The sequence below is a fragment of the Sphaerisporangium sp. NPDC051017 genome, from assembly GCF_040683095.1.
Taxonomy (GTDB): domain Bacteria; phylum Actinomycetota; class Actinomycetes; order Streptosporangiales; family Streptosporangiaceae; genus Sphaerisporangium.
Map to the genome: position 1 here is coordinate 112,599 of NZ_JBFBCI010000008.1, position 56,662 is coordinate 169,260.

Sequence of the window (56,662 nt, forward strand, 5' to 3'; positions counted from 1 at the left end):
ACATCCCTTCCGCGCCCGACTCCGCGCCCGACTCCGCGCCCGACTCCGCGCCCGACTCCGCGCCCGACTCCGCGCCCGACGGCACGCGGCGCACCAGCCGGATCCGTCCCCGCCCCGCCACCTCGAAGGACGACGCGAGCCGCTCCTCGGTCCTGCCGGTGTAGCGGCCGGCGATCACTGTGGCGGTGGCGAGGCTTTCCAGCGGCATCCGCGCGGCCCACCAGCCGTACAGGAACGAGCCGTACACGGCGGGCCACGGCCCGGCGGTGGCCTGGAAGCCCGCCGCACCGGTGATCGACACGAGCGGGCCGTCGCGCAGGGCGGCCAGGCATCCGTTCCTGCACCTGGCGACCACCACCGCGCAGCCCGGATGCCCGTCGAGCACGCCGGGACCGCAGGGCGGCGCGGCGACCTCGGCCGGGCTCGCGCCCACCAGTACGTCGGCGACCTCGTGCGCGTCTCCGGCCGCGGGGCCGCCGAGGTCCGCGACGATGTGCGTGTCGCCGAAGACGCGTTCCCCGGGAGACGGCTCGCAGCGGCGCGGCCCCCGGGTGACGAGCATGAGGTACGGCGTCCGCAGCGAGCCGCCGCGGGGGATGACGAGCACCGCCGGCGCGCCCGGCAGGCCGCCGGTCGTCCCGGCGGACGACGGGGGCCGGGTGAGCCGCAGCGCGCGCTCCAGCCGGAACAGCCGGATCTCGACCAGTTTCTCTAACATGCGGGATCTCTCCATTGCCGACGTGCGCGTCATTTGACGAGGTAGGGAAGGGCGGCGGGCCTGGCTGCCGGGACGATCGACGGCCGGCGCAGCTTCAGCAGGCGGTAGATGAGGCTGTGCATGTTCTCGTTGAACTTGCCGGGCGCGGAGGTGATGCGTTCGGTGACCCGGGAGTAGTGGCCCGGCCCCACCTCCGTCGCGGCCTCGATCAGTTGCTCGCGCAGCGACCGGCGCGGGGAGACGCGGGGAGCGATGGCCGCGAGGTGGGTGAAACCGGACGCCGGGTCGACGGCGGTGTGCGGGTACTGGGCGAGCATGACCGGCGCCCCGGTCGCCGCGCCGTACAGAGTGGCCGACCCGTGGTCGCCGACGACCCAGTCGGCCGCGGCGAGGACCCCGCGCCAGTCCGCCCCGGGCGGCACGACCATCAGGCCCTGCCGCAGGCAGTCGGCGAGCCAGGTGCGGATCTGCCAGACGCCGTGCCCGAACCAGGTGTTCGGGTGGAGCAGCGCCACGACGCGGAACTCCTGCCGGGGCAGCTCGGCGACCAGCCGCGCGATCACGTCGAAACGCCGGTTGAACAGCGACTGCGTGCCCCAGGTCGAGGTCACCACGACCAGCTTCTGGTTCTCTCCCACAGACAGCGCTCTGCGGTAGTCGTCGCGGTGCGGCAGGCTCGCGACCAACGTGTCGTACGACGAGTCCCCCACGACGACGCCCACGGGAAGCGCCTCGGGGCAGGACCGGCCCAGTCGCTCCAGCTCGGACTCGTGCGGCAGGACGATGGCCGTCGGCACCACGGCGCCGTCGTGCAGCAGCCGCTGGGCGTCCAGCCCGTACGCCGGGCGCGCGCTCGTGTTGCGGGCGGCGTCGCGGGGAGCGGGCACGAGCTTGTTGAAGCCGGCGCCGTGTGGCATGACGATCAGCGGCGCGTGCACCTCGTGCAGCGAGCCCAGGCTCGCCGCGATGGCGAGGTCGAACCGCTGTTGCCGCGTCGCCTGGAGCCAGGGAAGCGATATGACTCCCAGGCGGTCGATGAACCGTCGGACCCCGTTCCCGAAAACATCCGGGGCCGTGGTGAAGACGACCTGAATTCTCAGGTCCGACTCGACGAGACGAATCGCGTCGAGGAGTCGCTGTCCCGAGGTGACGGTGTGGACCACCACGAGAACCGACTTGCAGCCCTCGCGCGTCACCCATCGGCGGGCGTCAAGCCCGATCGGGACCCGGTGCCATTCGTGTTCATTCATTTGTTCGACGTGCCCCCTTGGTCCAGCCTTCGGCTGCGGCGATCCCTGCATCGCCTGCTTCGAGCGTCGTCTCCGCACCTTGCGGAAACCCTTGCGGTGCTCTTGCCGTCGGCTTTCCGGCCTTGGAGGGAATGGGCCGGGCCGGGCCGTGCGCCGGGGATGACCACTGGATCTGACTCGTGTTCGGTGAAAAAATGTCAGGCCAGAGCCGTAAGGCAGGTCCCGCGGAAAGGGGCTCGAATGGAATTCCGTATTCTCGGTCCAGTCGAGTTTTGGTCCCAAGGACAACGGTTAGACCTGGGCTGGGCCCGAGAACGCCACATTTTGGCCATCCTTCTCATGAACCTGCGAAAGCCGGTCACGGTGAAGTCGCTCGTCCGCAACCTCTGGGAGGGCACCCCGCCGGACAAAGCCCGCGACCTTCTGTACAGCGCCGTAACCCGGCTGAGGAGGGGACCGTTGAGCGGTGCCGGTGAAGGTGTGAGTCTGCGCAATATCTCCGGGGCCTACGTGCTCGATACCGATCCTGAAAACGTCGACTATCACCGGTTCCGCACGCTCCGGTCGCAGGCTCGCGCGCTGACGGAGGCTAGGGAGACCGTGGGCGCCATCGGCGTGTACCGGGAGATGGCCCGGCTCCGGCGCGGAGAACCCCTGGCGGGACTGTCAGGCGCTTGGGCGATCGGAACCCGCCGGAACCTGGAGGAGGAACTGCTGCTCAGCACCGTGGACCGTATCAACCTCGAGATCCGGCAGGACGTCGGCGCCGACCTTCTGACCGAACTGGACGAATTGATCAAACGATTCCCGTTCAACGAGAAGCTGGTCGAGCTGCGAATGCTGGCGCTCTACCGAAGCGGCCGCCCGACGGACGCTCTCGCCGCCTACCGCCAGGCTCACCAGCGCCTGGCACGCGGCGTCGGCATCCAACCCTCCCCAGCGCTCCGGGAGGTGCATGAGCGCATCCTCCGGGGCGATCCGGCGCTGCTGCCCGAGCCCGAGCCTCGCGTCCACAGGGGGCGAAACAATCTTGTTCACGACACCGCCGCCTTCACGGGACGGACGGCCGAGCTCGATCAGATACTCAGGCGGCAGGCGCGGAAGGACGCGGTCACCGTGATCACGATCGACGGCATGCCGGGTGTCGGCAAGACCGCGCTGGCCGTGCACCTGGCTCACCGGCTCGCCGAGGAGTATCCGGACGGGCTGCTCTACCTCGACCTCCACAGCCACGACGCCCGGGCCGAGCGGATGGACCCGGTGACCGCCCTCGGTCGGCTCCTGCGCGATCTGGGCGTTACTTCCCTCCGGGACGGGCTTGCCCCCATCCCGGAGGGGCTTGACGAGCGGGCGACGATGTGGCGCACCTATCTCGCTCACCGCAAGGTTCTCATCGTTCTGGACGACGCCGCCGGTCACGAACAGGTCAGGCACCTGCTCCCCGGAGTGCCTGGCTGCCTCGTGCTGGTCACGAGCAGGCGTCGGCTGGTCGGGCTGGACAATGCCCAGCCGCTGTCGCTGGACGTGCTGTCCCCCGAGGAGGCCGTCACGCTGTTCGGCAGGGTCCTCCGGCGGCGCCGTGTGACCCCGGAGGAAGAGGACGACGTCGCGACCGTCGTCCGATTATGCGGGTATCTGCCGCTCGCCATTCAGATGGTGGCGAGCCGCCTGGACCACCGGGCCGCGTGGACCGTGGCGGACCTCGCGGACCGGTTGGAGAAGGCCGGCCGGCTGCTGGGGGAGATCCGGGCCGGGGACCGAGAGATCACCGCCGCCTTCGAGCTGTCGTTCCTGGATCTCGCCCCGGACCAGCAGCGGGCCTTTCGATGGCTCGGCCTGCACCCCGGGGTGGAGCTCACCGCCCGGTCGGTGGCGGCGCTGCTGGGGTACGAGGCCGCCGGTGCGGAGAGGTTCCTCGAGGAGCTCATGGACCACCACCTCATCGCCGAGCCGCGCCGAGGCCGGTACCGGTTCCACGACCTGATCCGCGAATACGCCCGCCTCCTGGCCGAGGAGGAGCCGGAGGACGAAAGAGACGCCACGATCGAGCGGGTCCTCGACTATTACCTGTTCACGGCCGACGCGGCGGACCGCCTGCTCTATCCGTACCGCCTTCGCGGCCCGATCGAGGTGCCCTCCGCGGTGAGCGTCGAGCCGGCCGTCCGTACTGCCCCCGAGGCGCGGGACTGGCTCGCCGTGGAGCTGCAGAACCTTCTCCTCGCCGCTCACTACGCCGACGCTCACGGGTCGAGGAGACACGCGGCACTCCTGGCGCGCGTGCTCGGCCGCTATCTGGAGTTGTGGGGGCCATGGGCAGAGGGAGCGCGACTGCACGAACGTGCCGTGATGATGTGGCGGGACATCGGGGATCGACGGGCGCTGGCGTACGCTCTGGCGGACCTGAGCGTGTTGCAACGGTGTTCCGGTCACTACGACAAGGCGCTCCGCTCGGCAGATGAGGCGCTCGAGATCCAGCGCGCCGCCGGTGACAAGAGGGCGGTCGCCGATCTTCTGGACCAGAAGGGTTTGGTGCACGGGTACCGTTGGGAGTTCGACGTCGCCTTCGGCTATCACGAGCAGGCACTGGACCTTCGGAGGGAAGGCGGCGACCGTTACGGCGAGGTGGACACCCTCAACTACATGGCGAAGGTCCACTACAACCGAGGGGATTATCCCAAGGCCGCGCGCGATCTGGAGACGGCGCTGGAACTGTGCCGGGAGGCCGGCGACCGGGGGCGGCAGCGGATGGCCCTCAACAACATCGCCAAGTTGGAAACGCGGCGCGGTGAGTATCGCTCCGCGCTCCGTCTTTACGAGGAAGCCATGTCCGTCGATCCGGTGATGGGTCCGCAGAACGAGGCATCCTGGCTGAACAACGTCGCTGAGGTGTATCGGCACCTGGATCGATACGTGGACGCGCTCGACCACTATCGGAAAGCGTTGGAGGCCTATAGGGAGATCGGCGATCCGCAGAGCGAGGCGGAGGTACTGAACAATATCGGCAACTGTCTTGTTTGCATGGGGAAAGACGGCGAGGCGCTCATTCACTACCAGAGCGCGCTGCACATCGCGATCGAGATATCGAGTCGCGGTGAGGAGAGCGAGGCGCTCCGGAATATCGGGACCGTCCACCATCGCGCGAATCGCAGTGATTCCGCCCTTGACTATTTTGAGAAGGCGCTGCATCGGGCCAGAGGCATTGGTGACGTGTACCGGGAGGCTCGTGCGCTCGATGAGATGGGCGCCACGCTCGCCCGTACCGGTGAAGCGGCGAGGGGGAGTGCATACTGGAGGCGGGCGCTTGACCTGTACGAGCACCTGGGCGTGCCCGAGGCGGACGCGCTCCGGCGGCGGCTCGCCCGGCGGGACGGTGTCGCGGGGTCGTGAGCCGACCGCCGGTTCGGAGCGCTTCTGCCATCATGGTCGTCGTCCAGAGATCGGGTGTCGTGGATCCAGCTTAAGTAGCGTTATGTACTGATATGGCGCATCGTTCGCCATTTGGAACGTTGTATAGCGATAAATCGGTCCTTTCGCATAATTCGGATAGCGCTGACGGCATCCCATAAGATCGCTGTCGAACAGCTACATCTAACGCGAGCGGTTCTCGCGGAAACCATATGTGAAAGGAACTCATGAAATCCGGTGGCGCTGTGGCGAAGCTCGCGCTCGCCCTCCTGGTGGCCTGGGTGTGGATGATCAACCAGCCGCCCGCCAAGCCCACGGTGTCGTCCGTGGCCGCGGTTAGCACGATCTCGGCTCCGTCGGTCGTAAGCCCGCACGGTTCGGCTCGGTTCACCGGTTCCGTGTGAACGCATGAAGAGTGGGGGAGGCCGCTTGGCCTCCCCCACTCGCGTGTTGATCCGGGGTGGTGTCGTCAGTAGGGCACACCCGAGGCGCACCCTCCACGGTTGATGAAGGGTGCCCCGCGCCCAGGTCAGGCGTACTGTTCGAGTTCTTCTGGGGTTTGGTCTACGTAGCCCTGGCTTACTTCGATGATGACGCCGTCGGGGTCGCGTACCCAGACGGTTTTCCAGCCGGGGATGTACTCGTCGAACTTCAGCGGGCCCAGGGTGATGTGGGCGTCGTCGCCGGCGAGGGCGAGGAAGGCGTCCACGTCGTCCACCTGGAAGGCCAGGTGGCGGGCGATGCCGGGGGTCGCCGGGCCGTCGTTCTCCGCCTCGGGGGCGGGTTCGGCCGTGGAGGGGAACAGTTCGAGCAGGGCCTCCCCGCGGCGGAGGAAGATGATGCGCGTGCCCTCCGCGTCCGCGACCCTGGCCCGCCGGAACCCGAAGTAGCGGGTGTAGAACTCCTCCGTGGCCTTCTGGTCGCGGCAGTTCAGTCCCACGTGCGACCAGCGCAGCGTGTCGGGCATGGTCACCGCCTCACTTGCCGAGGATGGGCGCGAACGGCACGCTGTCGTGGAAGTTCGACATGTAGGTGATAAGACCGTCCGTAACCACGAAATAGTTACAGACCCCGGCCTCGATGGACGCGCCGCTGGACGTCACGGCCGAGATGTGCGACACGACGGCGGCCTGCTCGCCCTCGACCACGATGTGGACGGGCCTGTTGGCGAAGGACGCGTACGTCTCGGGGAAGCCCTTCATCATGCCGCGCAGGGTCTCGCGGCCCTCGACGTGCCCGGCGAGCTGCTCGTCCATGATCTGGTCGGGCGCGAACAGGTCGCACCAGGTGTCCCAGTCGCCGGCGTTGGCGAGCTCGTAGTAACGGGTGATCACTTCTCTGGTTTCCACGGTCTTCCCTCAGGAGACGGGGGCGCTGTCCTGCACCCAGGTGGGGAGAGGGACATCGATCTGGCGGAGCAGGGTGAGCAGGTCGTCGACCGCCCACCGTTCGGCGAAGCGGCCGTTCTCCACGCGCCAGAGCTCGTGGGTGTACCACTCCAGGGCGTTGCCGGTGGGGGCGACGCCGAGGAAGGGGCCCACGTGGCGGCCGGTGAGCCGGATCCGGGTGAAGACGCGGTCGCCGGTGGCGACGATCTCCTCGGGGTGGGCGACCATCTGCAGGGCGTCGATCACCGCGCCCAGGTTGGTCTGGTAGATGGACAACCCCTCGACGTCGACGAGCCCGGGGTGGTGGTCGACGAAGTCCTCGGTCATCACCTCGTCGAGCCGGTCGAGCTCTCGCGCGTTGAAGAGCTGCGCGAAGCGCTGGTAGAGGAGCTCGCTCATGCCGATTCCGTCCTGCCGAGCACGAGGTCGGCGGCCTTCTCGCCGATCATGATGCACGGCGCGTTCGTGTTGCCCGCGACGATCTGCGGCATGATCGAGGCGTCCGCGACGCGCAGACCCTCGATGCCGTAGACGCGCAGCTTGTCGTCGACCACGGCGCCGTCGCTCGAGCCCATCCGGCAGGTGCCGGTGGGGTGCCACAGCGTCCCGGCGTTCTGGCGGACGTACTCGGCCAGCTCGGCTCGTCCCGTGACGCCCGGCCCGGGGGCGATCTCCTCCTTGACCAGCCCGGAGATGGCGCTGGTGGCGGCGAGAGCCCGGGACAGCTCGATGGCTTCGACGAAGCACTGGACGTCGGCCGGGTCGGTGAGGTACCGGGGCTGGACGATCGGCAGCTCGGACGGGTCGCCCGATTTCAGCGTGACGCTGCCCGTGCTGCGCGGCTGGATGATGACCGGGGCGAAGGTGAAGCCCGGCCCCTCGCGGTCGTAGGCGGGGGAGACGAACTTGATGCTGCCGAAGGCCATCTGCAGGTCCGGCGGCTGCTCGGCCGGCTGACCGCTCGTGTGGGTGAAGAAGCCCGACTCGGCGATCAGCGTGGGGACGAACGGGTGCTCTTCCTTGCTGAGGTAGCAGACCCCGGCGACCATGTGGTCCTGGAGGTTCTGCCCGACTCCGGAGAGGTCGGCGACGACGTCGATGCCGTGCTCGCGAAGGTGCGCCGCCGGGCCGATGCCCGAGAGCATGAGGATCTGCGGCGAGTTGAACGCGCCGCCGCACAGGATCACCTCGCCGTCGGCGTACGCCTGCCGCGTCGTCCCGTCCGTCACGTATTCGACGCCGACGGCGCGGCCGTTGCTGACCAGGACCTTCGTGACGAGGCTGTCGCTGCTCAGCGTGAACCGCTCGTGGTCGAGGATGGGCCACAGGTAGCCGGTGGCGGTGCTCGACCGCTGGAGGTCGTGGGTCTTGCTGGTCTGGTAGTAGAAGACCGTCTCGTCCTGGTCGGCGGCGGCGTTGTAGTCGAACCGCGGCCCCTGGTCCTTGAGGCCGACCTCCCTGCCGGCGGCGAAGAGCCGGGTGGACACCGGGCTGGGGCGGTTGTGGTACAGCACGTTGATCGGTCCGCCGACGCCCCGGTACTCGGAGGGGCCGTCCTCGAAGTCCTCGAGCCTCTTGAAGTACGGCAGCAGTTCCTCGTACGACCAGCCCTCGTTGCCGAGCGCGGCCCAGTTGTCGTAGTCGAGGCGGCTGCCCCGCACGTACAGCATGGCGTTGATCGAGCTGGAGCCGCCCCACACCTTGCCGCGCGCGATGGGCACCGTACGGTCGTGGAGCGCCGGCTGCGGGGCGGTGACGTAGCCCCAGTCGATCTCGCTCGGGCCCCAGAGGGACACGGTGGACGGAACCTTCTCGTCGTGGATCTCCGGCCGGCTGTCGCGGCCTCCGGCCTCGACGAGCAGGACCGTCGCGTCGCTGCCGGTGACCAGCCGGTTGGCGAGGGCGGCGCCGGCCGAGCCCGCGCCGATGACGATGAAGTCGTACGTGTCGCCGCTCATGCTCCCGCGTCCCGCTTGACGAAGTCGGCGGCCCGCTCGGCGACCATGACGACGGCGGTGTGGCAGTTGCCGGTGGTGACCTCGGGCATGACGGAGGCGTCGGCGATGCGCAGCCCGTCGACGCCGTACACGCGCAGCTGGGGGTCGACGACCGAGAGCGCGTCGGTGCCCATCTTGCAGGCGCCGACGTAGTGGTAGTAGGAGCCGAGGTTCTGCTTGACGAACTCGGTGACCTCCTCGCGGGTGGACACCGTGTCGCCAGGGGTGACCTCCTTGACGCCCCACTCGGCGAACGCGCGCGTGCGGAACAGGTCGCGCGCGAGCTCGAAGGCGTCGACCATGCGCTCGCGGTCGGAGGGGTGCGACAGGTAGCGGGGGTCGGCGAGGGGCGCCTGGAGCGGGTCGGCGCTGGCCAGCCGCAGCGTGCCGCGCGCGAGCGGGCGCACCAGGCCGGGGATCATGGTGACGAGCTGCGGGTGCGGCTGGGGCTGGAACTGCGCCCTGTGCACGAAGCCGATCTGCAGGTCGGGCAGGGGCCAGCCGCCGGAGTTGGCGAACAGGCAGACCTCGGACAAGTTCATCGCGGGGTCGGGCGCGGCCCGGTCGGTCATGTTGACCGGCGCGACGATCAGCACGTGGTCGTGGTAGTTCTCGCCGACGCCCGGGAGGTTCACGCGGACGTCGATGCCGAACTGCCTGAGGTGGTTCTCCTGCCCGATGCCGGACAGCATGAGCAGCTTGGGCGTTTCCAGGCCGTTGGCGCAGAGGATGACCTCGGAGTTCGCGCGGGCCTGGACGGTCTCGCCGCCGCGCACGAACTCGACGCCGACCGCGCGGTCGCCCTCGAAGATCAGCCTGGTGGCGCGCGAGTCGGCGCTGAGGGTCAGGTTGGGGCGTCCGAGGGCCGGCAGCAGGTACGCCGTCCGCACACTGAACCGCTTGCCGTCCTTGATGTCCAGGTGGTGCCACCCGGCGCCGGTCAGGTTGGCGTTGAAGTCCTCGGTGGACGGGTGGCCGAGCTCGGTGGCCGCGTCGAGGAACGTCTGCGACAGCGGGTTGGGGCCGTGCTTGCTCGCGTTGATGACGTTGACCGGGCCGCCCGTGCCCGCGGTCGGGTTGGTCCGGTCCTCCTGGTTCTCCAGCTTCTGGAAGTACGGCAGGACCTCGTTCCACGACCAGCCGGTGGCGCCGTGGTAGGCCCAGTTGTCGTAGTCCATCTGGTGACCACGCAGGTGGATCATGTGGTACAGGTTGCCGGAGCCGCCGATGCCCTTGCCGGCGGCCAGGTAGACCTTGCGCCCGTCGAGCGCCTCCTGCTCGGCCGTCCAGTACGCCCAGTCGATGGGGGTGAAGTGGTGCTCGGCCCAGCGGTATGGAATGTCGACGGTGGCGGGGATGGTGTCCGAGCCGGCCTCCAGCAGCAGGACCGTCGCGTCCTGTAGCTCGCTGAGCCGGTTGGCGATCACCGAGCCGGACGCGCCCGCGCCCACCACGATGTAGTCGTAGGTGTTCGTCACGTCACTACCTCACTTCTCCGCCGGCGACAGCGGGGTCAGCGCGCCGACGTGGTACTTGACGATGGCCAGGCCGTCCGGCGTCTTCGCCAGATCCCAGACCTGGGTGGCACGGAAGCTGTTGCGGCTCCCGTCGGAGGTCGTGGTGGCCGTCCAGATGACCGTGACGTCGACGTGCACAGTGTCGCCGTCGTCACGGGCGTCGAGCCGCTCGACCACGTGCACCTGATCGGTGAAGGACTCGCCGACGACGCGGTACCAGTCCTGGAAGTCGTCGTGGCTGCGTAGCGTGCGCTCGGGGAAGGCCATCTCCAGGTCCCGGTCGACGACCAGGGGAAGCAGCCTTTCGACCGGCTCGTGGGCGCTCAGCCGGTCGAACCACCGCTGCGCGAACTCGGCGGTCTCCGCGTCCAGCGCGAACTGATTGGCTGGCATTATGCCACTCCCTTGATTAGAACGGAATTTAATTATTAAGTCGGAATTGCCCCTTTGGGGCGCTCCGGCGGAAAAGCAGGAGCGCACTCGGATAAATGCACGTAGTGCCGTGCAGGGACTTGACACAGTGCCCTTGTGTTTCCATGAATCCCGTTCTCCGGCCGATACGCGCCCCCATAGCCTCGACGCTGTAGGTGAATGTCCGTTAACGAGGGGGATCGCCCATGCGAGCTCGATCGATCGCGGCCGTGCTGCCAGGGGGTGAGGCCCGCCACCCTGTGCTTCTGCTGTCCTTGGGCACCTTCGCCCTAGGTACGGACGCCTTCGTGATCAGCGGCGTCCTGAACGAGGTCGGACGCGATCTCGGCGTTTCACTCGGAGTCGCCGGACTGCTCATCACCGTGTTCTCCGGCGTCTACGCGGTGTCCGCTCCGATACTCGCCGTAGTAACCGGGAATATGTGCCGCCGGCAGCTGCTGTTGTTGAGCCTCGGGGTGTTCATCGCGGCGAATGTGCTCGCCGCCGCGGCGCCCAACTTCACGGTGATGGTCATCGCCCGGGTGGTCGCCGCGATAGGCGGCGCGATGTACACCCCGGTGGCCGTGAGCGTCGCCGCGACGCTCGCCGCGCCGTCCGAGCGGGGCCGCGCCCTCGCCGCGGTGGCGGCCGGGATCACCGTCGCCAACGCGCTCGGCGTGCCGCTCGGCACGCTGATCGGTCACGCGGTGCAGTGGCGGGTGACGTTCGTGTTCGTGGCGATCCTCGGCGTCGTCGCCTTCGTGGGCCTCTCCCGCGCCCTGGGGACGATGCCCTCGCCGGGCGTCGCCTCGCTGCGCCAGCGCATCGCCGTCGCCACGCTGCCCGGGGTGCCCACCACCCTGCTCGGCACCTCCTTGGCCATCTGCGGCATCTTCACGCTGTACACCTACCTGACGTGGTTCGCCGACCAGAGCGCCGGCGTCGGCGGCGGCGCCATCACCGCCATCTACCTCGTCTTCGGCCTCCTGGCGGTGGTGTCCAACCTCACGGCCGGGGTGCTCATCGACCGCACCTCTCCGACGCGGGTGGCGCTGCTCTCGATCGTCGGGCTCGCCATCGTCTACAGCGGTCTGTCAGTGTTCGCGGGCATCGGCGTCTCCGGCACCGCCGCGGCGGTCACCCTCGGCGGGCTGGTCGCCGTGTGGTCCATGATCGGCTGGCTGTTCAACCCATCCCAGCAGCAGCGCCTGCTCACGGCCGCTGGGCCGCAGGGGACGATTGCGCTCTCGCTGAACGCGTCGGCCCTCTCCACCGGCCAGGCCGTCGCCGGCGTCATCGGCGGGCTCATGCTCAGCCGTGGCCCCGGCCAGCTCGCCCTCGCGGCGGCCGCCTGCGAGGTCCTCGCCGTCCTGGCCCTGGCCGCCTCGGCCATGGCGGCACGGCGGACGTCCGCGGTCCCCGTTCGCCCGTTCGCCACTCCCGTCCCGTCCGCGGCCGAGTCACAGACGCCCTAAGGGTGTCCGACTTAACTCAATAAATAGGGGTTGGTCCGGCGTGCGCCGGGCAGGAGAACGGCGCGCACCGGGTCTCTTGCCCGGCTTACGCTCGTACTGACCTGGTCAGAAATGGTCAGTGTCGCAAGTGGCATCGAGAGTGCCACCACAAACAGGCTCTGTCCACCCCTGTCTTGCTGCAACAGGCTTGTGGCGAACGCGCTTCGAAAGCGGATGTGGGGTGTACGCAATGACCTCAGCCACTGCCATATCGACTAGAGAGGCATCGCCGGCCCGCGTGGTGGAGCTGGCTTCCTTGTGCCGGGACCTTTTCTCCTCTTTCACCAGGTCTGACCAGCGCCGATGGGGGGAGGTGTACGTTCGCGGACTGCTGTCGGTTCAGGGCAGGAAGTCCATCCGGCGAATGGCCGAGCAGGTCGTCGGCTGGGAGGCCGAACAGTGCCTCCAGCAGTTCGTGAACCAGAGCCCCTGGGACTGGGTGCCCGTGCGGCGCCGTCTGGTGGAGCACGCCATGTCGGCCGTCCAGCCGAAGGCCTGGGTGGTCCGGGAAGCGGTGATGCCCAAGAACGGATCCAGCTCCGTCGGCGTTGACAAGCAGTACGCGCACTCCATCGGGCGGATGATCAATTGCCAGATGGGGCTCGCGGTGTTCCTGGCGGGCGACGCCGGCGCCGTCCCGGTCAACTGGCGGCTCCTGCTGCCGCGTTCGTGGGACGACGACCCCGGCCGCCGTAGCCGCGCGCACCTGCCCGCGGCCGAGCGGCACCGCTCGCGCTGGGACCTGTTGCTGGACGCCGTCGACGAGATGACCGGGACGTGGGGCCTGACCCCCGCGCCGATCCTCGTGGACGCGTGCCACACGGCCCAGGTCGAGCCGCTGCTGGCCGGCCTGGAGGAACGCGGCCTTCGCTACGTCGTCCAGGTCACCGAGGGCACCCGGGTGGCCTGCGGGCCGCGCGCCCGGTGGTCGGCCACGCTCGGCGAGCTGGTCGCGCAGCGGGCCAGGCACGACGCCGTCATGCTGAGCCGCAGGGACGACCTCAACGCGACCACGTCACGGTTCGTGGCGCTGCCCCTGACGGAGCTGGCGGGACTGTACGACGTCGGGCCCGGCGGCCCGTACCGGGGTTCGCGCAGGGTGCTGGCCGAGTGGCCGGTCAGCCAGCCGGACCTGCGGGCGATCTGGCTCACCAACCTGAGCGGCTCACGCCTGCTCGATCTCATCGGCCTGCTGCGCCTCGGCAACCGCACCGACAACGACGTCGCCACGCTCGGCGACGGTTTCGGGTTGCGGCACTTCGAGGGCCGGTCGTTCCGCGGCTGGCACCACCACGTCACGCTCGTCTCGGTCGCCTTCGCCTACCGCCTCCTGCGGCGGCTGGAGGAGCGTGATGAGGCCGACGTGCGCCTGTGGTCGCGTGTGTGACATCGCACCACGACGGCGGCCGCGCCGCCGTCCGCTCGACCGCCGTCGGCGCGCCGCACCTGGCGCGGCCGATGGCGCCGGCAACCGTGCCGGACCTCTCGCGCCGGCACCGACCCCGTCCGTGCGCCTCCTCCTCCCCGGTACCGACGCGAGGTACCGAGGAAACAGGAGAGAACAATCGGGTGCGCAGGGGACGGGGTAATTTCATTGGGGTGCTCGGATGGTGGAAAGTACAGATTTCTTGTTCCGCGACGCGTGGTTGTCGCCGTTCTGTGAAGACATTTTCTCCTCTTTCGCGCGTGCGGACCAGCGCCGTTGGGGCGACGTTTACCTCCAGGGGCTTCTCACCGTGCCGGGCAGAAAGTCGATCCGCCGGATATCCGACCAGGTGGTCGGCCGTCCGGTGGACCAGTGTCTCCAGCAGTTCGTCAACCAGAGTCCCTGGGACTGGCAGCCCGTCCGGCGCAGGCTGGCCGGGCATCTCGCCGCGGCCTTCCGGGCGAAGGCGTGGGTGGTCGAGGAGGTCGCCTTTCCCAAGAACGGGGCGAACTCGGTCGGAGTCGCCCGGCAGTTCGCCCACTCGGCGGGCCGTCTGATCAACTGCCAGCTCGGCCTCGCGGTCATGCTCGTCGGCGAGAGCGGAGGGTGCCCGGTGAACTGGCGGCTGCTGCTGCCGAGGAGCTGGGACGACGACCCCGCCCGCCGGGCGAGGACCCGCGTCCCCGCGCACGAACGTTGCCGATCACGGTGGGATCACCTGCTGGAGGCGATCGACGAGATGATCCTCGACTGGGGTCTGTCTCCGGCGCCCGTCGTCGTGGACGCGCGGGTGACGCCGCGGGTGGAGCCGCTGCTGCGGGGTCTGGAGGAACGCGGCCTGCACTATGTGGCCCGTGTCGGCGAGACCGCGCTGCTGCGCGGGCGCGCGGCGGGCTGGGCCTTCGGCGGCGGCGCCGAGAACGTCACCAGCGCCGCCGGTGCGGCCGGCGCCGTCCAGGGCGGGCGCAACGGCACGACGCTCAGCGGCCGGGGCCGCGACAAGAAGAACGGGTCCCACCTCACCACCATCCCTCTCGACGTCCCCGCGGGCCCGGTGGAGCTCCGCCCGCGGCGCCCTGCCCAGCGGTTCATGACCGTCGAATGGGCTCAAGGCAAGAGCGGCCCCAAGGCCATGTGGCTGACCGACCTCGGCGACTCCCGGCTGTCGGAGGTCGCCGACATGATCGACCTGCGGCGCAACGCGCTCGCCCAGCTCGCCCTGATGGACGCGGAGTCCGGGCTGCGCCACTTCGAGGGCCGGTCCTTCCGGGGCTGGCACCACCACGTCACGCTGGTGTCGGCGGCCCACGGCTACCGGCTGCTCCGCGGGCTCGACGGCGAGCTCGCCCACGCAGGACCAGGAGGTTCCCGTGGGTCCAACGGCTGACGCTCCGCCGGGCCTGATCGCCCGGCTCCGGGAGATCGAGCTTTTCGCCGACCTGACCGACGACCAGCTGGGCTGGCTGGCCGAGGCCGGGTCGCACATGTGCCTGAACGACGGGGACATCCTGTTCAGCGAGGGCGAGCCCGCCGACCGCTTCTACGTCCTGCTGGGCGGCGAGCTGCTGTTCACCAAGGTGTTCGGCGGCCAGGAGCACGTGCTGACCAAGCACATCGCCGAGAACGTCCCCGAGCCGCTGCTCGTCCAGTACGACGGTAAGCGGCGGGCGGCGCACCAGTTCACCGGCGAGCTGCCGCTGCTCACCGACAGCGGGTACATCGCCACGGCCATCTCAGCCGGCGGCACCGAGCTGATGGCCTACGACAAGCAGACGTTCCTGGACATGCTGACCCGCTGCCCGCAGGTCAGCCGGGTGCTGCTGCCGGTGCTGGCCTGGCGGATCCGCACGGTGGAGCTGGAGGCCGGGCGCAACCGCATGCTGGAGGGCCTCGGCACGCTGGCCGCCGGGCTGGCGCACGAGCTGAACAACCCGACGGCCGCGATGGTGCGGGCCGCGGGCGAGCTGCGCGGGACCGTGAAGGACCTCACGGAGGCCGCCATGCGCTGGGGGCGTCTCGCGACGTCCTCGGAGGCGCGGCTGCTCAACCGCATCTGCGACAGCCTGCACGAGGGCGCCCCGGCCGGGAAGCCGCTGAACGTCCTAGAGGCCGCCGAGGCCGCCGACGCGGTCATGGACTGGCTGTTCGACCACGGCATCGAGCGGTACTCGGACATCGGCACGGCGCTGGTCGACCGCGGCCTGGACACCGAGATGCTGGAGGAGATCGCCGCCGCGGTGCGGCCCGAGGTCCTGGAGGCGGCGATCGCCTGTCTCGGCCTGATCGTCCAGGCCCGGACGATGGTCGAGGACGTCGCCGAAGCGGGCCGGCGCATCGAGGCGCTGGTGGACACCACCAAGGCCTACACCAACCTGGACCGCGCCCCCGTGCGCGACGTGGACCTGTGGGAGGGGCTGGAGGCGACGCTGGCGATGCTCGCCCCCAAGCTCAGCGGCGTCCGCGTGCGCAGGCACTACGGGGACGTCCCGCTCGTCACGGCCTATCCGAGCGAGCTGAACCAGGTGTGGACCAACCTCATCGACAACGCCGTGGACGCGATGGAGGGCATCGGCGAGGTGCGCATCAGCACCCGCGTCGAGGGCCACCACGCGCTCGTGGAGATCAGGGACAGCGGCCCCGGCATCCCGCAGGCCGTGCTGTCCCTGCTGTTCCAGCCGTTCTTCACCACCAAGGACACCGGGCACGGTACGGGCCTCGGCCTGCACCTCAGCCGGTACATCGTGTCCCACCGGCACGGCGGCACGATCGACGTGACGTCCATGCCGGGGGACACGCGGTTCCTGGTCAGGCTGCCGCTGACGCGGGGTCAGGCCTCGGCGCGGTAGCGGTGGATCATCGCGACCGCCATCGCGCCCTCACCGACGCTGGAGGCGATGCGCTTGATGGACTTGGCCCGGGCGTCGCCGGCGACGAACACCCCGGGCATGCTCGTCTCCAGCGGCAGCGGCTCGCGCGGCAGGTCCCAGCCCTCGATCCCCTTGCGGGGGCCGAGGTCGGTGCCGGTCAGCAGGAAGCCGTGCTCGTCTCGGACGATGGCGCCGTCGAGCCACTCGGTGCGCGGCCGCGCGCCGATGAAGGTGAAGACGTACTCCGCGTCCTCGGTCCTCTCCTCGCCGGAGGACAGGTCGCGCAGCGTGATGCGTTCCAGGCGGTCGTCGCCGTCCGCGGCGACCAGGATGGTGCGGGTCAGGACGTCGATGTTGTCCTTGCGCCTGATCTCGTCGATCAGGTACTGCGACATCCGCGCCTCCAGGCTGTCGGCGCGGATCACCATTGTCACGTGCCGCGCGTGCTTGGCGAAGTGCAGCGCGGCCTGGCCCGCGGAGTTGGCCCCGCCGACGATCCAGACGTGCTGGCCGGTGCAGAGCGTGGTCTCCGACAGCGTGGCGCCGTAGTAGATGCCCGCGCCCTCGAAGCGCTCGGCCCCGGTCGCGTCGAACCGGCTGTAGGACAGGCCGGGGCACAGCAGGATCGTCCCGGCGCCGATCTCCTTGCCGTCGTCGAGGTGGAGGACGCCCGCGCGCCCGTCCCGGCGCAGCCGCACGACCTCGACGGGGGAGAGCAGGTCGACGCCGAACCGGCGGGCCTGCGAGACGGCCCGGCTGGTCAGCTCCACGCCGGAGATGCCCGACGGGAACCCCAGGTAGTTCTCGATCCTGCTGGAGGAGCCCGCCTGGCCGCCGGGGACGTACGCCTCCAGCAGCAGCGTGGACAGGCCCTCGGACGAGGTGTAGACGGCGGCGGCGAGCCCGGCCGGACCGGCGCCCACGATGGCCACGTCGTAGTGCGGGTGCCTGGTCTGCATGGCCAGCCCGAGCTCGGTGGCGAGCCGGCTGGTGGCGGGCTGGACGAGTCGGCGTCCGTCGGGAAGCTGCACCACCGGGAGGTCGGTCACGGGGGTGTCCTGGGCGGCCTCGGTGGCGTCGGTGAACTTGAAGGGCTGGCGGTGGCGGGTGAGGAAGTCGCGTACCCGGTGGGTGGCCGGCGCGAACGGCTGGCCGATGACCGTGATGCCGCCGTAGGGCGCCTCGTAGCTCGACTGCCAGTCGGCCAGCAGCTCGTCGAGCACCGGATACAGCCGCTCCTCCGGGGGGTCCCAGGGTTTGACCAGGTAGTGGTCGAGGCGGACCTCGTTGATGGCGGCGATGGCCACGCTCGTGTCGGCGTAGGCCGTGAGCAGGACCCGGCGTGCCGACGGAAACCGGTCCGCGGCGGCGGCGAGCAGCTCGATGCCGGTCAGCTCGGGCATGCGCTGGTCGGAGAGGATCAGCGCGGGCTCCTCGTTGCGGTCGCGGAGGGAGCCGAGGATCTCGAGCGCCTCGGCGCCCGACCCGGAGGTGAGGACCCTGTACCGGCCCTGGTAGGCCCGGATGAGATCACGTCGTATCGCTCGGAGCACGTGGGGGTCGTCGTCCACGGCGAGCACGACCGGGCGGTGCGGCTCAGGCATCAGGGCGTCTCCGATCGCTGAAGGCAGAGAGGGGCTGGGCGTTTCCGCGCGCGCGTCGGCGGGCCATGATTTGGCCGGGCCACATCACTTTAACCCGCATTTCGGGAAAGGCGTTCCGGCACATGACGAAGTATCGGCAGATTTTCCCGTCCACTTTGAGGACTTGACGGAATAATCCGACTTCAGGAAGTGAGCCCCGCCCCCTCGGGCGGCCCTTGTAGCGAAATATCCAAATTTGGTTGAATTCGGTCGCGGGACGATTGTCGATCGACAGGAGCCATCGATGCCGCGAAATATTCTTATCCTTCTCTCCGAGTACGGCTACTGGGGAGAGGAACTCCTGGGACCGCTGACCGCGTTCGACGAGCGGGGATATCAGAGCGTCTTCGCCACCGCCACGGGAAAGCGCCCGAAGGCGCTGCCCCCGAGCCTCGACCCCGGGTACATCGACCCGCCGCTCGGGCGCGCGGTGACCACCCCCGAGGTCGCGGTGGCCGCGCGCCGGCTGGACGAGTCCGACCGGCTGGACGCCCCGCTGAGCCTCGCCGAGTGGATCCCTGACCGGCCGTACTTCAGCGAGGACGGTTTCATCCGCAAGATCGAGGCGTACTACCGCGACATCGCCCGGCTCGAAGAGCAGGTCGCGGAGTACGACGCCCTCACCATCGTGGGCGGCAGCGGCCCGATCGTGGACCTCGCCAACAACGGCCGGGTGCACGAGCTGATCCTGGCCTTCCTGCGCGCCGGCAAGCCGATCCTCGCCGAGTGCTACGGCGTCGCCTGCCTCGCGTTCGCCCGCGACTGGGAGAGCCGCGAGAGCATCATCTGGGGCAAGCACGTCACCGGGCACTGCAAGGAGTACGACTACAAGGACGGCACCGGCTTCATCGGCGTCGACTTCAACATGGGGCCGCCGCCGTACCCGCTGGAGTACATCCTGCGCGACGCCACCGGCCCCGACGGGCGCTACCACGGCAACGTGGGCAAGGAGACGTCCGTCATCGTCGACTACCCGTTCGTGACAGGACGCTCGACCCCCGACTCGTTCCTCTCGGGCCAGAAGCTGGTCGAGGTCCTGGAGTCCGGCCTGCGGCGCTACGGCTGGTGACCTGATGACGCCCCCGGCGCCGTTCCTCGTCCATCTTGTGATGACGTGAGGTGCAACGTGAGTGAAAAGCGACTGGCCGGCAGCACGGTCGCGATCTTGATGGAGAGCGACTTCGTCGAGCCCGAGATCCACTACTACCAGCGAAGGTTCACGGAGGAAGGTGCGCGGGTCGAGTTCCTCACGCGGCTGTGGGGCCAGGAGTCGATCACCTTCCACGGGCACGAGTACGGGAACCCGTTCACCGTGTCCGGCGACCTGGAAGCGGTCGACGACGACAAGCTCGACGAGTACGACATGTTCATCGTGCCCTCGGGCATCGTGTCGGACCGTCTGCGTTACACCGACGACGTCAACCAGCTCGCGCCCGCCGTCCAGCTTCTGCGCCGGGCGTTCGAGCGGCCCAACCTGCTCAAGGGCATCATCTGCCACGGCCTGTGGCTCGCCGCGCCGATCCCTGAGGTCGTGCGGGGACGCCGGCTGACCTGCCACAACAACCTCGTCGGCGACGCGCGCAACATGGGCGCGATCTACACCGACCAGGACGTCGTCGTCGACGGCGACCTCGTGACCGGACGCAGCTTCAACCACTGCCACGAGTTCGCCCGCATGATGATCGACCTGGTCGCGGCCGCCCGCGCCCCCAAGCCCCGCCTGCTCGTCACGGCCGGGGCGGGAGCGGCCGGTTCGACGCCGGCGGCCCTCCCCGAGATCACCGGCAACGGCTCGAACGGGCACGGCAACGGCAACGGGAATGGGAACGGGAACGGCGCGACCGCGGTGATCTCCCAGCTCGTCGCGCCGGCCAACGGCAACGGCCGCACCGCGCTGGAGCGGGCGACCCCGCAGCGTCCCGCCGGCTACCAGCCGGACTTCACCTTCTCGGACCTCGTGGCCGGCTACATCACCGGCTACGACCCCGCTAGCGACACGATCGACCTCAAGACCAACGAGGGCAAGGCGATCCAGGCGCGGCTGACCTCCACGACCTCCGCGGAGTTCCTGCGCAACCTCGGCGAGCCGTACGTCGACGCCACCGGCCACCTGGACGAGCTCCTGAAGCCCGGCGGGTACCTGTTCGCGTACGGCCTCCACTATCCCGAGAACGGCGCCTACACCTTCGAGGCCAAGCGCGTGGTCTTCCTCGGCAGGCAGCCCGACGAGTACAACTTCGAGCGCCCCGACTGGTGGGTGCGCCAGCTCAGCGCGCTCGCGAAGTTCTACCGCAAGGCGCAGTTCGGCGAGGGCACGATCGACTACGCGAACTACCGCACCGCGCTGCGGCTCGGCGGCGAGAAGAACGCGGGTCAGAAGGGCGTGCAGGAGACCGACACGATCTCCCGCCTCATCTACGGCATGGCCTCGGCCTACATGCTGACCGGCGACGAGGACTTCCTGGACGTCGCCGAGCAGGGCACCGCGTACCTGCGCGAGCACATGCGCTTCGTGGACCGCGACGAGGACGTCGTGTACTGGTACCACGGCATCGAGGTGCGCGACGGCACCGAGCACAAGCTGTTCACCTCGGAGTTCGGCGACGACTACGACGCCATCCCGATGTACGAGCAGATCTACGCACTCGCCGGGCCGATCCAGCTGTGGCGGCTCACCGGCGACCCGAAGATCCTCGACGACGCCGAGGGCACGCTGCGCCTGTTCCGCAAGTTCTACCACGACCCCGAGCAGGGCGGCTGGTACTCCCACATCGACCCGATCCTGCTCAGCCCGCACCACGAGTCGCTCGGCCCGAACCGTTCCCGCAAGAACTGGAACTCGGTGGGCGACCACGCGCCGGCGTACCTGACGAACCTGTACCTCGGCACCGGCGACCCGCGCCACGCCGAGATGCTGGAGGAGACGTTCGACCTGATCGTCAAGCACTTCCCCCAGGAGGGCAGCCCGTTCGTGCAGGAGCGCTTCCACGCCGACTGGTCGGCGGACCGCTCCTGGAGCTGGCAGCAGGACCGCGCCGTCGTCGGGCACAACCTCAAGATCGCCTGGAACCTGATGCGGATGATGGCGGTCCGCCCCAAGGACGGCTACAGCCGGCTCGCCGTCGACATCGGCAGGAAGATGCCGGAGGTCGGCGCCGACCCGCAGCGCGGCGGCTGGTACGACGTCGTCGAGCAGCACCTGCAGGAGGGCCAGAAGGTCCACCGGTTCGTCTGGCACGACCGCAAGGCCTGGTGGCAGCAGGAGCAGGCGATCCTCGCCTACCAGATCCTCGCCGGGCACACCGGGGACGCCGAGTTCCGGCGCCGGGCCCGCGAGTCGTCGGCGTTCTACAACAGCTTCTTCCTGGACCACGACGAGGGCGGCGTCTACTTCAACGTCCTCGCCAACGGGCTTCCCTACCTGCTCGGCAACGAGCGGTCCAAGGGCAGCCACTCCATGAGCATGTACCACGGCGCGGAGCTGTGCTTCCTCGCCACGGTGTACCAGCGCCTGCTCCTGGACGACGAGCCGCTCACCCTGCACTTCCGCCCGAAGCCCGACGGCTTCGCCGACCGGATCCTGCGGGTCGCGCCGGACGCGCTGCCCCCCGGCCGGGTGCGGCTGGACTGGGTCGAGATCGACGGCCGGCCCTACCAGGATTTCGACGCCACGGCGCTGACCGTGAAGCTCCCCGACTCGAAGAACGCCCTCAGGGTCCGCGCTCACCTGTCGCCGGTTGGCAACTAGGAGGAGTCATGCGACTCAGTACCGAGGTACGCGGTGACGTCACCGTCATCGCGCTGGAAGGTTCGCTGGACAGCCGGACGGCGCCCCAGGCGCAGCAGGAGATCGAGGCCCTGTTCCCCGAGGAGGGGCTGGTGCTGCTGGACCTCAGCGGCACCACCTACATGTCCAGCGCCGGCCTGCGCGTCCTGCTGCTGATCTACCGCAGGGCGCAGAACGGCAGAGCCCGCCTCGCGCTCACCGGGGTGCCCGAAGAGGTGCACGACATCATGGCGGCCACCGGGTTCCTCGACTTCTTCACCGTCGCGGGATCGGTGGAAGACGGCGTCAAGGCGTTGACGGTATGACCGCACGCCCGGCGATCGAACGGATCGACGCCTACCCGACGCGCTCGATCGGCGGCTTTTCGGTGCGCGCCGGACGGCCGCTGCCGTTCGGCGCGACCCCGGTGCCGGGGGGCGTCAACTTCTCCGTCTACTCCAACAACGCGACCGCGATGACCTTGGTGCTGTACCGGGCGGGCGAGCCCGAGCCGATGGCCGAGCTACCCTTCCCCGACTCCTACGTCATCGGCGGCGTCTATTCCATGACCGTGTTCGACCTCGACGCCGAGGGCATCGAATACGGGTACCGCGCCTACGGCCCGTTCGACCCCGAGCGCGGCCACAGGTTCGACCCCTCCGTCGTGCTGGCCGACCCCTACGCGCGGCTCATGAGCGACGCCTCGACAGGGCCGCGGCGGTCACGGGTGGCCTTGGACGACTTCGACTGGGAGGACGACAGTCCGCTGCGCCTCCCGCACGAGGATCTCGTCATCTACGAGCTGCACGCGCGGGGCTTCACCAAGAGCCCCACCTCGGGGGTCTCGGCGCCGGGCACGTACGCGGGCCTGATCGAGAAGATCCCTTACCTGCGAGAGCTCGGCGTGAACTGCGTCGAGCTCCTGCCGATATTCGAGTTCGACGAGAACGACAACCCCCGTTCTCACCCGGTCACCGGGGAGCCGCTGTCCAACTACTGGGGTTACAACACGGTGGCGTACTTCGCGCCCAAGGCGTCCTACGCCTCGACGGGCCGGTACGGGATGCAGGCCGACGAGTTCAAGAACCTCGTCAAGCAGCTGCACAAGGCCGGCATCGAGGTCATCCTGGACGTGGTGTTCAACCACACCGCGGAGGGCAACGAGCACGGGCCCACGATCTCCTTCAAGGGCCTGGACAACGCCACTTACTATATGCTCACGCCGGACGGCCACTACTACAACTTCAGCGGCACCGGCAACACGCTGAACTGCAATAATCCCGTGGTCCGCGGGTTCGTACTCGACTGCCTGCGCTACTGGGCCTCCGAATACCACATCGACGGCTTCCGGTTCGACCTGGCGGCCATCCTCGGCCGCGGCCCCGACGGCTCGCCGCTGTGGAACCCACCGCTGCTGGAGTCCCTGGCCTACGACCCCGTGCTGCGCGACTGCAAGCTGATCGCCGAGGCGTGGGACGCCGCGGGTCTGTACCAGGTCGGCAGCTTCCCCAACTACTGCCGCTGGTCGGAGTGGAACGGCCGCTACCGCGACACCGTGCGCCGGTTCGTCAAGGGCGACACGGGCGTGGCCGGCGACCTGGCCACCCGCATGGTCGGCTCGCCCGACATGTACGGCCGGCGCGGGACCTCCGCCACCATCAACTTCGTCCTGTGCCACGACGGGTTCACGCTCAACGACCTGGTGTCCTACAACGAGAAGCACAACTACGCCAACGGCGAGGACAACAGGGACGGCGACAACAACAACCAGTCGTGGAACTGCGGCCACGAGGGCCCGACCGGCGACCCCGAGATCATCGCCCTGCGCGGCCGCCAGATGCGCAACATCCTCATGATCCTTCTGGCGAGCCAGGGCGTGCCCATGATCCTCGCCGGGGACGAGGTCGGGCGCACCCAGCAGGGCAACAACAACGCCTACTGCCACGACAGCCCGCTGACATGGTTCGACTGGGACCTGGTCGAGCGCAACGCGGACCAGCTCCGCTTCGTCCAGAAGGCGATCCGCTTCCGCCAGGCCCACCCGGTGCTCCGGCGCGGCCCCGCCTCGGCGGTGAGCTGGCACGGCGTCCGCCAGTGGACGGCGGACTGGTCGGAGGGCTGCCGCGTGCTGGCCGGCATGTTCGACGCAGGCGCGGACGACTGCGTGTACGTCGCCGCCAACGCGCACTGGGAGGGCCACAGCCTGGAGCTGCCCACGCCCCCCGCCGGCACCGCCTGGCACCTGTTCGCCGACACCTCGGCCCCCTCGCCGCTGGACGCGCACGAACCGGGCGCCGAGCCGCCGCTCCAGAACCAGTCCCGCGTGGAAGTGGGCCCGCGCAGCGTCGTCGTCCTGGTCGCTCATCGCGTCCAGGTGGACCAACGAGACAACGGGAAGGAGGAGTGATGGCGTTCAAAGTGAGGATGCAGATCGAGGGCAGCACCGCGACCATCAGGCTCGAAGGTGAGCTCGACGGCCGCTCGGCCCCCGAGCTCAACGAGCTCGTGGTCCGGGCCGCGGACCAGCGTGTCGAAAGGCTCGTGCTGCTGCTCGAAGAGCTTTCCTACATGTCGTCGGCCGGGATCCGCTCGCTGGTGTTCGCGCACCAGAAGATGCCGGAAGAGGCGGAGATCCTGCTGGTCGGCACCCAGCCCGACGTCGCGGAGACCATCCGGCTGACGGGCTTCGACCGCAGCATCGTCATGCGGGAAACGTTGGAGGCCTGATGTTCGCGTGCCGGCTCAAGGTCGATGGCTCGGGCGCGTCCATCGCTGGGCCGGTCGGCGATTTCGTCGGCGCGCTGGCCGAGCGGGCCGGACTGGCGACACGTCCGGCCTACTGGCTCAGGCTGGCCGCCGACGAGATCACCACCAACATCGTCCAGCACGGCTATCGCGGGCGCGACGGTGTGGTGGACCTCGAAGGGGGCGTCGACGCCGATGCGCTGTATCTGCGCATCGAGGACGACGCCCCTGCCTTCGACCCCCGGGCGTACGACCCCGCCCCCCGTCTCGCCGTACCGCCCAGTGTCCGTGAGCTGGGCGGGTACGGCTTGATGCTCGCGCTCGGCAAGGTGGACGAGTTCAGATATCAATACGTCGGGGGGCGCAACCGCAATACGTTGATCATGCGGCTGACCACCTCCGGCGAGGCACATGGAGGAGTCGATGCCGAACGCGCTGGTGGTGTTTGAGGCCGAGTCGGTCATGCCGCAGGTGGTGGCCGAGCTGGACGAGGTGCTGCGCGCGGACGGGTTCGACGTCGCGCACAGCAGCCCGGACGATCTGACGATGCGCACCGAGACGTCACCACAGCCCGACCTGCTGATGGTGTCCGCCTCGCTCGGCCTGCAACGCGTGGCGCTGGTCGGCCAGCACTTCATGGTCGACGGGCGGATGCCGACCATCATCTCCTTCCCCGAGGACGATCTGGCCGCGCTGGAGGAGTGCGTCGAGGGCGGGTTCGACTTCGTGACCCCGCCCTTCCGGCGCACCCTGCTGCGCAGCCGGATGAACTCGTGCCAGGAGAGGTCGCAGCTCAGCTCCACGGTCGAGGAGATGGCGGCGCTGGCGAGCCTGCGCGAGTACGAGCGGGATCTGCACATCGCCCACGAGATCCAGTCGGGGTTCCTCCCCGAGAACGTTCCCGTGCCGGAGGGCTGGGAGGTCGGGGCGCGGTTCCGCCCGGCCAAGCAGGTCGCCGGCGACTTCTACGACGTGTTCACCATCGTCAACGGCCGCAGGCTGGCGTTCGTCGTGGCGGACGTGTGCGACAAGGGGATCGGCGCCGCGCTGTTCATGGCGCTGATCCGCACGCTGCTGCGGCACACGGCCGAGCACACCGGGGCGTCGCGCCTGGTGGAGGACGAGTTCCTGCTGTCGGTCGACGGCGAGGGGGCCGCCGGGTCGGCGGCGCCGCTGCTGTCGCTCGGGGCGGGACCCCTGGTGCAGGCCATCCTCGGTACGAACAGGTACATGGCCCGCAACCACCTCAAGCAGGGCTACTTCGCGACCATGTTCTTCGGCGTCCTGGACCCGGTCTCGGGCGTCGTGCTCTACATAAACGGCGGCCACAACCCGCCGGTGGTGGTCCACGCCGACGGCAGGCGCACGCTGCTCCCGCCGACCGGCCCCGCGGTGGGCATCCTGCCCGACAGCTCCTACACCCTGGGGTACGTCCAGCTCGACCAGGGTGACACGCTGTTCGCCTACACCGACGGCGTGGTGGAGGCACGCGACATCCAGGGACGCCTGTACGGGATGCCCAAGCTGGTGGACCTGCTGGAGAACGACAGGCGCCGCGACGCCGAGACGATGCTGGAGGAGGTCGACGCCTCGGTGCGGCACTTCGCCGGCCACGCCGAGCAGAGCGACGACATCACCATGCTCGCCCTGCGCCGCACGCCGCCCGCAGGTTTCGCGGGACCGTAACGCCGTAACACGTCATCGGATATTCGCCCCAAAACGGCGAGGCCCGGCGCCGGACGCGATGGCAGCGTCCGGCGCCGGGCCTTTGCGGTCGTCAGGTCCGCTCGACGGGAACGGCCGTAACCGTCTCGTACAGCTCCCCGGCGAGGCGGCCCAGCGGGCGCGGGCTGAGAAGCTCGCCGATGCGCACCTCCACGGCCAGGTCGGTCTTGACGCGGGCGCTCAGCTTGGCGGCGAGCACCGAGTCCAGGCCGTGCAGGGTCAGCGGGACCTCCGGGTCGAGCTGGTCGGGCGGCAGGCCCAGGAACTCGGCGAACCGCAGCATCAGGTACTGGCTGAACGCCTCCGGCGAGGACGTCGCCAGGTCCGCCCCGTCGTAGGGGGCGTCGGCGCGGGCCGGCTCCACGAAGTCCGGCTCGGCCACCGGCGCCGGCCGGGTGTCCGCGGGCGGGTCGACCCAGAAGCGCTTACGCTGCCACGCGTACGACGGAAGCGGGACGTACCGCCCGCCGGGGTAGATGCGCTCCCAGGCGGGATCACAGCCCCGTACGTAGGCATGCGCGAGGCCGTGCAGCAGGGACTCCTGCTCCGGTTCCTCGCGGTGCAGCGACGGCACCGCCGTGGCGTCGGCCCCCGAGATCGCGATCTCGTCCTCGATGACCGCGCTCAGCAGGGGGTGCGGGCTGATCTCCACGAACAGCGTGGGGGTGTCGTCGGCCAGCACGGCGCGGATCGCGGAGGCGAAGCGCACCGGGCGCCGCAGGTTCTCCATCCAGTAGTCCCCGTCGAGCACGGAGCCGTCGATGACCCGGTCGAGCAGGGTGGAGTGCAGCGGCACGGCCCCGGCCCGCGGGCGCAGGGACGACAGTGCGTCCAGCAGGGCCGGCCGCACGGGCTCGACCTGCGGCGCGTGCGAGGCGTAGTCCACCTGCACCTGCCGGCAGAAGACGCCCTGGTCGCGCAGCGGCCCGATCACCTCGGCCATCGCGTCCGGGTCGCCCGCGAGCACGCACGAGCGGGAGCTGTTCACCACGCCCACGCACACCTGGCCGGACCGCTCGCCGATCGCCTCCAGCGCCCGCTCCTCGTCCAGGTGGACGACCCACATCGCGCCCGAGCCGCTGAGCCCGTCCAGCAGCACGCTCCTGCGGCAGATCACCGCGGCGCCCTGGCGGACGGTCAGGGCCCCGGAGACGGTCGCCGCGGCGACCTCGCCCATGCTGTGCCCGATGAGCAGGTCCGGCGTGACGCCCCAGTCCTGCCACACCGCGGCCAGCGAGACCTGCACCGCCCACAGCGCGGGTTGCACCTCACTGGTGGCCGTCAGCGGGGTGTCCTCGCCCAGCCGGTCGATGACCGACCAGCCCAGCTCGGCCTTGATCGCGCGGTCGCACTCGCGCATGCGCCGCGCGAAGACCCGGTTCTGGTCCATCAGCTCGCGGCCCATGCCGACCCACTGCGAACCCTGCCCCGGGAAGACGAACACGACCCGGGACGGCCCGGACGCCCGGTAGCTCCCGCCGACCACCGACTGGGGGGAGGCCCCGGCGCCGAAGGCCCGCAGCGAGGCCGCCACCTTGTGCCCGCCGCCCACGACGGCGAGCCGCAGCTCGTGGTGGCTCCTGCGCGCGCCCGCGCTGTGGCAGATGTCGTACAGGTCCGTCCCCGGGGCGTCGAGGGCGTCGGCGTACCGCAGCGCCATCTCCGGCAGCGCCTGGGAGTCGCGCGCCGACAGGGGCAGCAGGAAGGGCGTGGAACTCGGCTTGCGCCGCGGTGCCTCCACCACCGCGGGAGCCTCGGCCAGCACGATGTGCGCGTTCGTCGCCGACAGGCCGAACGAGCTGACGCCCGCCACCGCGGGGCCCGGCCGGTCGGGCCAGGGCTGGGTGCGCCGGGCCGGGCGCAGCGGCATGCCGGGCTCGTCGAACAGCGCATGGGGTTGTTTCACGTGGAGCGTCGCGGGAATGATCTTGTGCTTGAGCGCCAGCGCCGCCTTGACCAGGCCGATCAGCCCGGAGACGCCCTCCCCGTGGCCGACGTTCGACTTCGCGGAGCCGACCAGGCAGGTGTGCCCGGGCTCGCGTCCCTCGCCCATCACGCGGCCGAGCGCGTCCAGCTCGGTCAGGTCGCCGCGGGGCGTCCCCGGCCCGTGCGCCTCCACGTAGGCGACCTGGCCCGGTGCCACGCCCGCGTCCTCGTAGGCGTCGCGCAGCATCGCCTCCTGGCCGTCCACACCGGCCGCGATGAGGGTGCCCGACCCGCGTCCGTTGCTGTTGACGGCCGAACCGATGATCGTCGCGTAGAGCTGGTCGCCGTCGGCCAGGGCGCGGGAGAGCGGCTTGAGCACGATGCTCACCGCCGCCTCGCTGCGCACGTACCCGTCCGCGCCGGCGTCGCCGAACCGGCACCGGCCGGACGGCGAGAGCACCCCGGCGTCGGCGAGGCTCAGGTACAGGTCAGGGGCCAGCAGCAGGTTGACGCCGCCGACGATGGCGAGCGTGCTGTTGCCGCTCCACAGCTCCCTGCACGCGAGGTGGACGCTCAGCAGGGACGTCGAGCACGTGGCCTCCATGCCCATGCTCGGCCCGCGCAGGTCGAAGAGGTAGGAGATGCGGCCGGCGAGCGTTCCCCAGTTGCCCGCGCCGACCGCGGCGTGCATGTCGTACAGGCCCGCCCTGCGCAGGATGTCCCAGTAGTCGGACGGCAGGCAGCTCGTGAAGACGGCGGTCCTGCTCCCGGCCAGGCCCTGCTGGGAGATGCCCGCGTCGTCGATGGCCTCGGCGGTCACCTCGATGAGAAGGCGGTGCTGCGGGTCGATGCGCACCGCCTCGTGGGGAGAGATCGTGAAGTACGAGGCGTCGAACTGGTCGATGTCCTGCAGGAAACCGCCCGCGCGCGCGGGGATGCGGTTCCACCATTGCGCCGTCGCCTGGGTGGTGTCGCTGGAGGCGAACCGTTCCACGGGGATCTCCCCGACGGTGTCGCACTCTCCGACCAGGACGTCCCAGAACGCGGGGACGCTCGACGCCCCCGGCAACCGGCACGCGGCGCCGACGATGGCGATGGGCTCTCGGGGGCTGGGGGTGCTGTTCATGCGGCCTCCACTCCGCCTGTGACCTTCGTTCTCCCCTGGCCGGTCAGCGTGGATATCGCGACCGCGACGTCCCATCCGGAGTTCTGCTCGCCACCGTGGAAGTCGCTCGCCAGGAGAGTCGCTTCGCCGGACCTGCCGGCGAGCAGGAGCGCGTCGATGAGACACGCCGTGATGTACGGCGACAGCCACGGCGGCCCGGCGTCAACGCCGCAGTTGCCGAGCGCCAGCGCGCGTCGCAGATGGAACACCGCTTCGTGCGGGTCGGTGGCGATGGTCGCCGTCGCCCGCGCGGCATGAACGAAAAGCGCCGTCTCCCGGTCGTCCCGGTCGACGTTCCCGATGCCCGCCGAACCCTCGGACCCGCGGCCGGTGAGGGCCTGGATCCAGGACCGGTAGGCGAGATACCGCCCGCCTGGGCGGGGACCGCGCAGCAGCGCGGCCTTGAGCAGGAAATCCTCGGCTCCCATGGGCTGACCGAGCCCGAAGGCCATGGCCATCGCCTTCGCCAGCGCGAGGTGCGGCGTCGTCTCAACGGTGTCGTCGGGCATCGAGTCCAGGAAGTCGACGACGTCCTGGGCCCGGCAGTGGAGCAGCAGCAGGTGGGCGAGCACCGGGGCGACCATCTCCCCGGCGCCGCACCACACCGCAGCCTTGCACAGTTCGTGGGCGCGTTCGAGCTGGAGCTCGTACCACGCCTGGGTCGTGGCCTTGGAAAGGAGTTCGAGGGACCTTCGGGTCCCTCCGGAGGTCCAGGTGCTCACCTCGCGGAACTCCCAGAGGTTGTTGCGGAGGACGAAGTGGACGCCGAGGTCGCACGAGGTGATCAGTTCACGGAGCAGAGCCGGGCTGCCTCCCGAGGCGGCGTGCAGCGCCTCGGCCGTGGCGTGCCGGACGTGGCCGCCGATGATGTCGGCCAGCAACGTCGTCACGTCGTCCAGGGCCAGCGGCGGCAGGTGGACGTTCCGCCGGTGCGGCTCGAACCGCAGGCTGTCCGCCGGGTCCGGGTGCGGCACGGAGCCTTCGGGCGCGGTGGTCACCAGGAGCGTTCCGGCCCCTTGCCTGCACATGTCCCGCAGGCTGAGCAGCGTGGCGTGGTCGCTCAGGTGCGCGTCGTCCACCACCAGGAGTAGTTGACGCCCGTTCGCGGGGACGCGGGCGGCGACCCCGGACGCGGGTTCCGAGGCCTCGACGCGGACGATCTCGAAGGACGAGGCCTCCTCGGACTCGAGCGCGCGCTCGAGCAGGGCCGTGCGGCCCATGCCTCGTTCACCTTCGATGATGATCGGGCCGGCCACCCGGGCGCGCAACGACACGCGGATGCTTTCGAGCTGCTCATTCCGGCCCACGAAATTCCAGTGCATTGTGGTCCCCCAAATTCCCCAGGCCGCGTTAACACGCCGGACTTGCCTGGGGACGGCAGGACCGATCGAGCGTCACCATGGCCTGGACGTTAATCAGGGCAGACGACATTGGAAACGTCCGGCTCCGTGACTGCTCGGTCGTCGTTGTCGCGGGTCCCACGATCAGCCAGACGGAATCCAGGCGTCAATCCAAAGATGACGGAATCCTACGCCGTGTGAGGGAAAATGCTATACAGAGGTATTCGGAGGGCCGTCGATGGGCAGATGCACCACGATGGAATGGAATGGACTGTCCATGACACGGAGCACCGCGATTTTGAATGTGCAGGTCCCGAGCCCCGGCACGTCGAGCGTGCGCGGGCGGACGTGCTGCTCACGGACGTGCTGCTCGTTCCACCACATGCGGAACTCCGGGCTCTCCCGTTCCAGCTCGCGCACGAGCTGGTTCATCCGCCGGTCGGCCGCCCGGCTCGCGTATGCCGCCCGCAGCCGGGCCACGACGTCACGGGTGTCCTCGGCCCAGTCGATGATCCGCTCCCGCGCCTCGGGGGCCGTGAGCATCCACCTCAGCATGCTCCTGCGGCCCTCCGGCTGCTCGCCGAAGTCGGTGTACCAGTCGGTCGTGGCCTTGTTCCAGGCGAGGACTTCACCGTATTGATTCGCCGCGTAGACCGGAAAGGGGCCGTACCCGGCGATGCGGGTCACCTGCGTTACCAGATGCCTGCTTTCGTCGTCGAGATCGCTCGGAATCTCCGCCGCGGTCCGGCCGAGGGCGAGTTGGTGGATGTACTTCCGCTCGTCTTCCTCCAGACACAGAACATTCGCCAGACTGTCGAGCACCTGCGGCGACGGGTGGATGTCCCGGCCCTGCTCCAGGTACGTGTACCACGTCGGGCTCAGGCCCGCGAGGACGGCGACCTCCTCGCGGCGCAGCCCCTGGGTACGCCTTCGGGCGCCGGCGGGAAGACCGACCTGTTCAGGGGTTATGCGTGCCCGGCGGTTGCGTAGGAACCGGGCGAGCTCCTGTCTTCTCTCGATACTGCCGGACACGAAGTCTCCCCTGCACCTGACGTGATGCGTGCCGGTCGTGCGCACGTCGTTACGACTGTAGGTCACTTACCGGCATATCGTCATCGAGTGGTATCCGGAGGTGGAGTTTTGGCTCTGGCTGGAAGCCGGGTGGGCATCGTGGGCGGCAGCCTCGCCGGCTGCGCCGCCGCCGTCGCGCTGCGCCGTTTGGGCTGTGACGTCACGGTCTATGAAAGAACCCGGGGGGAGTTGAGGGGCCGGGGGGTGGGTATTGCGCTCCCCATCGAAATGCAATACGAACTTGTTTCGGGCGGTTACGTTCTGAAAAATGTACCATTCATTTTGAATGCGGAGCGCAATTGGATGGTGGAGCTGAGTGGTCGGGAAAGCAGGCTGGTCTGGCGCCAGGCGCTGCCCGCCGCCTTCACCACCTGGGGTCTGCTGTGGCAGGGCATCCGCGCCGGAGTGCCCGACGACGTCTACCGCGGCGGCACGACCGTGACCACCGTACGCGCCGACGTGGAGGGCGGCGAGCTGGGCTTCGCCGACGGCTCCACCGAACGGTTCGACCTGCTCATCGGCGCCGACGGCTACCAGTCCCGATTACGCCGGCTGGTCGACCCCGGATCCCGGCTGAACTACGCCGGATACGTCCTGTGGCGCGGCACCTGCGACGAGAACCTGCTCACCGACCCCGTCCTGCGGGAGGTGACCCGGCGCGGCGCCGTGACCGCGTGCTTCGACGGCGGCCACGCCATCCTGTACCACATCCCCAGCATCCCCGGCTTCGAACACGGAGCCACCCCGGGCGGGCGCCTGCTGAACTGGGGCGTCTACGGCGGGCTCCCCGCCTGGTTCCGGCTGGAGGGCGAGGCCTGGATCCCCCCGGGACGCGTGACCGACGACCTGGCCCGCCACCTGCTCCGCCTCGTCGACGAACGCCTCTCCGCCGGCTGGCGCGAGCTCGTCCGTAAGACCGGGACCGCGGGCATGGCCGTCCAGCCCATCTTCGACGTCACCACCCCCACGTACGTCTCGGGCCGCGTCATGCTCATGGGGGACGCCGGCACCGTCGCCCGCCCCCACACCGGCGCCGGGGCGGTCAAGGCGCTGCGCGACGCCCTCGCCCTCGAACGGATCGCCGGCGAGCACGGCACCTGGGCCTCCGCGCTCGCCGCCTACGACGCCGAACGCTGCCAGGAGGGCAACGCCACCGTCGAACTCGGCCGCCGCATCGGGCGCGCCCAGGTCGAGGACACCCCGCGCTGGGCCGACATGAACCAGGCCGACTTCCAGAGGTGGGTGCAGGAGGCGGTCGCGAACCGCTCGCGCTACCTGTACCCCGAACTCGGCGACGATTGAGCCGTTTTCGGACCCGGCTCGGGACGGCCTGCGTGGCACTACCACTGCCATCATCAACGCTCTCTGGGCCTCTTCCTCCTCACAGCGCACACTTGGGATCGGAAAGGGGGGAGGACGCCTGAATGGGGACCGGTAGGACCTACGCGCGCCGCATCACCTCGTCTTCGGGGGTGGCGCGATGCACCTGATCGTCATCGCCGCCGGTGCCGCCGGAGCCGTCCTCGTCCTGATGGTCTGGCTCAGCGTGCTGCGCACCGTGCTCACGCCCCGGGCGCGATCTTCGATGGTCGCCCGCGCGACGCTCCGCGTGGTGGCTCCCTGCGTCCTCGCCATCGCCAAACGGCTGCCCCGCCGCGACTCGCGCGAACGCGTGCTCGACATGTGCGCCCCGGTGACGCTGTTCGGCATCGCCGGCGTCTGGGTCGGCGCGTCCCTGCTCGGGTTCTCCCTGCTCGGATGGGCGTTGAACGGCCTGGCCTCCGGGTCGGTCGCGTGGTCCGACTTCCACGTGGCCCGCTGGCAGGGCGGCCCGCTCGCCGGGCTCGTGTGGGTCTCCGAGGCGCTGCTGCTCGCCGCCATCACCACCTACATCATGCGCTTCACCGACGCCTACGGCCGCCGCGAGCGGGCCGTCGCGCGGCTCGCCGGCCGCGTCGTCAAGTCGCAGGACGCCGACGCCCTGCTCGTCGCCTACCTGCGGACCGGCTCGCGCGACCACCTCGACACGATGTTCGGCCAGTGGACCGACTGGATGACCGACGTCGAGACCACCCACGTCGCCTACCCGGCCCTGACGTTCTCCCGCCCCGTCGGCGAACTGTGCTGGCTGGAGGCGGCGGTGACCGTCCTCGACATCGCCGCGGTCACCGAGGCGGTCTCGCCGCACTGGGCGCCGCCCTGCACCCGGGCGCTGCTCACCACCGGCTCGCGGTGCATGCAGCGCCTGGCCTCGGAGCTCTGCCTGGTGCTGCCGCGCGCCGCCGTCAGCCTGCAAGGACGTGAGGAACGCAGCTTCTCCGACACGCTGCGCGCGGCGCAGAACGTCGGGCTGCCCGCCGAGCGCGACGAGCAGGAGGCGTGGGAGGTCTTCCAGAGCCTGCGCACCCGCTACGCGCCGCACGCGCACGCCATGGAGACGTACCTGCTGTACGAGGAGATCGGCATGGCCTGGGGGGACGACGACCTCGGGGACATGCCCGACGACGACCCTCCCGGGTTCGGCGGCGGCGTCGGGTACGGCGCCAGCGAGTACGACAGCGAGGTGCCGCCGCCCGGGCCGCCGGAGAACGGTAAGAACACGGCTCGCATGTGACATCGCCCCCCGGACGGGTGCGCACGGACGCGCGCGAGGGAGAAGACTGGAAAACCCGGACAAGTGACGTGAAGGTGGCCGTCCCGCCCGCCGGTCCCGCCTGCTGAGGCGCCATGGCGAGGCCGGCGGGATGGCGGCGTTCCGAGTCCGGTGGGCGTGTTCGGGGCGCACTTCAGGCGGCGTTCTTCCGTCGTCACTCGGAAGGGGCTCGTTCCTCACCCTTCCTCCCTCCTCCTCCAGAACACCGCCGCGCCCCGAACTGTGTCTATTGCCGCGCCTTCGGCACGGCGGTTCGGGGCGCCCTTAGTCAGTCCACGAGATCGCCCACCGTGGTGAGCTGCGTGCCCGCCGGCACGTCGTCACCGCTGCGGACCGTCAGCCGCGGGTCCACGGTGACGCCCGTCAGGCGCGTCCCCTCCTGGACGATCGCCTCGTGGCCGAGCGCCGTGTACCCGTCGAGCGTGGTCACGGCCTGGAGCGAGGACTCCACGCACGCCATCATCCCGACGTGGGTGTCGACCAGCCGTGCCGCCGGGCCGATGATCGCCCCGTCCAGGCAGGCCACCCGCTCCAGGTGGCACCACGCGTGCAGGTCGACGCCGTCGCCGACGTACGAGTCCCGCATCACCACGCCCGGCCCGATCTCGACGTCCCTGCCGATCCACACGTTCGGGCCGATCTTGACCAGGCCGGAGGCGATCTTGGCGGCCAGTGTCATCCCGCTCACCTCGTCGCGGCGCGCCAGCGAGGACGGGTGGATGGTGAGGGTGCCCGTGCCGCGCAGGCTCGGATATCCCCCGGACAGCGCGTCCACCAGCGTCGTCAGGTAGTCGCGCGGGTTGCCCAGGTCGCCGACCTTGGTGATCGGGCTGTGCCGGACCGGGTGGTCGTTGGAGACAAGCCACGGCAGCAGGTCCCTGCCCCAGTCCAGCCTGAGGCGGGCCAGCGCCGCGAGCGCGGGCGTGGCGGCCAGCTCGCGCAGCCGTCGGCAGTCGATCACGTACAGGCCGGTGCTGATCGGCACCCGCGACGGGTCGGCCACCATGGCGTTGACGACCTGGAGCGGCGGCTTCTCCACGAACTCGCGGATCCACCCGTCGTCGTCGGCGACCATCGTGCCGTAGGTGCCCGCCACCTCGCGGGCCTGCCGGTGCACCGTGGCGACCGTGACCAGCGCGCCGCTGCGCACATGGCCCTCGACGAGCTCGGCCAGGTCGAACTCGAACAGCGAGTCGGTGGGGAAGACCACGGCGAGCCCTTTGAGATTCCACTCCTCGGCCACGCTGAGCGTCGCCTGACCCGACCCCGTGTTCCACCTGTCGGCCCGGGCCCTCGAATACTGGACGCGGACGCCCAGCGTCTCGCCGTAACCCAGCGCGTCCTTGACCTGATAGCGATTCTCACGGCCGTTGGCCGCGATATAGAAATTCTCGACGCCCTGCTGGTGAAAAGAGTTGATCTGCCACTCGATGAGTGGACGCCCGATGAAAGGGACGGTCGCCTTGCTGCGCAGGTATCCCGGCCCTTCGAGCGTCAGCGGGCGGGCGCGCACGCCTTTGCCCCCTGCCAGGGCTATTCCGGTGATCTCAGACACCCGCGCCCCCGGGTGGGAGCGCGTTACGTCGGCGGCTTCGTTCGGTGGGTGGTGTGAGCGGTGTGTCGCCGGCCGGAGCGCCGCTCCGGCTCTGTGCGGACCCTGCGGGCGGGTGCGCCATGGTGCCCCCTGAGAACGGTGATGAGGAGGACGCGCTCCATTGTTATCATTCACCGTTCGGCAGTCAGATCGGGCGTGACAATATTCGATGGTATTGCGTCAGGTCGAGGTCATGTCGCTAATTTGGTGTTTATCGTGACCGTGGGTGATCGCCCACGGTTTTCCGGCTTTATTTGCGCAGGTCATTCGTCTGCGGGGTTGGGAAGCCCTATGGTCGGCGCTCTTCCGCCGCCCGTGTAAGGATCGTCTCGCCCTCTTACACATGACCACTTCGGAGCGTCGGCGCGCGCCCTCATCTGTTGTTACATGTGGATTCACGTACGTTCACGGTCGCCCGTTAATACCGCCGAAATGATTGTGTGATGACCGGAACATATTTTGTGCGTCCGCGTCCATGACGGCGGCGCTCCGGTGCTGGTGCGCCGCCGCCGCGCCGTGTCACTTGGACAGGTAGAGGGTCTTCCAGGTCCCGGCGTAGAGGCAGTTGAGGGACGGCTTGGAGGCCTTGCCCTCGGAGCAGACCTTCAGCTCGACCTGGTAGACGTCGTGGGATGTGAACGAGAAGGACTTCGGCGAGCCGTACGAGCAGTCGAGGATGCTGCGGTGCTTGAAGGGCAGGTTGCCCGTGTCGTCCCGGTAGGTGATCCGGAACACCGCCCATCCGCAGGCCGACGACCGGCTGAGGTCGTAGACCTTCCCTGAGATCTTCACGGTGTCGGCGGTCGGGATGACCTCGTGGTCCTCACCGGTGAACGACAGCGACCCGAGCGCCTTGGCCCGCTTGCCCGGCGCGTAGTAGGCCCCCCAGTTGTTGGCGAAGGCGCCGGCGGAGCTGTCCGAGGTCGAGGTGCCGGCGGAGGTGTTGACGGCGGAGGCGCCTGCGGGGGAGTAGCCCGTGGTGACCGCTCCCGTCGCGCCGGTCGCGGCCTGTGCGGCGGCGGGGGCGATCGCGACGATGGCGGCGGCCATGGCCAGGCCGGTGAGAGTGCGGTTGATCGTCATCGGAGCGGTCCTTTCGTGCTCTTTTCGATGCCCGTATTCTGGCCCACCCCGCTTGCAATCCCCTTGCCACCCATTGCGCCGCACTATCACAACACCAACCCACCAACAGAGAACCCACGACGACCTGCGACGAGAGCCCAGGCCGCAGCGCGGGACGTCGCCGCCCCCGCCGTACATCGCGCCCCGCTGGCAAACCGCTGAACCACAGCCCCGCACGCACGGAGGCCACCGGGGTGGTGCACCACGTGGAACGTATCGTCCGGGTGGTGGACCGCCTGTTCGGCTATGCCGGGGCCGGCGCCTCACCCGCCTGCGGCGGATGTGCCGGGACCTCGGGCAGAGCCTCAACTGATCCCGGCTACGCTGATCCGTGATGTATCGACTGCTCTTCGCACAGGTGCTCCGCCGTTTCGACGCCGAGACCGTGCATCACATGACCGTCCGCGCACTCCGGGCGCTCTCGGTCGCGCCCGTGGCCAAGCGGCGCCTGTACCGATGGCTGGCGCCGCGGGACGAGGCGCTGCGGGTGAAGGCGTTCGGCGTCCACTTCCCCAGCCCCTTCGGGCTCGCGGCCGGGTTCGACAAGGACGCGGGCTGCGTGGAGGCGCTGGCCGCGTTCGGCTTCGGGCATGTCGAGGTCGGTACGATCACCGCCCACGCCCAGCCGGGCAACCCCCGCCCCCGGCTGTTCCGGCTGGTGACCGACCACGCGATCATCAACCGCATGGGCTTCAACAACCAGGGGGCCGACCAGGCCGCGCGCCGGCTGCGCCGTCCCCGCGGTCTGCCCGTGGTCGTCGGCGTGAACATCGGCAAGACCAAGGTCATCCCGGAGGAACTGGCCGTGCGCGACTACGTCGCGGGCGCCCGCAAGCTCGCCCCTCTGGCCGACTACCTGGTCGTGAACGTCAGCTCTCCCAACACGCCGGGCCTGCGCGACCTGCAGGCCGTCGACCTGCTCAGGCCCCTGCTGAAGGAAGTGCTCCAGGCCGCCGGGCGCACCCCGCTGCTCGTCAAGATCGCCCCCGACCTGGCGGACGAGGACGTCGACGCCGTCGCGGACCTCGCCGTCGAGCTCGGCCTGGCGGGCATCATCGCCACGAACACCACCATCAGCCGGCAGGGCCTCTCCAAGGCCGGGGCCGGCCTGGCCGCCCAGGCCGGAGGTCTGTCCGGCGCGCCGCTGAAGGCCCGCTCCCTGGAGGTCCTGCGGCGGCTGCGCGCCCGCGTGGGCGACCGCGTCACCCTCGTGTCCGTCGGGGGCGTCGAGGACGTCGACGACGTGTGGGAGCGGCTGCTCGCGGGCGCCACGCTGGTCCAGGGGTACACGGGGATGATCTACGAGGGGCCCCTGTGGGCGTGGCGCATCCATCGCGGCCTGTCACGGCGGCTGCGGCGCCACGGGTACAAGTCGGTGCAGGACGTGGTCGGCCGCGTAGCGGGCTGAGGGCCGTCGTACCATACCCTGGTTAGGTATCACGGCCGGAAGGACGGGCGAATGACCACCAGCACGTACACCGTGACGGGAATGACCTGCGACCACTGCGTCAGCTCGGTCAAGGAGGAGGTCGGCGAGGTCCCCGGCGTCGCCGCCGTTGAGGTCGACCTCCCGACCGGCCGCGTCGACGTCACCGGCACCGCCCCCTTGGACGACGAGGCCATCCGCGCCGCCATAGAGGAAGCCGGCTACAAGGTCGCCTGACCACTCTCACTTCGGAGGTGACTCGCCTCGGAAGAGGTCCTCGCTCCGCTCGGGGTGTATTTCCGGGCTGAAGCGGGGCCGGGCGCGTGTCCGGTGCCCCCAACGATGTGGGTGAAGGCGGCTCCGAGGTAGTTTCGGATGCGTGGGTTTCTCCCGGACGGCACGTGTCCACAGATGTCGAGATACAGACACGCACGCCGTGCCGGATGACCATGACGACCAGCCTGCCGTCACGCGGTTCGACAGGAAGATCGAGGACCTCGGCCCACTGCCGGACCGTGGCCTTCTGCCGGGCAAGATCCTCGACCATCGGGATCGCTAGAATGCCGGTGTCTTCGAGATGCCACGCCAGCCGGATCGGCCCCGGATTCTCCCGCTCAAGATCGGCCATGACGTCGACCGAAGGCCCGGGTGACAACCGAAGTTCCCTCCTGCCCGCAGCTCGCAGCGCGGCGTTCACGGCGTCGCGTAAATGAGCGAATCGACGCAGATGAGTGCGAACGGTGACCGGATTCCTGCCTAGCTGAGCGGCCGCCTGATCGAACGTCAGCCCAGAGGTGATCAACAGCGGCAAGCCAGCGTGCCAACTGGTGTCGGGAAGTGGGCCCATCAGCCACCGCCGGCGTGCTCGGGCGGCCGTGGAACGGAAGTCCTCGTCGACCCGGAAGTGCTTGTTCAGTGTCGCGGCACTCACTCCGAGGCTACGGACGGCCGCTCTGTACGTAGCCCCGGCTGCCACGAGCCGCAGGAAGTCGCCGTGCCAACCGGTGTCCGCCTGCCGGGCCATCATCGGGCCTGCCCGAGAAGGATGCGCTCCCACAGGTCCGCGATCTGCGCGTATCGCATGCGGAACGTCTGCGCCGTCGCCTGCCCGGGACCGACCCGTTCGATGTAGCCTCGCCCACCAGAGGTGACGAGGTAGTAGACCACCGGCCTGCACTGGCAGGTCCAGCGCACCACCCTCCGCCGTGCCTCCACCTCGGTAACCGGCTGCCAGGTGACCGCCTCACAGTCGGTCCCGGGCTGGAGGACGTGATACCCGTGATCGGCGTTGCCTTCCGTGGCGGTGAGCTTCATGGCCGCGCCTCCCGTGTCGCGGCGACGGCGACCGCACAGTCCTGACACGCCATAGGGTCCAGCGGCGTCCAGATGACGGGAAGCCGGGAGATCGCCGCCACCCGTGCCTTGGCCGCGCACATCGCCGTGGTCGCAACGCCGGGGACGGCCGCATCCCATGGCACGGCGTGCAAGATCCAGGACGGCACGACGAGCCCGACCGCGTACGACGGGCGGCTGACTACCGCTTCAGTGCCACGAGCCCTCTCCTGAGTCCCGAGCAGGGTGGTGCGCGGGAAGTACCCGCCTACCGAGATCCCCGCGCCCGGCCCGAAACCGTACGGGTCGGACCGTTCGCCGCCCGGCTCGCCCGCGTGCTTGCCGAGCCCGCTCACGCGACCCACGCTCGCCCCGGCACGAACGAGGCCATTGCCTCCAACTCGGCCTCACGCATTAGCTCACGCAGCTCCTCAACGGTCGCCGCGTGAATCCGCAGAGGCCCATCGGTACGCCAGATCGCGATAGCCACGAACCGCCGCAGATCCACCCCATACCAGATGAACCACGCGGGCTCGACCTGATCCAGTTGCGCGGCCGCCGCCGTCTTCGCGACATCCCACCGGCGCGGGCTCACCCGAACCGGCGCGGCTCCGATCCGGTGCCGCCCGGGAACCCGCCTCACGCCGCCGCTCCCGTCCGATACGGCTGGCGCGCAGCGGGTCCCGGCTGGAAGCCGGGCAGCGGCAGAGTGCCGGGCTGAGACAGGGCGTTGGGCAGGGTCTTGGTGACGGACGCACGTCCGGTACTTGGGGGGACGGCGAGGGCGGCCGGTCGGAATGAGGGGCTGGGGACATGCCGGAGAAGGGGAGGGGGGACAGCGCTGAGAGCAGGAAGAGGCACGGGACGGGGGACGGCGGCCGGGTGAATCCTCGCCGGCCGGGCCGGACACGGAGCCCCGGCAGGGAACGGTCCATACAGACCCAGCCGCCTACGCACGTCCAGGCGGGCACGCATCTGCGCGGTCGTAGGGTGCTCCCACTCGTGCTGCCGCCGATGGGGGAGACTCGCCGCGTCATGCGCGTAGGGCGGATGCCCGCACCACCGGCAGCCGAGTGGCTTGGGCGGGGCGTCGGCGACGTGGCGGACGCGGATCAACCGGAACGACGGCCGGTTGAGGGTCCTAGGATTACCCACGGGATCGCACCTCCAGAGTGCGGTCTGGGTCCGCCTGTGCGCGCTACCGCCGGGCGGACCCGTTTTGGACTTACGGGATGGAAGGTGCGACGGCTCAGGAGTTCAGGCCTCACCGTGCCGCCGCACCGGCTCAGCGCCGGGACGTCGGGAGTCGTCCCGGAAAGGCTCCGGCCTTCTGCGCGGCTCGACCTGCTTTGTCGGGTCCGCGATCAGGTCGAGCCGGCATCGAGTGCTCCCTCGTCGCTGACGTCCGGGCAGCAAGAAGGAGATCTCTGCCATGCCCTGCCATGCCTGGCCGTGCCCTGGTCTGCAGAAGCGGGCAATAGCATGGCCCTCTACGGTCTACGACGTGATGAGAGCGGGGGATTCGGGACCTGAGTGGCGCCAGGACAGGGCCAAGTGGAAGCAGATTTACGACATTCTGCGCGGCGAGCTGGAGGCCGGTGAGTACAAGACCGGCTACCCCATCCCCAGCCTTTCCCAGCTCGAACAGACATTTCCGGACACCGCCCGGAACACTATCCGCAAGGCCGTCGACCGGCTTGAGCGCGAGAAGTTCATCCACGCGGAGTCTGGTGTGGGCACCTTCGTCCGCCCGCGAGACGAGTGGGAACCGACCGACGAGTGAAGCACCGCGCTCGGCAAAACCGATGCGGCCGACGGCTCCGATCGTCTGTGTCATCATGTCCTCACTCTGAGTGGTGGTCCAGCGAGACCATGATGCACGTGTACTGTGCACGATGGCAAGCGCTGTTCACGTAGAACTTTCGTGGTCGTGCCGTCACACTGGGTGCCATGGTGGTGAAGAGTCCAACGGTTCGACAGCGTCGTCTGGGGCGCGAGCTGCGCCGACTGCGCGAGGCGTCCGACCTCGCTGCGGACGCGGCCGCATCCCAACTCGGCTGGTCCCGCCCAAAGCTCAACCGGATCGAGAACGCGCGGACCATGCCAAGCACAGTTGACGTTGCGAACGCCTGCGATCTCTACGGCGCTGACTCCGCGACCAAGGCGGGACTGGTCCAACTCTGTCGAGATGCCAGCCGCCGTGGTTGGTGGACCGCATACTCCGACATCTTCAGTGGCTCCTACGTCGTGTTAGAGGCTGAAGCCACGGCCATCCATACCTGGGAGCCGTTGCTCGTTCCTGGGCTACTCCAAACGGAGGACTACACGCGGGAGTTGTTCCGAGTCGGCTCGGAGCTGGGTGATTCGGAGTTGGCGCGCCATGTGGATGCCCGAATGGCGAGGAAGATCGCCATGCTGGGAAGGAACGCCCCCTTGCTCCACGCCATCATCGACGAGTACGTCCTACGGCGCCCTATCGGGTCGCCTGACGTGATGGCGCACCAGGTTGACGAGCTTATCCAGGCAGCTGACAGGCCCAACGTGACCCTTCAGGTCCTCCCTTTGGCCGCTGGGACACATGCCGGGCTCGATGGTGCCTTCTCGGTACTGTCGTTCGGCGACGAAGATCCAGACGTCGGATACACAGGGAGCCCGGCCGGCGACGTGTATGTGGAGGCAGCCGATCAGGTACGGGGACTTAAGCTGACGTTCGAGCGCATAGCGGATAAGGCGTTGCCCCCTGCCGAGTCTGCGGCACTGATTGCCGCGTCTAAGGAGTGATCATGAGGGACTACCTCAAGTCCGGTCCAGAGTGGCGTAAGAGCAGCTATAGCGGTATCAACAGCGATAATTGCGTTGAGGTGGCCTCGAACCTTCCCGGTCTCCTCATGGTCCGTGACAGCAAGAACCCTTCTGGCCCGACGCTGACCTTCTCGCCGGACGCCTGGAAGGAGTTCCTCGCGACGCTTCGCTGACGGCCCATTGCAACCGCCCGGACGCTGACCGTTGGGGAGTTGAACCGTCGCCCTCCGTGACGGGGGAGCATGGTCAACACCGGTCGACTATCGGATGGGCCTCGCTCCGCTCGGACTGGTTTTCCAGGCTGAAGCGTGGCCGGGCGCGCGCCCGACGGCTACCCAAGCGTCATGGCACCGACGCACGATGGACGCGGCCGACTTCGCCGCTTATCGACAGCCATGAGGTTTTCCGTGTGAGGATGCGGAATCAGGCGACCTTCCAGGTGCGATCACCCAGAGTGGCAACCAGCTCAACGTGGCCGCGGCGCGGTGACATAGTCTCGAACGACGTCTATACCAGACACTTCTCCATGCTCGATCTTGGAAACCCTGGCTTGAGTGACTCCAAGTGCCTCGGCGAGTTCGGCCTGAGTGATCCCGGTGGCCTTGCGCATCTCAGCAAGCTGGTGTCCGCGCACGTAGGCCTCGCGGCGTTCACGAGCAGCGGCCTCCCCAGCAGCACGTTCGGCGTCACTACGGGGGTCCAATGCTCGCCCCTTGGCTTTGACGTCACTCCACTTGCTGTACCTGGCACTCATCGGGCCTCCTCTTCTTCCTTCAGCGCGATCAGATGCTCGGTGAAGCGCTCGTCGGCCAGAGGAATCGCTTTCCTGTACCAGCCTTCCCAGTTACCGACCTTGTCGCCAGCGACCAGAAAGATGGCCTCCCGTATCGGATCAAAGCAGAAGAGCATCCGAATCTCACTCGTACCGGACGAGGGCGGCCGCAACTCTTTCATGTTGTGGTAGCGACTGCCTCGGATCCGATCAACCAGCGGGCGCCTGGCCGTCGGGCCTTCCTCGGCGAGCTGATCGATTGCATCCTTGATCAGGTCCGCGGTCTCCGGATCGCTCACACAGAGCGCGAGATACCACGCTTCCACCTCAGCGGCGGACGGCAAGACCGTGCGCGGCGCGGGCCACGGCAAGTCACCGGCGCCGCAACTGCTGTCGCTGCTGCATCACCGGCGTGGCGTGGTGCTGGGACAGCGGCGGATCGGCGGCAAGACCAGCGAAGTGCCCGAGCTCACGCGTAATCGGCGCCCTCCGCCAGAACGGGCACGTCAACATCGCGCATGCCCGCAGGCACTACACCCTCGTTCCCTACCGCCTTCTCGGGCTCTTCGTGCTATGAGCAGGAGTTGCCAGATCAGACATGCTCAAATCGCCAACATGCCGGGGCCGTGGTACTGCGACGTCGGGTATCTGCTGGGGCAACCTAGAGAAGCTCAGGGTGACTTCTGAAAGCTTCGATCACCTCCGCCGAAAGCAGCAGGGCCGGATCGTCCGCTTCGCGGAATATTCGAGACATCATCGATCGAACCGACTGGAAGGGATATTGGCGCAAAGCATCAATTATCTTTCCCGCTCTTCGAGGCTGGCTATCGGTAACCGCTCTTGAGTATGACGGGATAAGGCACTCGATGGCTGTCCACGCATTGGCCCTGCCGGCAGCACAGACATCTCGATTGAGACCGCACACGTCGATGGTGGTCACGCCCTTGTCGTCCAGGCCCGCATAAAGACCCGTGGAGGGGGACAGTAAAAGGTGATCAACGGGATCGTCCGTCGTGGGGTCGATGAGAAGAGGGTCGCCAGTGCTGCTCTGTGGAAATCTGGTGCGCTTGTGGTTGCTATTGCAACGCGTACAGGCCAGTAGATAGTTAGCCCAGGAGAACGCGTGGGCGGGATATGCCGACTTCGGACGGAAGTGCTCAATATCCGTTCCCTGGCTATCTTCACAATACATGCATCGTTCCAGGCCGGTGCTCATGCGTATCAGAGTGGCCTGGATTCTCTCTTTGACACCTTTTTCGAGCGCCGCCCACAGCTTTTTGGCCTCAGCCTTCGGGTCCGTCGCCGATGTGACGCGCTGTGTCAGGTCCGCTAGTTGCCGGACTGCCGCCTCGTCAAGGGGTAGTCGATTAATCTTCTGCATCGTCGAAGCTGAGCGTCAGTTGATGGATGGCGTCTGCGACATCCGTAGAGGGCGTCCGCGGTAGCTTGGATTTTATTTCCTTGAGCCGGGCGCGCTCTGCGGATGAGATGTGCTCCGCAACCGCTTTCCTCTCCAGTGACGCCGCCTCGGTCCGAAGGGCTACGGTTTGGCTGGAGTAGGGGGTCTCAAGGCCAAAGAGATCTGTCAGCACAGCATCATCGGCAGTGCCGTTGACCACCCGGTTGAAGAGCTCACCCTCTAGAATGCGAGCTCCGTCCCTTTCGCCTGGAGCGGAGAGACGTACCAGGCCTTTATCGTCGGCGGCTTGGCAGATAAAGGGGCTATGCGTGCTCACTATGAACTGGAGGTTGGGAAAGTGGTCCTTCAGCCAGAAGCCTATTCTTTGCTGCCATGACACGTGTAGATGGACGTCGATCTCGTCGATCAAAACAACGCCTTCGTGACCGAAGGATATCCCAGGTCCGTCGATCTCCCTGAGATCTCCATAAACGGCATAAAGCTGTTTGACCAGATCAAGAACGAGAGCCGCCACAGTGCGATAACCGTCGCTCAGCGAGCGCAGAGGAAGCTCTATGCCGTCGGGTGTCGTAACCCACAGCCCATCCGAGGTGACTCGCTTCACCTCCATACCCTCGGGAAGAAGACCGTCGCCGAGGAGCCTGAGGACGGCCTGTTCGACCTGCTGGGCATCTTCAGAGCCTTCGAGCTTGCGAAGATAGAGTTGCTGGAGCCATAGAACCGACTCGGAAAGTGAGGCTTCCTCTCGGAAGAGGCTGGCGAGACTTGCGGGCCGCCCAGGTGTCATCATCAGTCGCTGTGCTTCGGTGGGGGCGAGGGAGAGCCGACGAAATGGACCATAGCCCGCCAGAAACCAGCCCTGGGGATTCGAAGACCATGGTCCACGACTCGGATCCCATACCTCTCGGGCCTTGTCCTTGGTTCTTTCGATTGAAGGCTCCGGGCCCTCTTCTTGCCGAATCCACCTCAAGCCGGCCCATGGATCGAAGTTCGGCTTTCGGCCCGGTGCGAAGGCATCAAAGTCAGAAAATCTGAGGTGGACTTTGGCGTGACCTTCGTGCGCGCCATCTCGAACCCAATCGGCATAGGTCTCTCGTAGCGTTCGAGCTACCGACGGCCCCGCAATTGCAAGAGCGATCGCCTGAAGAAATGAGGACTTCCCGGCTCCGTTGCGCCCGGCAATCACAATCCAGCGGGGTAGGCTTCCATCGCTTCTTGTGAAGCTTAGAGAGATGCCTGTCTGTTTCTCTCCAAAGCCTTTGATGTTTTCTATCGCAAGCTCGCTAATGAGCATCTTGAAGCCTGACTGTGGATTGCTGGTGGTGCATACCTGCATGTGGTAAGGGCGAGGAGAATACTACAGGTCATGCATCTGCTGAGGTTCGACGGTCCTTCTAGGCCAGCATCGTGGCATCTCAGGTGGCTTCGCCGCCAGTTGGGGCACTCGGCGGTGCATAGCCATGTCGCATATGGCCTGATCGCCCAGATCTGCTAAGGCCCGGATTGATCGCGTTGCACGCCGGAGCCCTGTACGGTTCGTCGGAAAGTGGACCATTCTCACGCCTCGGATCGATGCGACATCACTCGCCTGTACTCATCTAGAAGATTAGCGGGCACTGCTGAGTGATCCGATGGCAAGGCTCGACACTGGCGGCTTGTGCGATTCACTCGAACACGCGCCTGACCAGGGCGGACACCGTACGCTCGTAGAGTTGGACCATCTGTTGTTCTAAAATCGCACACGTGGCGGCAGGAGAAGGCGATCGGATCGGGCAGCGCATCACCGAGGCGCGTCACCGCAAGGGGCTGACGCAGGCTCAGCTTGCGGTGGCGATCTCCATCGACCGTTCGGCGCTAGCGAAGATCGAGAATGGCTCGCGGCGCGTCACCGCGCTGGAACTGTCCCGTATCGCCGACACGCTCGGGGAGCGGCCGTTTCTGGGCGGGCGGTCGACTCGGTAAGGGCTAGCTGACGCTGGGGCGGGTGGAGTCGGCCTCCTGGGTCAGTTCTTCCAGGTGGCGCATGACGTCGCGGATCTTTACCTTGCCGGGCTGGTGCATGCGGTCGCCGGTGCCGCCGCGCTGCCAGGGAAGGGGGCCGGCGAGGGGGCGGTACTCGACGCCGTAGGCGTCCAGGCGGCGAAGGTGCGCGGGGAGGGCGGTGGCGAAGCCCTCGGCGTCGCCGGACCAGGTGATCTGGGCGACCGCGCAGCCGCGGGGCCAGGCGCGGTAGTCGAGTGTGCGGGCGTCGGGGATGCGCTCGGTCCAGAGCTGGAACTGAGCCCCCAGCACGTGCGCGGCCGCCTCGGAGCCGAAGGACGGCGGCGCGGGCGCGAACGCGGCCACGTCGTCCAGCGTGATCGTGTCGCCGATCGCCGCCGGCTCCTCGGAGGAGGACGACTCGGCGAAGTCGAAGTACAGCGGGAAGACCGACGTCGCCACGATGTCGTGGCCCGCCGCCGCGGCCTGCCGCCCGACCTCGACGCCGCGCCACGGCATGACGATCGTGTCCTGGCGGAGCCGGCCGCTGACGAACGCCTCGTCCCACACCACGGCGCGCGAGCCCAGCCCGGCCAGCACGTCCGCCAGCGCGCGAAGGAACCAGGCGTGCAGGTCGGAGGGGGTCGCCAGCCCGAGCGAGCGCTGGTAGGCGGTGATCTCGGCGGAGGCCGCCCAGTCGTCGAGGACGCATTCGTCCCCGCCGATGTGGAAGTACGGCACCGAGCCGATCGCCTCGATGATCTCGCCGAACACCGTGGCGAGGAAGTCGACCGTCGCGGGCAGCGGGGAGAGGATCGCGGGCGAGATGCCCCAGCGGTCCAGCACGTCGTGGCGCCGGCCGGGGTCGGCACCGAGGTGCGGGTACGCCGCGAGGATCGCGGAGGCGTGACCGGGCACGTCGATCTCGGGCGCCAGCGTGACGGCGCGGGTGCGGGCGTAGGCGGCGATCTCGCCGAGGTCGGCGAGGGTGTAGTAGCCACCGTGCGGGGTGTCGTCGAACGCGGATTCGCCGCGGAAGGGCTTGGTCGTGGTACGCGCGCGGTGGGAGCCGACCTCGTGGAGCAGAGGGTACGCCCGGCTCTCGACACGCCAGCCCTGGTCGTCGGCCAGGTGGAGGTGGAGGCGGTTCAGCTTGTGCGCTGCCAGCAGGTCGATCATGCGGAGCACTTCACGCTTGGGCATGAAATGTCGGGACACGTCGAGGTGGGCGCCTCGCCACGCGAACCGGGGCGAATCCTCCACCCGCCCGCACGGGACGGCCCACCGCACGCCCGGGACGGCCACGGATCGGAATGCTTCCGCCGGAAGCATCTGCCGCAGGGTCTGCCCGGCGTACAGCGCGCCCGCCGCGTCCCCGGCGGTGATCCGCACGGCCTCAGGCGTCACCGTGACGGCGTAACCCTCGGGGACAAGGGTTTCGTCCTGCTCCACGGTGATCGGCCCGGTACGTGCCTCTGAGGGCCCGCCGGTGCCGGCCTCGGCGGGCGCGGGCGACGGATCCGCGTGCCGGAGGTCCAGCACGGCCAGCGCCACCCGCACCGCGTTCACGAGCTCGGCGGGGCCCGACACGGAGGCCCCGGGGACGAACGCGAACGAGCCGGCGGACTCCTCGACGACCCGAGGACGCGGGATCAAGTCACTCATGTCTACAGATCATCCCAAAATACGATCGAGGATCAACGTCCCAGCCACACCAGGCCGGGGCGGCACACCGTCGCTTGGATGCGGGGTGGTCAGCCCAGGTAGTCCTGGAGGCCCTTGGCCAGGGAGTCGGCGATGCGCTGGCGGAAGGCCGGGTCCTTGAGCTTGGCGGCGTCCCGCGGGTTGCGCATGTTGCCGGTCTCGATGAAGACCTTGGGGACCGTCGACAGGTTGAGGCCGCCGAGATCGCTGCGGTAGTCGAGCGCGTTCTTGCCGATGTACGTCGAGTACGGCATGCCGGTGCCCGACTTGTACGCGTCGCGCAGCGCGAGGCCCAGCTTTGCGGACTTGCCCACCACCGGGTCGACCGGGCCGCCGATCTTCTTCGGCATGATCACGTGGAAGCCCCTGCCCGAGGCGGGCGCGCCGTCGGCGTGGACGGAGATCGCCGCGTTCGCGTGCGCCTTGTTGCCGATGGCGGCGCGTTCGGTGATGCACGGGCCGACGCTGTCGTTGTCGCCGCGGGTCAGCTTGACGGTGGCGCCCTTGGCCTTCAGGACCTTCACCATGCGCTTGGCGACGTCCCACGTGAAGGCGGCCTCGGAGTAGCCGTCGTTGGTCGCGGTGCCCGTCGTGTCGCACGGCTTCGACTCGGTGATGACGTCGACGTTCTTGTTGATGATCTCCGGGTGGCGGTAGTTGCCGCCGTTGTGGCCGGGATCGATCACGATCACCTTGCCGGCCAGGGGCTTGGCGGGCGTCGGAGCCGCGGCGGCGGCCGGCGCGGGCGCCGTCTTCGCGGACGCCTCGCTCGCCGCGCGGACCTCCGTGGACGCGGGCCGCGCGGACGCGCTGCTGATCTCGGCGGCGTGGGCGGCACCGGCGTCGGCGGCATCCGGGCCCGCCGCGGCCCCACAGGCCGAAGCGCCCAGCCCGCACAAGGCCAGAAGCGCGACGGCCAGTGCTCGACTGGTCACGATGATCCCCTTCGCAGACGACGTCTCGGCTCCAACCTACGCGGACGCGCGAGGTGAACCGGACGTTATCCACAGGAAGGGCCGGAGGGGTCGGTTATCCACAGCCGGGAGGACCGGTCCATCCACAACCGGCCCTACGGTGCGGGTCACCAGGCCGGTTCCCCGAGGTCCTGCTTCTGGAGAAGGGCCGCGAGCTCCCTGGCGTCCTCGGCGTCCAGGCCGAGCACGACGCGCGGCCGTCCCCACGGGTGGTCGATGGAATGGGCGACGTAGCTGGCGACCGACTCGCTCGCGCCCTCGTCGTCCTTGCCCCGGGTGGCACGCCAGTGCGCCCACGCACGCTCGAGCTCGGCCGCCGCGCGCTGCGCGCACGACACCAGTTCCGGATCACGCATGACAACCCCCCGGTCGGGCACCGGCCGCCTGGCCCGGCGGGCACCGCCTGCCCACCCGTTGCCCCCGCGACATGCGGGCGCACCGTCCCAGATCAGTCCGGTCCAGATCGATCCAGCCCAGATTGGTCCAGCCCAGATTGGTCCAGCCCAGACTGGTCCAGTACGGCACGCCGGAGGGCCGGCGCCATGCCTACGAGTCAACACGGGAGGCACGCCGATCCTGTGGATGTTGACCTACCCTTGGGGATCACTTGGAGCCGGGCCGGTGCTGTGCCGCACGACCAGCTTCGGCGTCACCTGCCGCAGCCGCGCCACCTTCCCGGGGTCGCCGATGCGGTCGCTCAGCAGCGTGGCGGCGGACCTGCCCATCGAGCGGCGGGGCTGGTCCAGGCTGGTGAGCGATATGTGGTGCACGGCGGCCAGGTGCGTGTTGTCGTACCCCACGACCGAGAGGTCCTCGGGGACGCGCAGCCCGAGCTCGCTCGCCGCCACCAGCACGCCGAGCGCGACGACGTCGTTGGCCGCGAAGATCGCCGTGGGACGTGGGTGACGTTCCAACAGAGCGCGTGCCGCCCTGCGTCCGCCTTCTTCGGTGAAGTCCCCGTGCTCGACCATGATGTGCGGCGCCAGCCCGTGCCGGCGCATCGCCATCAGGTAGCCCTCGCACCGGAACCGGGCCGAGGACGATGGCGTGCCCTCGATGTGGGCGATCCGCTTGTGCCCGAGCTCCACCAGGTGGTCGACCGCCAGCCGGGCGCCGAGCTGGTCGTCGTCCACGACGATGTCCACGCCTTCGAGCTCGACGTCCCGCTCGCCGACGACCACCGTAGGCGTGTACGCCGCGGCCTCGGCCAGGGTCTCGCTGGACGGCGAGACCCCGAGTAACACCAGCCCGTCGACCCGGAGCTCCAGGAAGGCCTCGACCGCTTCCTCCTCGAAGGCGGGATCCCATCGCCCGCTTCCGATCAGCAGCCGCAGCCCGTCACCGTGGAGGCTCTCCTGGAGGCCGTCCAGGAACTCGGCGTAGAACGGGTTGTGCAGGTCGGCGACCAGCGCCCCGACCAGATGGGTGCGTCCCTCGACAAGGCTGCGCGCGACCGCGTTGGGCCGGTAGCCGAGTTCCCTGGCCGCCTGCAGCACCGCCTCGCGCCGGTGTTCGCTGACGTGCGGGGACCCTCGCAGCACCAGGGACACCAGCGACTTTGAGACGCCCGCGCGTTCTGCAACGTTCCGGATCGTCGGCCGGGGACGCGGTCCGTGCGCGTCACCGAGGCCGGGCTCGGTCGTGCCGACCTCGGAGTGGTACCGGGCGGTCGTCTGGATGGACGGTCCTGACATGGTTCTCCCCACGCTGAGTGGATGTGCACCTGTCAGACCAAACGATCGAGTCGCGCTGAGGGTACGGGTGTTTGTGCGCCTCGCTGGATGGTCCTCGGGGCCGCCCCTTATTGGGCACGCCCTCCGATAGTGTGCGCATTGTGGGTGGGACATCAAGGGCCCCAGGTGAGCGCGAGAACGCCGGTCCCGGTGGCGCGCGCCCGGCACGGCGAAGGCTGAGCGTCGACCGCCGTCGCGAGGAGCTGATGGCCGCCGCCCTGGAGCTCTTCAGCAAGCACGACGCCGAGGACGTCTCGATCGACGACGTCGCCTCGGCGGCGGGGGCCTCGCGCGCGCTGGTCTACCACTACTTCGGCGGCAAGCACGAGCTGTACGTCGCCGCGCTGCGGGGCGCGGCGCTGGAACTGGAGGAGCGGCTGCGTCCCGTGGCGGGCGGCACGCTCGTCGAGGAGCTCGCGGCGGGTCTCACGCGTTACTTCGACTTCGTGGAGGATCACGCGGCGGGGTTCGCGGCCCTGCTGCGCGGCGGGCCCGCCAATCGCGCGGGCGAGGTCGGGGTGATCGTCGAGGGCGTCCGCAGGCGCCTGACCAAGGTGATCCTCACCCAGATGCGCGTGAGCGAGCCGAGCCCGGCGCTGCGCGTCACGCTGAGGTCCTGGATCGCCTGCGTCGAGACCGCCGGGCTCGACTGGCTGGAGGTCCGCGACCTCGATCGCGCGGTCCTCGAACGTCTGCTGCTCGACCAGATGGTCGCGTTACTGAAGGTCGCCGCGGGCGAGGATGGCCAGATCGGCCGCTTGCTGGCCGACCTCGGACGACGGGTCCCGCCGGGCGGTGACGCTCCGTGAGGGTGCCCCCGGGTCCCATGTAACGGAAGGGTGATGACTTCGTACCCGCCACGGCCGGGGTGGCCACGGGTGGACATTCGCGGATCTTCGCCCAGGGAACGGTGGATAGGGCTTCCGTGCGGTGGAGGCCCTAGATCCGTTATCCACCGGGACGTATCCGCATGGTTCTCGTGGGCCGGCGCCGGGCGGGCGGCGCCTCCCACGCCGATCCCATGGCCTTGCTCGCGGCCCTAGGGCATGCGGTGAGCGACGTCGCCCTCCGCCCCAGCCCTGATCCGCCCCCACGCGGCCATGGGTGTGTGGTGGACGCGCTCACATACGGGACGCGAGCGCGCCGGTTCTCCCCCCTAGGTCCTTGACGGTCCCGCCCTCACTCCGATCGCTGCTGCGGGATACCCGCGAGCAGCGCACGGACCTCGGTCTCCCGGTAACGCCGGTGACCGCCGAGGGTGCGGATGGACGTCAACTTGCCCGCCTTCGCCCACCGAGTAACGGTCTTGGGGTCGACGCGGAACATGGTGGCGACCTCCGCCGGGGTGAGCAGTGGCTCGGCCTCGGGTGTACGAGCTGACATTTGTGCGGCCTCTCCTCCGTGGACCGGCGACAGCGATCCTGCGACTTGTGTTGGCGCTTGTCACGGATGTCCCACAATGATCCAGTTCGTACGGATTTTTCTGGACCGTATGCGGTATCACCCGATGTGACCATACAGCCACGTAGAGCGATTGGCGAGCCCTCAAAGTACAACGCCTTGTCCACGGGTTGATGTCACGCTCGGTGATTCTAGCGACACGTTTCGTGGTATCGCAGTGAAAACGGCAAACTACTCAGTTCGCAGAAGCGAGCTGGTGACTCCCGTTACCTACTTTTGCAGGTCACGTGCATGATTTGCGGTTCAGTTCGCCGATTCGAGGGCTTGTATTGACTTCCAGCGGACGATCACGCGCTGATACATGGCGTAGGCCAGTTCTTCTTGACCCGTGTCCAACCCGGTGAGGGCGGCGGCCAGCTCGGCCGCGGACTGGTCGGCCTGGAGCGTCGCGTCGTCCATGACGTGGACGAGCCCGCCGTAGTCGAGCTCGACCAGCGAGTGCGGGTGGAACTCCTCCAGCCAGCGCCCGACCTCTTCCACCTCGGTCAACGTGCCGACCTCGCCCACGTGCCTGCGGATCACGACCAGCGCCCGCGCGACCCTGCGGCGCGCCTGCGCCATCGACGTCACGTACAGCAGGTTCCTGGCCGGGGCCGTGGTGGTCGGCGTGGCGGGCGCGGACGGCTCGGCCGACGGCTCCTCACGGTGACCGAGGACGAGCCAGCGCTCGGCGGAGTCGAACGGCACGAACCAGGACGTCGGGACGTGCCACGTGCTCGTGCGGATGTGCGTGCGCAGGGAGGAGGAGCCGCCCTTCTGCTTGTGCCGGTCGAAGTCGTCGGCGGTCTGCTCGGCGATGGTCCTCGGCACGAAGCGGTCGGCCAGTTTGATCGGCGTGGCGCCCCGGAACCGGGCGAAGGCCACCCAGGACCTCAGCCTGCTCTGCCACGGGCAGACGTAGAGGGTCTCCTCGATGCGCCGCAGGTAGGCGTTCGTGCTCTCGGCCCCCGGCGCAGGCATCGGGGGCACGCCCAGCAGCCGCCGGACGGCCTCCGCGTGCTCGGCCTCCAGGGCGAAGGCGCGGCGCGGCCGGTCCTTGGAGTCGGCGTATGCCGCCCAGAAGGCGCGCTCTTGTTCGGTGAACGCGGACAACGGCTCGTAGACACGGAGATAGGCGGCGTAGGGCAGCACATCTCGAATGGTGCCATGGAGCGGCGAGCCGACGCGAGTGAGCGAGCCCGACCACGTTCAGTGGCGCCCTCCCCCGGCGGGGTGACCGCCGGGGGAGGGCGCGGCGCCCGAAGGGTGGGACAGAAGTTTCGGGAAATGGACGATCATGGTCGGGGCGTGGCCGGATGGATAATGTTGTCTTCCAGGATCCGCCGCGACGAGGCGGCGGACGGGAATGACCGGGAGTCACCACAGTGACCGACGTCTTTGGGCCGTCCCACCAGGACACGGGCCCCTCGATCGGACAGGCCAGGCACGAACAGGTCGTCTTCTGCGCGGACGACCGCAGCGGTCTGCGCGCGATCATCGCCATCTACAACACCACCCTCGGCCCCGGACTCGGGGGCACGCGCTTCTACCCGTACGAGGACGAGCAGACGGCCCTCGCCGACGTGCTCAACCTCTCGCGGGCGATGGCGTACAAGAACGCCCTGGCGGGGCTCGACCTGGGCGGGGGCAAGGCCGTGATCATCGGTGATCCGGCCAAGGACAAGAGCGAGGCGCTGCTGCGCGCCTACGGCCGCTTCATCCAGTCGCTGGGCGGCCGCTACTTCACGGCCTGTGACGTGGGCACCTACAGCGAGGACATGGACATCATCGCCCGGGAGACCCCCTACGTCACCGGGCGCACCCCCGCGCACGGCGGCGCCGGCGATTCCTCCATCCTCACGGCCTTCGGCGTGTTCCAGGGCATGCGCGCCTCGGCCGAGCACGTCTACGGTTCCCCCACCCTGCAGGGCAGGCGCGTCGGCGTCGAAGGCGTCGGGAAAGTCGGATACCGCCTGGTCGACCACCTGCTGGCGGACGGCGCCGAGGTCGTGATCTGCGACGTGAGCGCCGAGGCCGTCGAGCGGGTGCGCAAGGTCCACCCCGAGGTCGGCGTCGTGGCGGACGCCGCGGCGATGAAGCGGGCCGACATCGACGTCTACGCGCCGTGCGCGCTGGGCGGCGCGCTGGACGACGAGGCGGTCGCGGGGCTGAACGCCAAGATCGTGTGCGGCGGGGCCAACAACCAACTCGCCCATCCCGGCGTGGAGAAGCAGCTCGCGGAGCGAGGCATCCTTTACGCTCCGGATTACGTCGTCAACTCCGGCGGCGTGATCCAGGTGGCCGACGAGATCGAAGGCTTCAACATGGAGCGCGCCAGGGCAAAGGCGACGCAGATCTTCGACACGACGTTGAAGATCTTTTCGATCGCCGAAGAGGAAGGGGTTCCACCGGCGGCGGCGGCCGATAGGCTGGCGGAGCGCAGAATGTCGGAAGTCGGTCGGCTTAGGGGTATTTGGCTGGGCCGCTGACTGTGGACGCCCATACGGCGTACCGAGAGGCGCGCAAAACAGGTACGGTTGTAGGCGAACGAGAGCTGACGCCGGAAGTCAGGCGGCATCAGCGCGTGATGCGTTAGCGACGAGGGGTCGGGCACGACCCCGCATGAGGGGGTCGAGCCGATGGGGCGCGGCCGAGCCAAGGCCAAGCAGGTGAAGGTTGCTCGCCAGCTCAAGTACAACAGTGGCGGCACCGATCTTGACCGTCTTCGCGAGGAGCTCGGAGTCAATCACGACTCCAATCGACACGATGATGACGACGTCGACCACGAACTGGCCGATCGGTACGCCGATTACGCCAGCGAGATCGGCGATGACGACGAGGACGACAGGTCCCGCCGCCGATAGGCGATTTTCGGGTTGACGCTGGTAGGGCACCCGGTGAACGACGGCTCGCCGAGTGCCTCCTTCGCGCGCCTGAAAGGCTCCTCGCCATCCCTGATGGCGAGGAGCTTTTCGTCGTGCCCGGACACATCCCGGTAGATCGCGGCCACGCGCCGCCGTCGTGAACCGGACCATGGACGGACGGCCCCGGCCACACGGCCGGGGCTCGCGAGGTGAGGCCGTCAGGCCGTGAAGCGGGCCTCGCCGGTGCCCGGGACGATCTCGCCCAGCACCCATGCGTCCTGCCCCCGTTCGCGCAGGACCTTGAGCGACTGATCGGCCGTCTCCGCCGGGACGACCGCGCACATGCCCACGCCGAGGTTGAACGTCCGGTCCATCTCGGCCGCCGGCACCCGGCCGTACCCCGCGATCACCTCGAAGATCGGCGGCGGCGTCCACGACGCGCGGTCGAGCAGCGCGTCCACCGAGCCGGGCAGCGACCGCGCGAGATTCGCGGCCAGCCCGCCCCCCGTGATATGGGCGAAGGCGTGGACCTCCGTGCGCCGCGTCAGCTCCAGGCAGGCGAGCGAGTAGATGCGCGTCGGCTCCAGAAGCTCCTCGCCGAGGGTGCGGTCGAGCTCGGGGAGCGACCCCTCCAGCTCCAGGCCCGCCGTGCGCAGCACGTGCCGCACCAGCGAGTAGCCGTTGGAGTGGACCCCGGACGACGACAGGCCCAGCACGACGTCCCCCGCCCGGACGCGGGCGGGCCCGAGCAGCTCGGACGCCTCGACGACGCCCGTGCCGGCGCCGGCCAGGTCGTACTCGTCCGGCCCCATGGCCCCGGGGTGCTCGGCGGTCTCGCCGCCCACCAGCGCGCAGCCCGCCAGGCGGCAGCCCTCGGCGACCCCGCCGACGATCTCGGCGATGCGCTCGGGCACGACCTTGCCGCAGGCGATGTAGTCGGTCATGAACAGCGGCTCGGCCCCGCACACCACC

At 68.9% G+C, this 56,662-nt stretch carries 53 protein-coding genes and 1 pseudogene (2 of these 54 only partly in view); 26 read left to right on the forward strand and 28 right to left on the reverse strand.

Annotation, left to right across the window (positions count from 1 at the left end; genetic code table 11):
- Both AB0M95_RS10115 and AB0M95_RS10120 read right to left on the reverse strand, forming a co-directional pair.
- A protein-coding gene (locus AB0M95_RS10115) for a hypothetical protein (RefSeq protein ID WP_363761750.1) crosses the window boundary here: on the reverse strand, positions 1–718 show its 5' portion. It extends 8 nt beyond the left edge of the window; 718 of the gene's 726 nt are visible here — the first part of the coding sequence; its start codon is at positions 716–718; its stop codon lies off the left edge, out of view.
- A 29-nt stretch (positions 719–747) separates the two neighbouring features.
- Positions 748–1,968, reverse strand: coding sequence for a hypothetical protein (locus AB0M95_RS10120; RefSeq protein WP_363761752.1), 1,221 nt, complete (start codon positions 1,966–1,968; stop codon positions 748–750).
- Here AB0M95_RS10120 and AB0M95_RS10125 point away from each other — a divergent pair.
- Together AB0M95_RS10125 and AB0M95_RS10130 are read left to right on the forward strand one after the other, a co-directional pair.
- On the forward strand, positions 1,957–5,355 hold the full coding sequence (locus AB0M95_RS10125; RefSeq protein WP_363761754.1) for a tetratricopeptide repeat protein: 3,399 nt from the start codon (positions 1,957–1,959) through the stop codon (positions 5,353–5,355). The two genes, AB0M95_RS10120 and AB0M95_RS10125, sit on opposite strands and share 12 nt — an antisense overlap.
- Before the next feature lie 263 nt (positions 5,356–5,618).
- The gene (locus AB0M95_RS10130) at positions 5,619–5,777 is read left to right on the forward strand and encodes a hypothetical protein (RefSeq protein WP_363761756.1); all 159 of its coding nucleotides are present in this window, start codon (positions 5,619–5,621) and stop codon (positions 5,775–5,777) included.
- 125 nt (positions 5,778–5,902) lie between these two features.
- Here AB0M95_RS10130 and AB0M95_RS10135 read toward each other — a convergent pair whose 3' ends face one another.
- The 6 genes from AB0M95_RS10135 to AB0M95_RS10160 are packed head-to-tail and all read right to left on the reverse strand — an operon-like array spanning position 5,903 to position 10,668.
- Positions 5,903–6,340: a VOC family protein gene (locus AB0M95_RS10135; protein WP_363761758.1), complete on the reverse strand. Its 438-nt coding sequence runs from the start codon at positions 6,338–6,340 to the stop codon at positions 5,903–5,905.
- A gap of 10 nt (positions 6,341–6,350) precedes the next feature.
- Complete coding sequence (locus tag AB0M95_RS10140) at positions 6,351–6,722, reverse strand: nuclear transport factor 2 family protein (RefSeq protein ID WP_363761760.1); 372 nt, start codon at positions 6,720–6,722, stop codon at positions 6,351–6,353.
- Between the two features lie 9 nt (positions 6,723–6,731).
- The gene (locus AB0M95_RS10145) at positions 6,732–7,160 is read right to left on the reverse strand and encodes an ester cyclase (RefSeq protein WP_358525471.1); all 429 of its coding nucleotides are present in this window, start codon (positions 7,158–7,160) and stop codon (positions 6,732–6,734) included.
- Entirely contained in the window at positions 7,157–8,719 is a 1,563-nt protein-coding gene (locus tag AB0M95_RS10150; protein ID WP_363761762.1) for a GMC family oxidoreductase N-terminal domain-containing protein, read from the reverse strand. Before AB0M95_RS10150 ends, AB0M95_RS10145 begins: the two co-directional genes overlap by 4 nt.
- Positions 8,716–10,236 (reverse strand): GMC family oxidoreductase N-terminal domain-containing protein, encoded by a 1,521-nt coding sequence (locus AB0M95_RS10155; protein WP_363761764.1) that lies wholly within the window; start codon positions 10,234–10,236, stop codon positions 8,716–8,718. The genes AB0M95_RS10150 and AB0M95_RS10155 overlap by 4 nt, the downstream gene beginning before the upstream one ends.
- Before the next feature lie 9 nt (positions 10,237–10,245).
- Entirely contained in the window at positions 10,246–10,668 is a 423-nt protein-coding gene (locus AB0M95_RS10160) for a hypothetical protein (protein ID WP_363761765.1), read from the reverse strand.
- Between the two features lie 224 nt (positions 10,669–10,892).
- Here AB0M95_RS10160 and AB0M95_RS10165 point away from each other — a divergent pair, with 224 nt between their 5' ends.
- From AB0M95_RS10165 to AB0M95_RS10180, 4 genes are all read left to right on the forward strand, one after another.
- Positions 10,893–12,161: an MFS transporter gene (locus AB0M95_RS10165; RefSeq protein ID WP_363761766.1), complete on the forward strand. Its 1,269-nt coding sequence runs from the start codon at positions 10,893–10,895 to the stop codon at positions 12,159–12,161.
- A 229-nt stretch (positions 12,162–12,390) separates the two neighbouring features.
- The gene (locus tag AB0M95_RS10170; protein ID WP_358525480.1) at positions 12,391–13,587 is read left to right on the forward strand and encodes an IS701 family transposase; all 1,197 of its coding nucleotides are present in this window, start codon (positions 12,391–12,393) and stop codon (positions 13,585–13,587) included.
- A 220-nt stretch (positions 13,588–13,807) separates the two neighbouring features.
- On the forward strand, positions 13,808–15,013 hold the full coding sequence (locus AB0M95_RS10175) for a transposase (protein ID WP_363761768.1): 1,206 nt from the start codon (positions 13,808–13,810) through the stop codon (positions 15,011–15,013).
- Entirely contained in the window at positions 14,997–16,472 is a 1,476-nt protein-coding gene (locus AB0M95_RS10180; protein WP_363761770.1) for an ATP-binding protein, read from the forward strand. Before AB0M95_RS10175 ends, AB0M95_RS10180 begins: the two co-directional genes overlap by 17 nt.
- On the opposite strand, the gene AB0M95_RS10185 is transcribed toward AB0M95_RS10180, so the two are convergent.
- Positions 16,454–18,097, reverse strand: a complete 1,644-nt coding sequence (locus AB0M95_RS10185; RefSeq protein WP_363761772.1) for an FAD-dependent oxidoreductase — start codon at positions 18,095–18,097, stop codon at positions 16,454–16,456. The genes AB0M95_RS10180 and AB0M95_RS10185 overlap by 19 nt on opposite strands.
- Before the next feature lie 283 nt (positions 18,098–18,380).
- Between AB0M95_RS10185 and AB0M95_RS10190 the strand changes: the two genes are divergently transcribed.
- The 7 genes from AB0M95_RS10190 to AB0M95_RS10220 are packed head-to-tail and all read left to right on the forward strand — an operon-like array spanning position 18,381 to position 26,333.
- Positions 18,381–19,205 (forward strand): type 1 glutamine amidotransferase domain-containing protein, encoded by an 825-nt coding sequence (locus tag AB0M95_RS10190; RefSeq protein ID WP_363761774.1) that lies wholly within the window; start codon positions 18,381–18,383, stop codon positions 19,203–19,205.
- Between the two features lie 57 nt (positions 19,206–19,262).
- Positions 19,263–21,884: an AGE family epimerase/isomerase gene (locus AB0M95_RS10195; protein WP_363761776.1), complete on the forward strand. Its 2,622-nt coding sequence runs from the start codon at positions 19,263–19,265 to the stop codon at positions 21,882–21,884.
- Between the two features lie 8 nt (positions 21,885–21,892).
- Positions 21,893–22,228, forward strand: a complete 336-nt coding sequence (locus AB0M95_RS10200; protein WP_358525491.1) for an STAS domain-containing protein — start codon at positions 21,893–21,895, stop codon at positions 22,226–22,228.
- Positions 22,225–24,309 (forward strand): isoamylase, encoded by a 2,085-nt coding sequence (locus tag AB0M95_RS10205; RefSeq protein WP_358525493.1) that lies wholly within the window; start codon positions 22,225–22,227, stop codon positions 24,307–24,309. Before AB0M95_RS10200 ends, AB0M95_RS10205 begins: the two co-directional genes overlap by 4 nt.
- The gene (locus AB0M95_RS10210; RefSeq protein ID WP_363761778.1) at positions 24,309–24,629 is read left to right on the forward strand and encodes an anti-sigma factor antagonist; all 321 of its coding nucleotides are present in this window, start codon (positions 24,309–24,311) and stop codon (positions 24,627–24,629) included. Before AB0M95_RS10205 ends, AB0M95_RS10210 begins: the two co-directional genes overlap by 1 nt.
- Complete coding sequence (locus AB0M95_RS10215) at positions 24,629–25,096, forward strand: ATP-binding protein (protein WP_363761780.1); 468 nt, start codon at positions 24,629–24,631, stop codon at positions 25,094–25,096. The genes AB0M95_RS10210 and AB0M95_RS10215 overlap by 1 nt, the downstream gene beginning before the upstream one ends.
- Positions 25,071–26,333 (forward strand): PP2C family protein-serine/threonine phosphatase, encoded by a 1,263-nt coding sequence (locus AB0M95_RS10220; protein WP_363761782.1) that lies wholly within the window; start codon positions 25,071–25,073, stop codon positions 26,331–26,333. Before AB0M95_RS10215 ends, AB0M95_RS10220 begins: the two co-directional genes overlap by 26 nt.
- 91 nt (positions 26,334–26,424) lie before the next feature.
- Here AB0M95_RS10220 and AB0M95_RS10225 read toward each other — a convergent pair whose 3' ends face one another.
- From AB0M95_RS10225 to AB0M95_RS10235, 3 genes are all read right to left on the reverse strand, one after another.
- Positions 26,425–29,424, reverse strand: coding sequence for an acyltransferase domain-containing protein (locus AB0M95_RS10225; RefSeq protein WP_363761784.1), 3,000 nt, complete (start codon positions 29,422–29,424; stop codon positions 26,425–26,427).
- A complete protein-coding gene (locus AB0M95_RS10230; RefSeq protein WP_363761786.1) occupies positions 29,421–30,770 on the reverse strand; it encodes a hypothetical protein in 1,350 nt (449 codons plus the stop codon). Before AB0M95_RS10230 ends, AB0M95_RS10225 begins: the two co-directional genes overlap by 4 nt.
- A gap of 243 nt (positions 30,771–31,013) precedes the next feature.
- Positions 31,014–31,835, reverse strand: a complete 822-nt coding sequence (locus AB0M95_RS10235; protein ID WP_363761788.1) for a helix-turn-helix transcriptional regulator — start codon at positions 31,833–31,835, stop codon at positions 31,014–31,016.
- Positions 31,836–31,859: 24 nt separating this feature from the next.
- Between AB0M95_RS10235 and AB0M95_RS10240 the strand changes: the two are divergent.
- The 3 genes and pseudogenes from AB0M95_RS10240 to AB0M95_RS10250 all read left to right on the forward strand — a co-directional run.
- Positions 31,860–32,045 (forward strand): annotated as a pseudogene (locus AB0M95_RS10240) (NAD-binding protein); the annotation flags it as partial.
- A gap of 132 nt (positions 32,046–32,177) precedes the next feature.
- Positions 32,178–33,176 carry a hypothetical protein gene (locus tag AB0M95_RS10245; protein WP_363761911.1) on the forward strand — a complete coding sequence of 333 codons (999 nt, stop codon included), beginning with the start codon at positions 32,178–32,180 and terminating at the stop codon, positions 33,174–33,176.
- A gap of 178 nt (positions 33,177–33,354) precedes the next feature.
- The gene (locus AB0M95_RS10250) at positions 33,355–34,488 is read left to right on the forward strand and encodes a hypothetical protein (RefSeq protein ID WP_363761790.1); all 1,134 of its coding nucleotides are present in this window, start codon (positions 33,355–33,357) and stop codon (positions 34,486–34,488) included.
- A gap of 307 nt (positions 34,489–34,795) precedes the next feature.
- Here the strand turns inward: AB0M95_RS10250 and AB0M95_RS10255 are convergent, their stop codons facing one another.
- The gene (locus AB0M95_RS10255) at positions 34,796–36,082 is read right to left on the reverse strand and encodes an NDP-sugar synthase (RefSeq protein ID WP_363761792.1); all 1,287 of its coding nucleotides are present in this window, start codon (positions 36,080–36,082) and stop codon (positions 34,796–34,798) included.
- Between the two features lie 558 nt (positions 36,083–36,640).
- On the reverse strand, positions 36,641–37,204 hold the full coding sequence (locus AB0M95_RS10260; RefSeq protein WP_358525506.1) for a hypothetical protein: 564 nt from the start codon (positions 37,202–37,204) through the stop codon (positions 36,641–36,643).
- Between the two features lie 373 nt (positions 37,205–37,577).
- Between AB0M95_RS10260 and AB0M95_RS10265 the strand changes: the two genes are divergently transcribed.
- From AB0M95_RS10265 to AB0M95_RS10275, 3 genes are all read left to right on the forward strand, one after another.
- Positions 37,578–38,651, forward strand: a complete 1,074-nt coding sequence (locus AB0M95_RS10265) for a quinone-dependent dihydroorotate dehydrogenase (protein WP_363761794.1) — start codon at positions 37,578–37,580, stop codon at positions 38,649–38,651.
- Between the two features lie 51 nt (positions 38,652–38,702).
- Entirely contained in the window at positions 38,703–38,906 is a 204-nt protein-coding gene (locus AB0M95_RS10270) for a heavy-metal-associated domain-containing protein (protein WP_363761796.1), read from the forward strand.
- A gap of 199 nt (positions 38,907–39,105) precedes the next feature.
- Complete coding sequence (locus AB0M95_RS10275) at positions 39,106–39,228, forward strand: hypothetical protein (protein ID WP_363761798.1); 123 nt, start codon at positions 39,106–39,108, stop codon at positions 39,226–39,228.
- 464 nt (positions 39,229–39,692) lie between these two features.
- Here the strand turns inward: AB0M95_RS10275 and AB0M95_RS10280 are convergent, their stop codons facing one another.
- The 3 genes from AB0M95_RS10280 to AB0M95_RS10290 are packed head-to-tail and all read right to left on the reverse strand — an operon-like array spanning position 39,693 to position 40,644.
- The gene (locus AB0M95_RS10280; protein ID WP_358525516.1) at positions 39,693–39,983 is read right to left on the reverse strand and encodes a hypothetical protein; all 291 of its coding nucleotides are present in this window, start codon (positions 39,981–39,983) and stop codon (positions 39,693–39,695) included.
- Complete coding sequence (locus AB0M95_RS10285) at positions 39,980–40,357, reverse strand: hypothetical protein (protein ID WP_363761800.1); 378 nt, start codon at positions 40,355–40,357, stop codon at positions 39,980–39,982. Before AB0M95_RS10285 ends, AB0M95_RS10280 begins: the two co-directional genes overlap by 4 nt.
- Positions 40,354–40,644, reverse strand: coding sequence for a hypothetical protein (locus AB0M95_RS10290; RefSeq protein WP_363761801.1), 291 nt, complete (start codon positions 40,642–40,644; stop codon positions 40,354–40,356). The genes AB0M95_RS10285 and AB0M95_RS10290 overlap by 4 nt, the downstream gene beginning before the upstream one ends.
- An 864-nt stretch (positions 40,645–41,508) precedes the next feature.
- On the opposite strand from AB0M95_RS10290, the gene AB0M95_RS10295 reads away from it, so the two are divergent.
- From AB0M95_RS10295 to AB0M95_RS10305, 3 genes are all read left to right on the forward strand, one after another.
- Complete coding sequence (locus tag AB0M95_RS10295) at positions 41,509–41,784, forward strand: GntR family transcriptional regulator (protein ID WP_358525520.1); 276 nt, start codon at positions 41,509–41,511, stop codon at positions 41,782–41,784.
- Between the two features lie 167 nt (positions 41,785–41,951).
- Complete coding sequence (locus AB0M95_RS10300) at positions 41,952–42,782, forward strand: DUF5753 domain-containing protein (protein ID WP_363761803.1); 831 nt, start codon at positions 41,952–41,954, stop codon at positions 42,780–42,782.
- Positions 42,783–42,784: 2 nt separating this feature from the next.
- Entirely contained in the window at positions 42,785–42,976 is a 192-nt protein-coding gene (locus AB0M95_RS10305) for a DUF397 domain-containing protein (RefSeq protein WP_363761805.1), read from the forward strand.
- A gap of 293 nt (positions 42,977–43,269) precedes the next feature.
- On the opposite strand, the gene AB0M95_RS10310 is transcribed toward AB0M95_RS10305, so the two are convergent.
- From AB0M95_RS10310 to AB0M95_RS10325, 4 genes are all read right to left on the reverse strand, one after another.
- Entirely contained in the window at positions 43,270–43,557 is a 288-nt protein-coding gene (locus tag AB0M95_RS10310) for a helix-turn-helix transcriptional regulator (RefSeq protein WP_358525524.1), read from the reverse strand.
- Entirely contained in the window at positions 43,554–43,874 is a 321-nt protein-coding gene (locus tag AB0M95_RS10315; protein ID WP_363761807.1) for a type II toxin-antitoxin system RelE/ParE family toxin, read from the reverse strand. The genes AB0M95_RS10310 and AB0M95_RS10315 overlap by 4 nt, the downstream gene beginning before the upstream one ends.
- 362 nt (positions 43,875–44,236) lie before the next feature.
- Positions 44,237–44,956 carry a hypothetical protein gene (locus AB0M95_RS10320; protein ID WP_363761809.1) on the reverse strand — a complete coding sequence of 240 codons (720 nt, stop codon included), beginning with the start codon at positions 44,954–44,956 and terminating at the stop codon, positions 44,237–44,239.
- On the reverse strand, positions 44,943–46,289 hold the full coding sequence (locus AB0M95_RS10325) for an AAA family ATPase (RefSeq protein WP_363761811.1): 1,347 nt from the start codon (positions 46,287–46,289) through the stop codon (positions 44,943–44,945). The genes AB0M95_RS10320 and AB0M95_RS10325 overlap by 14 nt, the downstream gene beginning before the upstream one ends.
- Positions 46,290–46,738: 449 nt before the next feature.
- Between AB0M95_RS10325 and AB0M95_RS10330 the strand changes: the two genes are divergently transcribed.
- The gene (locus AB0M95_RS10330; RefSeq protein WP_363761813.1) at positions 46,739–46,957 is read left to right on the forward strand and encodes a helix-turn-helix transcriptional regulator; all 219 of its coding nucleotides are present in this window, start codon (positions 46,739–46,741) and stop codon (positions 46,955–46,957) included.
- A gap of 3 nt (positions 46,958–46,960) precedes the next feature.
- Here the strand turns inward: AB0M95_RS10330 and AB0M95_RS10335 are convergent, their stop codons facing one another.
- The 4 genes from AB0M95_RS10335 to AB0M95_RS10350 all read right to left on the reverse strand — a co-directional run bounded on the left by AB0M95_RS10335 (position 46,961) and on the right by AB0M95_RS10350 (position 51,347).
- Positions 46,961–48,640: a beta-N-acetylhexosaminidase gene (locus tag AB0M95_RS10335; protein ID WP_363761815.1), complete on the reverse strand. Its 1,680-nt coding sequence runs from the start codon at positions 48,638–48,640 to the stop codon at positions 46,961–46,963.
- 89 nt (positions 48,641–48,729) lie between these two features.
- On the reverse strand, positions 48,730–49,614 hold the full coding sequence (locus AB0M95_RS10340) for an N-acetylmuramoyl-L-alanine amidase (RefSeq protein ID WP_363761817.1): 885 nt from the start codon (positions 49,612–49,614) through the stop codon (positions 48,730–48,732).
- 146 nt (positions 49,615–49,760) lie between these two features.
- Entirely contained in the window at positions 49,761–50,009 is a 249-nt protein-coding gene (locus AB0M95_RS10345) for a hypothetical protein (RefSeq protein WP_358525533.1), read from the reverse strand.
- 234 nt (positions 50,010–50,243) lie between these two features.
- A complete protein-coding gene (locus AB0M95_RS10350) occupies positions 50,244–51,347 on the reverse strand; it encodes a LacI family DNA-binding transcriptional regulator (RefSeq protein ID WP_358525534.1) in 1,104 nt (367 codons plus the stop codon).
- Between the two features lie 140 nt (positions 51,348–51,487).
- On the opposite strand from AB0M95_RS10350, the gene AB0M95_RS10355 reads away from it, so the two are divergent.
- Positions 51,488–52,195, forward strand: a complete 708-nt coding sequence (locus AB0M95_RS10355; protein ID WP_363761819.1) for a TetR/AcrR family transcriptional regulator — start codon at positions 51,488–51,490, stop codon at positions 52,193–52,195.
- Positions 52,196–52,565: 370 nt separating this feature from the next.
- Here the strand turns inward: AB0M95_RS10355 and bldC are convergent, their stop codons facing one another.
- Both bldC and AB0M95_RS10365 read right to left on the reverse strand, forming a co-directional pair.
- Positions 52,566–52,769, reverse strand: a complete 204-nt coding sequence (gene bldC / locus AB0M95_RS10360; protein WP_013133571.1) for a developmental transcriptional regulator BldC — start codon at positions 52,767–52,769, stop codon at positions 52,566–52,568.
- Positions 52,770–53,090: 321 nt separating this feature from the next.
- A complete protein-coding gene (locus AB0M95_RS10365) occupies positions 53,091–53,978 on the reverse strand; it encodes a hypothetical protein (RefSeq protein ID WP_363761821.1) in 888 nt (295 codons plus the stop codon).
- Positions 53,979–54,211: 233 nt separating this feature from the next.
- Between AB0M95_RS10365 and AB0M95_RS10370 the strand changes: the two genes are divergently transcribed.
- Together AB0M95_RS10370 and AB0M95_RS10375 are read left to right on the forward strand one after the other, a co-directional pair.
- Complete coding sequence (locus AB0M95_RS10370; protein ID WP_363761823.1) at positions 54,212–55,315, forward strand: Glu/Leu/Phe/Val dehydrogenase dimerization domain-containing protein; 1,104 nt, start codon at positions 54,212–54,214, stop codon at positions 55,313–55,315.
- 150 nt (positions 55,316–55,465) lie between these two features.
- On the forward strand, positions 55,466–55,690 hold the full coding sequence (locus AB0M95_RS10375) for a DUF3073 domain-containing protein (RefSeq protein WP_114033354.1): 225 nt from the start codon (positions 55,466–55,468) through the stop codon (positions 55,688–55,690).
- Positions 55,691–55,908: 218 nt separating this feature from the next.
- Here AB0M95_RS10375 and purM read toward each other — a convergent pair whose 3' ends face one another.
- On the reverse strand, positions 55,909–56,662 hold the 3' portion of the coding sequence (purM, locus tag AB0M95_RS10380; RefSeq protein WP_363761903.1) for a phosphoribosylformylglycinamidine cyclo-ligase. The gene runs 275 nt beyond the window's last position; only the last 754 of its 1,029 coding nucleotides appear in the window; its start codon lies beyond the right edge, outside the window; its stop codon occupies positions 55,909–55,911.

Bases quoted from the DNA above. Each gene is read 5' to 3' on its own strand.
- AB0M95_RS10120 (WP_363761752.1), bottom strand. From the start codon at position 1,968: ATGAATGAACACGAATGGCACCGGGTCCCGATCGGGCTTGACGCCCGC.
- AB0M95_RS10135 (WP_363761758.1), bottom strand. From the start codon at position 6,340: ATGCCCGACACGCTGCGCTGGTCGCACGTGGGACTGAACTGCCGCGAC.
- AB0M95_RS10145 (WP_358525471.1), bottom strand. From the start codon at position 7,160: ATGAGCGAGCTCCTCTACCAGCGCTTCGCGCAGCTCTTCAACGCGCGA.
- AB0M95_RS10150 (WP_363761762.1), bottom strand. From the start codon at position 8,719: ATGAGCGGCGACACGTACGACTTCATCGTCATCGGCGCGGGCTCGGCC.
- AB0M95_RS10160 (WP_363761765.1), bottom strand. From the start codon at position 10,668: ATGCCAGCCAATCAGTTCGCGCTGGACGCGGAGACCGCCGAGTTCGCG.
- AB0M95_RS10165 (WP_363761766.1), top strand. From the start codon at position 10,893: ATGCGAGCTCGATCGATCGCGGCCGTGCTGCCAGGGGGTGAGGCCCGC.
- AB0M95_RS10170 (WP_358525480.1), top strand. From the start codon at position 12,391: ATGACCTCAGCCACTGCCATATCGACTAGAGAGGCATCGCCGGCCCGC.
- AB0M95_RS10175 (WP_363761768.1), top strand. From the start codon at position 13,808: ATGGTGGAAAGTACAGATTTCTTGTTCCGCGACGCGTGGTTGTCGCCG.
- AB0M95_RS10185 (WP_363761772.1), bottom strand. From the start codon at position 18,097: ATGCCTGAGCCGCACCGCCCGGTCGTGCTCGCCGTGGACGACGACCCC.
- AB0M95_RS10190 (WP_363761774.1), top strand. From the start codon at position 18,381: ATGCCGCGAAATATTCTTATCCTTCTCTCCGAGTACGGCTACTGGGGA.
- AB0M95_RS10200 (WP_358525491.1), top strand. From the start codon at position 21,893: ATGCGACTCAGTACCGAGGTACGCGGTGACGTCACCGTCATCGCGCTG.
- AB0M95_RS10205 (WP_358525493.1), top strand. From the start codon at position 22,225: ATGACCGCACGCCCGGCGATCGAACGGATCGACGCCTACCCGACGCGC.
- AB0M95_RS10210 (WP_363761778.1), top strand. From the start codon at position 24,309: ATGGCGTTCAAAGTGAGGATGCAGATCGAGGGCAGCACCGCGACCATC.
- AB0M95_RS10215 (WP_363761780.1), top strand. From the start codon at position 24,629: ATGTTCGCGTGCCGGCTCAAGGTCGATGGCTCGGGCGCGTCCATCGCT.
- AB0M95_RS10220 (WP_363761782.1), top strand. From the start codon at position 25,071: ATGCCGAACGCGCTGGTGGTGTTTGAGGCCGAGTCGGTCATGCCGCAG.
- AB0M95_RS10225 (WP_363761784.1), bottom strand. From the start codon at position 29,424: ATGAACAGCACCCCCAGCCCCCGAGAGCCCATCGCCATCGTCGGCGCC.
- AB0M95_RS10245 (WP_363761911.1), top strand. From the start codon at position 32,178: ATGGTGGAGCTGAGTGGTCGGGAAAGCAGGCTGGTCTGGCGCCAGGCG.
- AB0M95_RS10250 (WP_363761790.1), top strand. From the start codon at position 33,355: ATGCACCTGATCGTCATCGCCGCCGGTGCCGCCGGAGCCGTCCTCGTC.
- AB0M95_RS10260 (WP_358525506.1), bottom strand. From the start codon at position 37,204: ATGACGATCAACCGCACTCTCACCGGCCTGGCCATGGCCGCCGCCATC.
- AB0M95_RS10265 (WP_363761794.1), top strand. From the start codon at position 37,578: ATGTATCGACTGCTCTTCGCACAGGTGCTCCGCCGTTTCGACGCCGAG.
- AB0M95_RS10270 (WP_363761796.1), top strand. From the start codon at position 38,703: ATGACCACCAGCACGTACACCGTGACGGGAATGACCTGCGACCACTGC.
- AB0M95_RS10280 (WP_358525516.1), bottom strand. From the start codon at position 39,983: ATGAAGCTCACCGCCACGGAAGGCAACGCCGATCACGGGTATCACGTC.
- AB0M95_RS10295 (WP_358525520.1), top strand. From the start codon at position 41,509: ATGAGAGCGGGGGATTCGGGACCTGAGTGGCGCCAGGACAGGGCCAAG.
- AB0M95_RS10300 (WP_363761803.1), top strand. From the start codon at position 41,952: ATGGTGGTGAAGAGTCCAACGGTTCGACAGCGTCGTCTGGGGCGCGAG.
- AB0M95_RS10305 (WP_363761805.1), top strand. From the start codon at position 42,785: ATGAGGGACTACCTCAAGTCCGGTCCAGAGTGGCGTAAGAGCAGCTAT.
- AB0M95_RS10310 (WP_358525524.1), bottom strand. From the start codon at position 43,557: ATGAGTGCCAGGTACAGCAAGTGGAGTGACGTCAAAGCCAAGGGGCGA.
- AB0M95_RS10320 (WP_363761809.1), bottom strand. From the start codon at position 44,956: ATGCAGAAGATTAATCGACTACCCCTTGACGAGGCGGCAGTCCGGCAA.
- AB0M95_RS10325 (WP_363761811.1), bottom strand. From the start codon at position 46,289: ATGCTCATTAGCGAGCTTGCGATAGAAAACATCAAAGGCTTTGGAGAG.
- AB0M95_RS10335 (WP_363761815.1), bottom strand. From the start codon at position 48,640: ATGAGTGACTTGATCCCGCGTCCTCGGGTCGTCGAGGAGTCCGCCGGC.
- AB0M95_RS10345 (WP_358525533.1), bottom strand. From the start codon at position 50,009: ATGCGTGATCCGGAACTGGTGTCGTGCGCGCAGCGCGCGGCGGCCGAG.
- AB0M95_RS10350 (WP_358525534.1), bottom strand. From the start codon at position 51,347: ATGTCAGGACCGTCCATCCAGACGACCGCCCGGTACCACTCCGAGGTC.
- bldC (WP_013133571.1), bottom strand. From the start codon at position 52,769: ATGTCAGCTCGTACACCCGAGGCCGAGCCACTGCTCACCCCGGCGGAG.
- AB0M95_RS10375 (WP_114033354.1), top strand. From the start codon at position 55,466: ATGGGGCGCGGCCGAGCCAAGGCCAAGCAGGTGAAGGTTGCTCGCCAG.